Annotated in this window: 51 protein-coding genes and 1 riboswitch (2 of these 52 only partly in view); of the genes, 20 read left to right on the forward strand and 31 right to left on the reverse strand. The window is 56.4% G+C overall.

Going from position 1 to position 57,477, the window contains the following annotated elements:
- The 6 genes from porG to AC5FXY_RS07545 all read left to right on the forward strand — a co-directional run.
- Positions 1-513: the 3' portion of a type IX secretion system protein PorG gene (gene porG / locus AC5FXY_RS07520; protein WP_493556037.1), read on the forward strand. It extends 231 nt beyond the left edge of the window; the window shows 513 of its 744 coding nt (coding positions 232-744); the start codon falls outside the window, past its left edge; the stop codon is at positions 511-513.
- Between the two features lie 67 nt (positions 514-580).
- Positions 581-1,327, forward strand: coding sequence for an undecaprenyl pyrophosphate synthase (uppS, locus tag AC5FXY_RS07525; RefSeq protein WP_493556038.1), 747 nt, complete (start codon positions 581-583; stop codon positions 1,325-1,327).
- Between the two features lie 14 nt (positions 1,328-1,341).
- Positions 1,342-3,924 carry an outer membrane protein assembly factor BamA gene (gene bamA, locus AC5FXY_RS07530; protein ID WP_493556039.1) on the forward strand — a complete coding sequence of 861 codons (2,583 nt, stop codon included), beginning with the start codon at positions 1,342-1,344 and terminating at the stop codon, positions 3,922-3,924.
- 36 nt (positions 3,925-3,960) lie between these two features.
- Entirely contained in the window at positions 3,961-4,650 is a 690-nt protein-coding gene (locus AC5FXY_RS07535) for an OmpH/Skp family outer membrane protein (protein ID WP_493556040.1), read from the forward strand.
- Between the two features lie 36 nt (positions 4,651-4,686).
- Complete coding sequence (locus AC5FXY_RS07540) at positions 4,687-5,352, forward strand: OmpH/Skp family outer membrane protein (protein WP_493556041.1); 666 nt, start codon at positions 4,687-4,689, stop codon at positions 5,350-5,352.
- 84 nt (positions 5,353-5,436) lie between these two features.
- Positions 5,437-6,495 (forward strand): RluA family pseudouridine synthase, encoded by a 1,059-nt coding sequence (locus AC5FXY_RS07545; protein WP_493556042.1) that lies wholly within the window; start codon positions 5,437-5,439, stop codon positions 6,493-6,495.
- A 72-nt stretch (positions 6,496-6,567) separates the two neighbouring features.
- Here AC5FXY_RS07545 and AC5FXY_RS07550 read toward each other — a convergent pair whose 3' ends face one another.
- The 9 genes from AC5FXY_RS07550 to mazG form a co-directional block, all read right to left on the reverse strand.
- Positions 6,568-8,190 carry a tetratricopeptide repeat protein gene (locus AC5FXY_RS07550; RefSeq protein WP_493556043.1) on the reverse strand — a complete coding sequence of 541 codons (1,623 nt, stop codon included), beginning with the start codon at positions 8,188-8,190 and terminating at the stop codon, positions 6,568-6,570.
- 55 nt (positions 8,191-8,245) lie between these two features.
- A complete protein-coding gene (locus AC5FXY_RS07555) occupies positions 8,246-9,220 on the reverse strand; it encodes a PstS family phosphate ABC transporter substrate-binding protein (RefSeq protein WP_493556044.1) in 975 nt (324 codons plus the stop codon).
- On the reverse strand, positions 9,201-9,455 hold the full coding sequence (locus AC5FXY_RS07560) for a hypothetical protein (RefSeq protein WP_493556045.1): 255 nt from the start codon (positions 9,453-9,455) through the stop codon (positions 9,201-9,203). The genes AC5FXY_RS07555 and AC5FXY_RS07560 overlap by 20 nt, the downstream gene beginning before the upstream one ends.
- Positions 9,456-9,632: 177 nt before the next feature.
- Positions 9,633-10,451 carry an energy transducer TonB gene (locus AC5FXY_RS07565; protein ID WP_493556046.1) on the reverse strand — a complete coding sequence of 273 codons (819 nt, stop codon included), beginning with the start codon at positions 10,449-10,451 and terminating at the stop codon, positions 9,633-9,635.
- Between the two features lie 227 nt (positions 10,452-10,678).
- A complete protein-coding gene (locus AC5FXY_RS07570; protein ID WP_493556047.1) occupies positions 10,679-11,506 on the reverse strand; it encodes an energy transducer TonB in 828 nt (275 codons plus the stop codon).
- Positions 11,503-12,030, reverse strand: a complete 528-nt coding sequence (locus AC5FXY_RS07575; protein WP_493556048.1) for an ExbD/TolR family protein — start codon at positions 12,028-12,030, stop codon at positions 11,503-11,505. Before AC5FXY_RS07575 ends, AC5FXY_RS07570 begins: the two co-directional genes overlap by 4 nt.
- A gap of 4 nt (positions 12,031-12,034) precedes the next feature.
- Complete coding sequence (locus tag AC5FXY_RS07580; RefSeq protein ID WP_493556049.1) at positions 12,035-12,658, reverse strand: ExbD/TolR family protein; 624 nt, start codon at positions 12,656-12,658, stop codon at positions 12,035-12,037.
- 55 nt (positions 12,659-12,713) lie between these two features.
- Entirely contained in the window at positions 12,714-13,595 is an 882-nt protein-coding gene (locus tag AC5FXY_RS07585) for a MotA/TolQ/ExbB proton channel family protein (protein ID WP_493556050.1), read from the reverse strand.
- A 287-nt stretch (positions 13,596-13,882) separates the two neighbouring features.
- Positions 13,883-14,698: a nucleoside triphosphate pyrophosphohydrolase gene (mazG, locus tag AC5FXY_RS07590; RefSeq protein WP_493556051.1), complete on the reverse strand. Its 816-nt coding sequence runs from the start codon at positions 14,696-14,698 to the stop codon at positions 13,883-13,885.
- 106 nt (positions 14,699-14,804) lie between these two features.
- On the opposite strand from mazG, the gene glmM reads away from it, so the two are divergent.
- Together glmM and AC5FXY_RS07600 are read left to right on the forward strand one after the other, a co-directional pair.
- The gene (glmM, locus tag AC5FXY_RS07595) at positions 14,805-16,193 is read left to right on the forward strand and encodes a phosphoglucosamine mutase (protein ID WP_493556052.1); all 1,389 of its coding nucleotides are present in this window, start codon (positions 14,805-14,807) and stop codon (positions 16,191-16,193) included.
- A gap of 194 nt (positions 16,194-16,387) precedes the next feature.
- Complete coding sequence (locus AC5FXY_RS07600) at positions 16,388-17,533, forward strand: cysteine desulfurase family protein (RefSeq protein ID WP_493556053.1); 1,146 nt, start codon at positions 16,388-16,390, stop codon at positions 17,531-17,533.
- Between the two features lie 7 nt (positions 17,534-17,540).
- Here the strand turns inward: AC5FXY_RS07600 and AC5FXY_RS07605 are convergent, their stop codons facing one another.
- On the reverse strand, positions 17,541-18,728 hold the full coding sequence (locus AC5FXY_RS07605) for a hypothetical protein (RefSeq protein WP_493556054.1): 1,188 nt from the start codon (positions 18,726-18,728) through the stop codon (positions 17,541-17,543).
- Complete coding sequence (locus tag AC5FXY_RS07610; RefSeq protein WP_493556055.1) at positions 18,725-19,714, reverse strand: DUF2157 domain-containing protein; 990 nt, start codon at positions 19,712-19,714, stop codon at positions 18,725-18,727. The genes AC5FXY_RS07605 and AC5FXY_RS07610 overlap by 4 nt, the downstream gene beginning before the upstream one ends.
- Before the next feature lie 303 nt (positions 19,715-20,017).
- Here AC5FXY_RS07610 and AC5FXY_RS07615 point away from each other — a divergent pair, with 303 nt between their 5' ends.
- Together AC5FXY_RS07615 and AC5FXY_RS07620 are read left to right on the forward strand one after the other, a co-directional pair.
- Positions 20,018-20,695, forward strand: a complete 678-nt coding sequence (locus tag AC5FXY_RS07615; protein ID WP_493556056.1) for a hypothetical protein — start codon at positions 20,018-20,020, stop codon at positions 20,693-20,695.
- 27 nt (positions 20,696-20,722) lie between these two features.
- Entirely contained in the window at positions 20,723-21,256 is a 534-nt protein-coding gene (locus AC5FXY_RS07620) for a PRC-barrel domain-containing protein (protein WP_493556057.1), read from the forward strand.
- Positions 21,257-21,345: 89 nt separating this feature from the next.
- On the opposite strand, the gene AC5FXY_RS07625 is transcribed toward AC5FXY_RS07620, so the two are convergent.
- The 8 genes from AC5FXY_RS07625 to AC5FXY_RS07660 form a co-directional block, all read right to left on the reverse strand.
- Positions 21,346-22,878, reverse strand: coding sequence for a TSUP family transporter (locus AC5FXY_RS07625; RefSeq protein ID WP_493556058.1), 1,533 nt, complete (start codon positions 22,876-22,878; stop codon positions 21,346-21,348).
- Positions 22,879-22,884: 6 nt separating this feature from the next.
- Positions 22,885-24,588: an NADPH-dependent assimilatory sulfite reductase hemoprotein subunit gene (locus AC5FXY_RS07630; RefSeq protein ID WP_493556059.1), complete on the reverse strand. Its 1,704-nt coding sequence runs from the start codon at positions 24,586-24,588 to the stop codon at positions 22,885-22,887.
- Between the two features lie 27 nt (positions 24,589-24,615).
- On the reverse strand, positions 24,616-25,305 hold the full coding sequence (locus AC5FXY_RS07635; protein ID WP_493556060.1) for a DUF2490 domain-containing protein: 690 nt from the start codon (positions 25,303-25,305) through the stop codon (positions 24,616-24,618).
- A 3-nt stretch (positions 25,306-25,308) separates the two neighbouring features.
- Complete coding sequence (locus tag AC5FXY_RS07640; protein ID WP_493556061.1) at positions 25,309-27,123, reverse strand: assimilatory sulfite reductase (NADPH) flavoprotein subunit; 1,815 nt, start codon at positions 27,121-27,123, stop codon at positions 25,309-25,311.
- 50 nt (positions 27,124-27,173) lie between these two features.
- The gene (cobA, locus tag AC5FXY_RS07645; RefSeq protein WP_493556062.1) at positions 27,174-27,962 is read right to left on the reverse strand and encodes a uroporphyrinogen-III C-methyltransferase; all 789 of its coding nucleotides are present in this window, start codon (positions 27,960-27,962) and stop codon (positions 27,174-27,176) included.
- Positions 27,963-28,074: 112 nt separating this feature from the next.
- Positions 28,075-29,334, reverse strand: coding sequence for a sulfate adenylyltransferase subunit 1 (locus AC5FXY_RS07650; protein ID WP_493556063.1), 1,260 nt, complete (start codon positions 29,332-29,334; stop codon positions 28,075-28,077).
- Positions 29,335-29,462: 128 nt separating this feature from the next.
- Positions 29,463-30,377: a sulfate adenylyltransferase subunit CysD gene (gene cysD / locus AC5FXY_RS07655; protein ID WP_493556064.1), complete on the reverse strand. Its 915-nt coding sequence runs from the start codon at positions 30,375-30,377 to the stop codon at positions 29,463-29,465.
- An 85-nt stretch (positions 30,378-30,462) separates the two neighbouring features.
- Complete coding sequence (locus AC5FXY_RS07660; protein WP_493556065.1) at positions 30,463-31,206, reverse strand: phosphoadenylyl-sulfate reductase; 744 nt, start codon at positions 31,204-31,206, stop codon at positions 30,463-30,465.
- 317 nt (positions 31,207-31,523) lie between these two features.
- Positions 31,524-31,615: riboswitch (SAM riboswitch) on the reverse strand.
- A 343-nt stretch (positions 31,616-31,958) separates the two neighbouring features.
- Between AC5FXY_RS07660 and AC5FXY_RS07665 the strand changes: the two genes are divergently transcribed.
- Positions 31,959-32,681 (forward strand): hypothetical protein, encoded by a 723-nt coding sequence (locus AC5FXY_RS07665; protein ID WP_493556066.1) that lies wholly within the window; start codon positions 31,959-31,961, stop codon positions 32,679-32,681.
- An 86-nt stretch (positions 32,682-32,767) separates the two neighbouring features.
- On the opposite strand, the gene hemH is transcribed toward AC5FXY_RS07665, so the two are convergent.
- A complete protein-coding gene (gene hemH / locus AC5FXY_RS07670) occupies positions 32,768-33,814 on the reverse strand; it encodes a ferrochelatase (RefSeq protein WP_493556067.1) in 1,047 nt (348 codons plus the stop codon).
- A gap of 148 nt (positions 33,815-33,962) precedes the next feature.
- A complete protein-coding gene (locus AC5FXY_RS07675) occupies positions 33,963-34,682 on the reverse strand; it encodes an HAD family hydrolase (RefSeq protein WP_493556068.1) in 720 nt (239 codons plus the stop codon).
- A gap of 307 nt (positions 34,683-34,989) precedes the next feature.
- Between AC5FXY_RS07675 and era the strand changes: the two genes are divergently transcribed.
- The 3 genes from era to AC5FXY_RS07690 all read left to right on the forward strand — a co-directional run bounded on the left by era (position 34,990) and on the right by AC5FXY_RS07690 (position 37,725).
- Positions 34,990-35,889 carry a GTPase Era gene (gene era / locus AC5FXY_RS07680; RefSeq protein ID WP_493556069.1) on the forward strand — a complete coding sequence of 300 codons (900 nt, stop codon included), beginning with the start codon at positions 34,990-34,992 and terminating at the stop codon, positions 35,887-35,889.
- Between the two features lie 106 nt (positions 35,890-35,995).
- Entirely contained in the window at positions 35,996-37,318 is a 1,323-nt protein-coding gene (der, locus tag AC5FXY_RS07685; RefSeq protein WP_493556070.1) for a ribosome biogenesis GTPase Der, read from the forward strand.
- A gap of 161 nt (positions 37,319-37,479) precedes the next feature.
- Positions 37,480-37,725, forward strand: a complete 246-nt coding sequence (locus AC5FXY_RS07690) for a hypothetical protein (RefSeq protein ID WP_493556071.1) — start codon at positions 37,480-37,482, stop codon at positions 37,723-37,725.
- Positions 37,726-37,874: 149 nt separating this feature from the next.
- Here AC5FXY_RS07690 and AC5FXY_RS07695 read toward each other — a convergent pair whose 3' ends face one another.
- From AC5FXY_RS07695 to AC5FXY_RS07710, 4 genes are all read right to left on the reverse strand, one after another.
- Entirely contained in the window at positions 37,875-38,444 is a 570-nt protein-coding gene (locus AC5FXY_RS07695; RefSeq protein ID WP_493556072.1) for a hypothetical protein, read from the reverse strand.
- 384 nt (positions 38,445-38,828) lie between these two features.
- Complete coding sequence (murQ, locus tag AC5FXY_RS07700) at positions 38,829-39,635, reverse strand: N-acetylmuramic acid 6-phosphate etherase (RefSeq protein WP_493556073.1); 807 nt, start codon at positions 39,633-39,635, stop codon at positions 38,829-38,831.
- Positions 39,636-39,708: 73 nt separating this feature from the next.
- Positions 39,709-39,951 (reverse strand): cytochrome b5 domain-containing protein, encoded by a 243-nt coding sequence (locus tag AC5FXY_RS07705; RefSeq protein WP_493556107.1) that lies wholly within the window; start codon positions 39,949-39,951, stop codon positions 39,709-39,711.
- Positions 39,952-40,044: 93 nt separating this feature from the next.
- On the reverse strand, positions 40,045-41,187 hold the full coding sequence (locus tag AC5FXY_RS07710; protein ID WP_493556074.1) for a formimidoylglutamase: 1,143 nt from the start codon (positions 41,185-41,187) through the stop codon (positions 40,045-40,047).
- 155 nt (positions 41,188-41,342) lie between these two features.
- Here AC5FXY_RS07710 and AC5FXY_RS07715 point away from each other — a divergent pair, with 155 nt between their 5' ends.
- The 5 genes from AC5FXY_RS07715 (at position 41,343) to AC5FXY_RS07735 (ending at position 50,545) form a co-directional block, all read left to right on the forward strand.
- A complete protein-coding gene (locus AC5FXY_RS07715; protein WP_493556075.1) occupies positions 41,343-43,124 on the forward strand; it encodes an AMP-dependent synthetase/ligase in 1,782 nt (593 codons plus the stop codon).
- Between the two features lie 1,018 nt (positions 43,125-44,142).
- Entirely contained in the window at positions 44,143-44,619 is a 477-nt protein-coding gene (locus AC5FXY_RS07720; protein WP_493556076.1) for a MarR family winged helix-turn-helix transcriptional regulator, read from the forward strand.
- A gap of 62 nt (positions 44,620-44,681) precedes the next feature.
- Positions 44,682-47,090 carry a 3-hydroxyacyl-CoA dehydrogenase/enoyl-CoA hydratase family protein gene (locus tag AC5FXY_RS07725; RefSeq protein WP_493556077.1) on the forward strand — a complete coding sequence of 803 codons (2,409 nt, stop codon included), beginning with the start codon at positions 44,682-44,684 and terminating at the stop codon, positions 47,088-47,090.
- Positions 47,091-47,211: 121 nt separating this feature from the next.
- Positions 47,212-48,390 (forward strand): acetyl-CoA C-acyltransferase, encoded by a 1,179-nt coding sequence (locus AC5FXY_RS07730; protein ID WP_493556078.1) that lies wholly within the window; start codon positions 47,212-47,214, stop codon positions 48,388-48,390.
- A gap of 367 nt (positions 48,391-48,757) precedes the next feature.
- Positions 48,758-50,545, forward strand: a complete 1,788-nt coding sequence (locus tag AC5FXY_RS07735) for an acyl-CoA dehydrogenase FadE (protein WP_493556079.1) — start codon at positions 48,758-48,760, stop codon at positions 50,543-50,545.
- A gap of 132 nt (positions 50,546-50,677) precedes the next feature.
- On the opposite strand, the gene AC5FXY_RS07740 is transcribed toward AC5FXY_RS07735, so the two are convergent.
- Positions 50,678-51,001: a hypothetical protein gene (locus AC5FXY_RS07740; RefSeq protein ID WP_493556080.1), complete on the reverse strand. Its 324-nt coding sequence runs from the start codon at positions 50,999-51,001 to the stop codon at positions 50,678-50,680.
- Positions 51,002-52,399: a hypothetical protein gene (locus tag AC5FXY_RS07745; RefSeq protein WP_493556081.1), complete on the reverse strand. Its 1,398-nt coding sequence runs from the start codon at positions 52,397-52,399 to the stop codon at positions 51,002-51,004. It abuts the gene before it with no gap.
- 452 nt (positions 52,400-52,851) lie between these two features.
- On the opposite strand from AC5FXY_RS07745, the gene AC5FXY_RS07750 reads away from it, so the two are divergent.
- Positions 52,852-53,070, forward strand: coding sequence for a hypothetical protein (locus AC5FXY_RS07750; RefSeq protein ID WP_493556082.1), 219 nt, complete (start codon positions 52,852-52,854; stop codon positions 53,068-53,070).
- Positions 53,071-53,233: 163 nt separating this feature from the next.
- On the opposite strand, the gene recG is transcribed toward AC5FXY_RS07750, so the two are convergent.
- The 4 genes from recG to mutY form a co-directional block, all read right to left on the reverse strand.
- On the reverse strand, positions 53,234-55,330 hold the full coding sequence (gene recG, locus AC5FXY_RS07755) for an ATP-dependent DNA helicase RecG (protein WP_493556083.1): 2,097 nt from the start codon (positions 55,328-55,330) through the stop codon (positions 53,234-53,236).
- A gap of 93 nt (positions 55,331-55,423) precedes the next feature.
- Positions 55,424-56,005 (reverse strand): gliding motility lipoprotein GldD, encoded by a 582-nt coding sequence (gene gldD / locus AC5FXY_RS07760; protein ID WP_493556084.1) that lies wholly within the window; start codon positions 56,003-56,005, stop codon positions 55,424-55,426.
- Between the two features lie 144 nt (positions 56,006-56,149).
- Positions 56,150-56,584 (reverse strand): single-stranded DNA-binding protein, encoded by a 435-nt coding sequence (locus AC5FXY_RS07765; protein ID WP_493556085.1) that lies wholly within the window; start codon positions 56,582-56,584, stop codon positions 56,150-56,152.
- A gap of 90 nt (positions 56,585-56,674) precedes the next feature.
- Positions 56,675-57,477 carry the 3' portion of an A/G-specific adenine glycosylase gene (gene mutY / locus AC5FXY_RS07770; protein ID WP_493556086.1) on the reverse strand. Its footprint extends 241 nt past the window's final position, so the window shows 803 of its 1,044 coding nt (coding positions 242-1,044); the start codon falls outside the window, past its right edge; its stop codon occupies positions 56,675-56,677.

Consider the following 57,477-nt stretch of genomic DNA (forward strand, 5'->3'; position numbering starts at 1 on the left):
GCTACTTATGGTATGCTGCGCGCCAACGATGTCAACGTAACAGGCGAAGCAGGTAATACTCTCCCCCTAGCTGCGTATCGGCAAGCCAACATGAGAGGTTCGCTTTTGGATTTGGCCGGAACTGTCGAATACAACTTCTTCGACTTTCATAACCGCCGCGACAAAGTACGGTTTACTCCCTACGTTTTTGTAGGCTTGGCTGGCTTTGCTGGTTTCACCAAGACTTCGGGGCCATTAGCCGGCTTTGATCAATCTGAAACTGTTTTAGGTATTGCAGTGCCAGCAGGTGTTGGCTTGAAGTTGGCATTGTCTCGCCACTGGAATCTAGGATTGGAAACCGGAGCACGTAAGGCCTTCTCCGATATGCTGGACCACGTGAAGGACCAAAGTCCGGCCGTTGCCAATCGTTTTGATCAGGATTGGTATTATTATACTGGCATTAGCCTGTCTTATACTTTTTACAAAATCAGTTGCCCTGATTCCTATAAGGAAGACCCGAAGCTGTTGCGGTAACCCACTCAAATCCGGGCTTGTGCAACCATTTGCGTAACTTGCGGCCTCTTTTACGCAAACACTACGCATGACCACCCTTTCCGCTATTGACCCCACTCGCATTCCTGCTCACGTCGCCGTGATTATGGACGGCAATGGCCGTTGGGCAAAGAAACGGGGTGGCCTGCGCATCTTCGGGCACCAAAGCGCCATTACCGCTGTTCGCGACACCGTGGAGGCTGCTGCCGAGCTTGGGGTATCGTATCTCACGCTTTATGCTTTCTCCACCGAGAACTGGGGGCGGCCAGCGCATGAAGTAATGGCTCTGATGCAGCTATTGGTGCACACCATTCGGCAAGAGACTCCCACGTTGCTAAAAAACAGCATTCGTCTTCAGGCGATTGGCGACACTACGCAGCTACCCGACTCTTGTCAACGCGAGCTGGCTGAAGCCATGGAGCTTACCGCAGGTGGAAGCCGAACTACGCTCGTGCTGGCGCTGAGCTACAGTGGGCGGTGGGACCTTACGCAGGCCGCCCGCCGGATAGCAGCTGATGTAGCTAATGGGCGCATTGGAGCCGGCGAAGTAAACGAAGAGATGGTAGCTAGCTACCTATCTACTGCCGGCATGCCCGATCCGGAACTGCTGATTCGTACCAGCGGTGAGCAGCGCATCAGTAATTTTTTACTGTGGCAACTGGCTTACACCGAACTATACATAACTGAGCTGCTATGGCCGGACTTCCGGCGGGAGCATTTCTACGAAGCGGTCCTGGCATACCAACGCCGGGAACGCCGCTTTGGCAAAACCAGTGAGCAACTGACCGTTTCGTAAGTTTTCTTTCTTCGATGAGTTCTTTTATTCCTCAGCTACGCGGTCTGGTACTGGCGGGGCTGCTGCTAGGGTTGGCGACCGAACCGCTACAGGCGCAAACAGCGCCGGCAGGTGCTTCCGGTCAAGAGCCGCAACGCTACGAAATCGGCGGCATCAACATCAGCGGCACCCGTTACCTGGATGCTAACACGCTGGTAGGCCTAACCGGCCTAAAGGTGGGTGACCCAATCTCGTTGCCTGGCGAAGAGCTGGGCAGGGCCATTCGTAAGCTTTGGGACCAAGGCATTCTGGGCGATGTACAAGTAGTTGTCGACCGCATCGAAGGCAACCGCGTATTCCTGGATTTTCAGCTGAAGGAACGCCCGCGGTTGTCCAAAATATTCTTTACTGGTATCAGCAAAACCCAAGCCGACGAATTACGCAACAAGGTCAAAATTGTGCGTGGCAAGGTGGTGACTGATGCATTGTTGAGTAACACTCGTCAAGCTGTCCGCAAGTTTTATACGGACAAGGGCTTCATGAATGTTCGCGTTGGCATCACGCAGGAGCCCGATTCGTCGCTGCCGAATAGCGTGGAGCTGGTAATCGACGTCAAGAAAGGCGACAAAGTGCGCATATCGGAAATTAGCTTCATTGGTAATGAAGCTTTTTCCGATGGCAAGCTGAAGGGCAAGATGAAGAAGACCAAGGAGAAGAAAGCGTACAAGTTTCTTAACTCCGGTAAGTTTCAGAAAAGTGAATTTGAAGCCGATAAGCAAAAGCTTATCGACTTTTACAACGCCCAGGGGTACCGTGATGCCATCATCACTTCCGATTCGCTCGTAACGGTACGTAACCAGCGTAGTTACTTCTGGTTAGGTAAGGAAAACGGCAAGTTCGGCATACACAAAGCCACTGTACAGGAAGCCGATAAGTTGGTGTTGCATGTCAACTTGGAGGAAGGACCGAAGTACTACTTCCGCAACATCGTTTGGAGCGGTAACTACCTCTACGACGATAAGACGCTTTCCTCGGTGTTAGGCATTAAGGAAGGAGACACTTATAGCAAAGAGGCGTTGGATAAGCGCCTAAACTATAACCCCACTGGACAAGATGTGACATCGTTGTACATGAACGATGGTTACCTCTTCTTCTCGATTGACCCAGTGGAAACGCGTGTGGAAGGCGACTCCATTGATATCGAGATGCGGGTGTCGGAAGGCGTTCAGGCCCGCATCAAGGACATCAACATCGCCGGTAATACCAAGACATCGGACCACGTAGTGCGGCGCGAACTGCGGACGCTGCCGGGTGATAAGTTCAACCGGGAGCTGCTGATTCGCTCGCAACGCGAACTGTCGTCGCTGGGATATTTTGACCCGGAAAAGATCGGTATCAACCCGGTGCCGAATCCAGCTGATGGGACTGTGGATATCAACTACACCGTTTCAGAGAAGCCTTCCGACCAAATTACGCTTTCCGGCGGCTGGGGTGGCTTCGCTGGATTCATTGGTACGGTTGGCCTTGTGTTCAACAATTTCTCAATGCGCAAAGCAGGGGACCTACGCAACTGGCGCCCGGTGCCGGGTGGAGACGGCCAACGCTTGGCAGTGAACATTCAGGCCAACGGTCTGCAGTACCAGTCGTACTCACTTTCGTTCACCGAGCCATGGTTGGGTGGCCGCAAGCCCAACTCTTTATCGGTGACGGTTAATAAGAGTATTCAGCGCTTCGGCTCTGCGCTGAATATCACCGAGGGCAGCTTTATCAAGGTTAACAGCGCTTCGGTGGGCCTGGGTCGTCGTCTGCGCTGGCCTGATGACTACTTCACGTTGAGCAATAGCCTGTCATTCAGCCAGTACAAGCTGAAGGATTATCCGTTCTTCGAGGGCTTCAACTCCGGCAACGCTAACAACTTCACCTTCAATACTACGCTGGCGCGTAACAGTACCGACAATCCTACCTTCACCCGCCGGGGCTCGGCTTTGTCGTTGTCGTTGAACCTGACACCGCCTTACTCGCTGTTTCCTGGCTCGCACCCGAACGTGAATGAGTGGATCGAGTTCCACAAATGGATGTTTGATGCCTCGTGGTTTACACCGCTGGTCGGTAAGCTGGTGTTAAACACCCGCGCCCACTTTGGCTTCATTGGTCGCTACAATGACGAACGTAACTACGGTCCGTTTGAACGCTTTAAAATGGGTGGAGCCGGTCTGGGCTTCGGTGGTGCAGCTAACTTCCTTGTCGGTACTGAATTCATCGGCCTGCGTGGCTACGCCGACCCCAACGACCCCCAAGCCATTCCGACTGCTCGGCAGGGCCAAAGCGGCGGTATTGCCTACAATAAGTTCGTAACAGAAGTGCGCTTCCCGGTATCGCTGAACCCGGCGGCTACGGTCTTTGTACTAGGTTTTGCTGAGGCTGGTAATGCCTTCAACACCTACAATGAGTACAACCCTTATAAGCTGTACCGTTCAGCTGGCGTCGGGGCGCGCATATTCATGGCGGCCTTTGGTTTGCTGGGCTTTGACTACGGCTATGGCTTCGACCGCGTGCCTGGCGTTGTAAGCCAGGAAAAGGGACGCTTCCACTTTATCATCGGCCAGCAAATACGCTAAGGCACCAAACAGGCTGTAGCCAACGTTCTGTAGCATATGAAACGACTATTGTTTGCATTGCCGATGCTGTGGCTGGCGCTGATGCCTACCTTGGTACAGGCCCAGAAATTTGGCTACGTTGACTCGGAATTCGTGATGAGCCGAATGCCGGCCTATGCCCAGGCGCAGCAGGAGTTGAATACCATGTCGCAGAATTGGCAGAAAGAGGTGGAAGCACAGAAGAAAGACCTCGACCGTATGTACCGCACTTATCAAGCTGAAGAGGTGCTGCTGACGGAGCCGATGAAGAAAAAGCGGCAGGACGAGATTTTGAAGAAGGAACAAGACATCAAAACCTACCAGAACCGGATCTTCGGTTACGAAGGTCAGTTGTTCAGAAAGCGGCAGGAGCTCACCAAGCCCGTCCAGGATCAAGTATTTGAGGCCATCGAGAAAATGGCCAAAAAGAAACAGTTGGCCATTGTTTTTGACAAAGCCGGCGACTTGACCATGCTTTATACCAATCCCGCGCATGACTACACGGAATTTGTATTGGAAGAATTGGGTTTAGCTTCTGACGACCGTAACCAACCTGGCACGAAAGGTGTCGTGCGTACGGTACAAACGCCGCAAACCCCCGGAGGTGCCGCCGACGATGCTGTGTTTGAGGACCAGCGGCCTGCCTCCAAACCGGCACAACCAGCCCGAGGAAAGCAGCCGGCGCGCTCAGGTGCGCGGAATAACTAACTTTGTGAATCTAACCCTTCTGACTTTTTTCTCTCGATGACCCTGACCCGCAAGTTTCGCCTCGTGTTGGCCGCCGCAGCCTTAACGCTGGCTGCCGCTCCTGCTACCCTGGCACAGACTGCCCCGGCCACCGCGTCGGCTTCGCTCAAAATCGGCTACACCAACATTGACTATGTTATTAGCCAGATGCCGGAGAGCCGCCAGATTGAGTCGCAGCTGAAAGACTACAGCACGCAGCTCGAAAACCAGCTCAAAGCGAAGTATCAAGAGTATCAGACCAAGGCAGAGGCTTACCAGAAAGGTGCTCCTACCATGTCGGATCCGGTGCGCGCTGATAAAGAGAAGGAGCTTCAGAACCTCCAGCAATCCATCCAGGAGTTTCAGCGTAACGCCGAAAGCTCCGTACAGCAGAAGCAACAGGCGTTGCTGAAGCCGGTATACGACAAGCTGCAGAAGACCATTGATGTGGTAGCTGAGAAGAACGGCTACACCTACGTGTTCAACTCCGACGCTGGCTTCGGTACTACCCCAATCCTGCTGCACGGGCCGAAAGATGGTGACATCTCGGACATCGTACTGAAAGAAATGGGTGTAACCCCTGGCCAGAACAACCAGCCTGCTGCTGCTAAGCCTGCTACCTCCACGCCGGCTGCTCAGCCTGCTAGCCAGGCCAACAGCAAAACCAAGGTTAAGAAGAAGTAATTCTTCTACTGAACTTCCCGAAAGCCGGGGCCTTCCATTAGGCCCCGGCTTTCCTGTTTGTATCCCAAGGGCCCCTCCGACGCCATGCACGAGCTAGACCCCGACCTGCTGCCCGACGACCCCAGCCTTAGCGCTGAAGAAGACGAACTATACGAGCATCACCGCATTCAAGCCGATGGCCGTCAGGAGCCAATGCGCCTCGATAAATTTTTGCTAAACCGCTTGCCCAACGTCTCTCGCACGAAGGTGCAGGCAGGCATTGAGGCAGAGGCGGTGCAAGTGAATGGCAAAGCGGCCAAGTCGAGCTATAAAGTGAAGCCCGGCGATGTGGTAACGGTAATACTACCGGAGCCGCCACGCGAAGACAAAGTGGTGCCGGAGCAAATGGACCTGGACATCCGCTACGAGGATGATCAGTTGCTGATCGTCAACAAGCCTGCTGGTATGGTCGTGCATCCGGCCTACGGCAATTGGAACGGTACTCTGGTCAATGGCTTGGCTTGGCACTTGCACAACTTGCCTACCGGTCGCAACGGGGATGTGCGCCCCGGTCTTATACACCGCATCGATAAGGATACTTCGGGGCTTCTGGTCATCGGCAAGACAGAGTGGGCCATGACTCACCTGTCCAATCAGTTCTTTTATCACACCATCGAAAGAACTTACCTGGCATTGGTGTGGGGCGTTCCGAAGGAACCTGCGGGTACTGTGCGCGGCAACATTGGTCGGCACCCCAAGGACCGGAAGCTGATGACAGTATTTCCCGAAGGCAGCGAGCATGGCAAGCATGCCGTAACGCATTATAAGGTGCTGCAGAGCTTTGGGTTCGTTAGCTTACTGCAGTGCAACCTTGAAACCGGGCGGACGCACCAGATTCGGGCGCATATGAAGCACATCGGTCACCCGCTCTTCGCCGATGCAGCCTACGGTGGCGACCGTATCATGTATGGGCAACGAACAGGAAGTTACAAGGCTTTCGTAGAAAACACCTTCGAGGTGCTGTCGAGGCAAGCCTTGCACGCCAAATCCTTAGGCTTTGTACACCCAACGACAGGAGACAACATTCAGTTTGAAGTAGAAATGCCCGCAGATTTTGCTGGCGCGTTGGAACGCTGGCAGCACTACGCCGAAATCGGACATTAATCCATTCATTGATAAAAGCAAAAAAGCCCGCTACGAAGACGCAGCGGGCTTTTGCATAGACAGTCAGCCTCCTTACTTCTTGCGAACTGGAGCCTTGGCAGGCGCTTTTGCCGAAGATTTCTTGGTGATGTCATTGATAGCAGCCTTAGCTTGCTCATCGCCGGGGTTCAGAGCCTGGGCTTGCTGCCAGTAGGGGAGGGATGCCTGCTTATCACCTTTCTGGTAATAGTAGTAGCCCAGGTACCGGTAGGCCTCAGACAAGCCTTCGCGGTTTTTCTCCGGATCGGCTTTGGCAAGCTCGATGTACTGCTCGTAGTGCGGTTTGGCCAATCCTTGCTTGGTGTCGGGGTCTAAGTTCGCATTGAACTGACCGCGCAGCAAGTGACCAGGAGCATAAGTTGGACGAGCCGTTACCACAATATTCAGCAGGCTGTCGGCTTGCGTGTACTGCTTGTTGAGGCTGTAGATGTTGGCCAAGCGCACCTGATCCGTCAGTTGGGCACCGCCGTTCGCCATCTTGGCCCGGTAAACGCCAATAGCTTTCGGGTAATCCTTCTTCAGCAGGTAAGCGGCAGCAAGGTCGTTCTGCAGTTCGTTGGCTTTTTTAGGATCAGCCTTAATGGCGCGCTCAATGATGGCAATACCCTCATCGGAACGGCCAGCTTTGGTTAGCATTTTGCCCTGGTACACGTAGTCTTCGGTGATGACCTTATCCGCCGGAGCCATCTTCATGTACTTATCCATGGCTGCTACCGCCTGCTCATTCTGACCGGTTTCAAACAGGGTGTAAGCCTGCAGACGGTTCATCGTGAGGTTGCTAGGGTCCTTAGCCAGAACTTCCTGAATTTGCGTTAGCGCTTCAGGATACTTCTTGTTGAGGTACAAGAAGGCCGCATAAGTCGCTTGGGTATTTGGCGACTTCTCCGACATGTCCGTGTACTTCTTCATCGTCTGCGAAGCCTGATCGTACTGACCACCGTAGTAGTACATTTCGGCCATGTCGCGGTAGACCGGCGCAAAGTTCGGGTCTAGGCTTATTACCTTCTGGAAGTTGGCCAAAGCCTCATTACCGTTGCGCGAACGAACGTTGAGCTGACCCTTTTTGAAGTATGCAGGCAGGTAGTTCGGGTCGGCTGCGATGGCACGGTCGTAAGCATTCATCGCGTCACCGCCACCGGTTTCCCGCTTTTGGTGAATATCACCCAGCGTCACCAGCATCGCCGGTTCATCCTTCTTGTTGACCTTAATGGCTTGATTGATGTACTCAATGCCCTTCTGGTCGTCTTTGACGGACGATTCAGCGTAAGCCTGCCCAATTGCAGCAAGCACCTGTGCGTTCTTGCCTTTGGTTGATTTTACGGCATTGTCGAACTGAATTTCAGCTTCGGCGCGCTTGCCTTGAGCCAAAAACGCCCGACCAGCTGCTACCGCAGCCATCGGCGATTTGGGCTCCTTAGAGGCCAAGTTGAAATAGTAAGCTGCAGAGTCGGCGCGTTCTTGCATTTCATACAAACGACCGAGTTGGAAGGCAGCATCAAAGCTGGTTTGGCTCAGCGGCAACAGTGTGCGTTTGGCCTCACTGTAACGCTCGAGTTCAATAGCCTTTTGAGCAGTTTGCACATTTTGGGCAAAAGCCGCCGAACCGGCAAGCGAGAAAGCAGCGAAAAACGTGAGCTTCCAGGGCTTAATGTTCATGAGGTAAGGGTGAGTGAAGGAATGAGAGACAATATCAGCAACCTGCGGCGCAATCCTATTCGCGGTTCGCTTGAATGAGGCGCACCTGGCCGGTGGCAGGCATTAAACCTGATTTCAAGAAAATCAGTTGCCCTTTGTTGCCAGCTATGAAAGATGCAAACCCAGTGCCAAGTCCAACCCGGGCTTCGCGACTGATGATGTACAACTTACGGCGCAATGGATATTCCCCGGTTGCGAGGTAAGCCTGGTAGGGCTTCACGTAATCGGTGGGGCGAGCTGGCGAGGCTACCTTTCCGATGGCGGCAACTTTTACCCGGTGCAGAAAATTCTGCACCTGAGCATCGTCTTGGTCGCTGATCCAGTTAACACCGATTACGCCTATTGCGTTCGGATGAGTTGCTACGTAATCGATGAGCTTAGGGTTGGATTCGCTGGCAAAGATCTGCTTTGCTAGTGCCGTACCGCGGGTAACGGAGTCTTGCACATAACGGGCAGTGCTCGAACGGTTCTGGTCAAACACTACGCTGATGTCGCCCAGTTTGCTTGCCTTGCCGCTGACTTGGGTCCACTTGGTTTTCTGCCCCGTGAATATGTCACGCAGTTGGGCCATCGACAATAGCGAATCTGGATTGGAAGGATGGACGATAATGGCCACGCCATCCGTCGCAATGTGAGTTACCCGTGGTACGATTTTCAGGCGTTCAAATTCGGCCCGTTCGTCAGCAGTCAATTCCCGCGATACGACCGCAGCTCGAACCTTGTCGTCCATCAAATCGCGCATCACTTCCTGCTCAGGCTTATAATCAGCCTGTACCCGAGCGTACTCGTAAAGCTTTTGAAAGGTATCGACGTGCGACTTCAGAATAGGTTCAAACGTGTTGTCGATGCTGACACGGATGCTGCCCGAAGTGGACGTTTCTTCTATGTCGGTAGTGCCATCGGGGTTGGTACGGTTGCAGCCGGTGAGCAGCAGGGCGCTCAAGGCCAATACCGCGCCCGTGACGCGCCAGTTATCGTTGAACAGAGTCATGACGTTTGCGGAAATGCTGTCGGAAGGTGCGAACAAATCTAATGAGTCCGTAAATGATGAACATGGCGCCTACCACACGGCGGGCGGTCATCGACAGCTTGAACATGCCGGCAGGCGCCGCCATCATAAACGAACCAAGTCCTACATACACCGTTGCCATCACCAGCATGAAGTAGCGCATTACCTGCTGCCCTTGGCGCTGGTTGATGCGTTCGTCGGCATTGGTTTGAAGCATAGCAGATGAAAGTTCGGGAAAGACTTTTGTCTTCTTAACGTGTAAATGTAGAAGGTTTGTTCTCTGAAATCAGATATAGTGATGTAAGTGGGCTGCCGTAAGAAACCACCAGCCGATCCATAATCTGTTTGGATCGGCTGGTGGTAAATGCCTTATGTGGCGGCTAAGAATAAGCTTTTAATGGGCAAGCTTAAAAGTTATGGGCAGGGTGTACCGTACCGCCACTGCTTGGCCATTTTGTCGTCCCGGTTGCCAAGGGGGCATATTCTTAATTACCCGGGTAGCTTCCTCATCGGTTCCGTAGCCTAGGCCTTTGATTACCATCACATCGACAATGGAGCCAGCCGCATCCACTGTGAAAGCGACAAATACCTTGCCTTCCACTTGTTCACGAATGGCCTGAGCTGGATAACGCAAGTTCTTCTGCAGGTACTTGTTCAAAGCAGCGGCCCCGCCTTCAAACTCGGGCATAAATTCCACGTGAACGAAAGGGGCATTACTAGCTGCAGGCGCTGTTGCAGCCTGTCCATTGCCAACCTCGCCCGTAGTAGGAGCTACGGTTTCTGGGCCAGCCTCGCCCGGACGGTCATAAGAGCCAATTTCTACTTCCGCTGGAATATCGTCGAGTGATATAGGCGGGGTTGTGACAAGGTTATCCGCTTTGACTTTTGTGGGCAATGCTACCATGCGCCTTGGCTTGGCGGCTGCTTGAGGCATTGGGGCTACTGGCTCAACTGGCTTGGTGGTGGGCAGTACAGGGACGTCTGTTAGCACAATAACACTCGACTTAGGTGGCGTGACTACCACCGCTGGCTTAAGCTTTTGCGCAATCATTGGCGCGATGACCAATAGCAGGAATAAGGATACTGCAATGGCTAATGCTCGGCGTAGATGCTGCGGGTAGGAGCGGCGAAGTTGAAAAGCACCATAAGCTTTGTTGCGGCCCTCAAACACAATGTCGTCTAAGGAAGGTGGGGTGAGATGGAGCGGGGTCATGGCGGGTGTATGGTTAAGGTGAACGAATAGCAACCTAACTCTGGTCCGACCTCCTTTTTCGCCTCTCTCACCTTTGAGCCTGACCTTCAACCTCAAAACGCCTGCGCTTAACTCGGTGGTATGTACATATGCAGAAAAAGTTATACAACCCTCCAAAACACAAACCCCCGAACCAAGGTCAACTTGATTCGGGGGGAGTGATTTTCTACCGTTAGACGGTCAGTAGCTTACCGGATAGTAAAGGTTACCGGTACCGTGTACGATACGCTAACTGCGCGGCCGTTCTGCTTACCAGGTGACCAAGCCGGCATGGCTTTGATCACGCGAACTGCTTCTTCGTCGCAACCGGCACCAATGCCTTTGGTCACTTTGACCTCGGTGATTTGACCAGATGGGCCTACCACGAAGTTTACGAATACTTTGCCTTCAACTTGGTTGCGCAGTGCGAGCGGTGGGTACTTGATGTTCTTACCTAGGTATTGCATCAGGCCTTCCATGCCGCCCGGAGGCTGGGGCATCTGTTCTACGTAGGTGTAGACTTTTGCCTCTACTACTTCCTCTACCACCTTGTTGTCGCCGTCGCCCAAGCCGCTTAGGTCAAGGACGTTGTCGGTGTTACCCTTTACGGTAACCGTCGATACCACTTTGTCCTCCAGTTCTTCCTGGTTGGGAATCTCCTGTACTTTCTTCACCTCTTCGTCGCGCTTTACGACAGGCGGGGTGAACTTTACAGTCGACAACTTGGGGGGAGGGGGTGGCGGAGCCGTGGGGGGAGGAGGAGGGGGCGGAGGTGCCTGCTGCTCCAAGGGCGGAGCTTCAAGGACAATCTCCGTTTCCTTTTTGGGCTTCTCTACTACTTCTTCCTTCGGGGTCAGTATCCGAGCAATAAGCGGCGCGCATACAAACAACACGAAGAAAAGAGCAGCTACGAGGAAAGCGCGGGTTACGTGCTTGTCGTACAGCTTGCGCAGTACATAAGCGCCGTAGGCCTTATTGCGACCTTCGAAGATGATATCCTCGAAGGAGGCCCGGGCCAGTTGGCTGTTGTCCATCATAGGCCAGAAGATTTAATTAGGTCTTCGTCGTCTTTCGTGATGTCAACCAGCGCGTATTTCTTCTGCGTGGTAATGTTCATCTCGTCGAGGATGTCGACCATGTTCTTGTAGTTCGAGTTGTCAGCAGGCTTGATGAGTACCGTAGTATTCGGTACCCGTTGCCGCCGCTCCAGAAGAGCCTGACGGATGCCATTGCTCGAGAAATCGGTCAGCTTCAACTCAGGCTTGCTGGTAGCGTCTACCAAGCCTTCATAGTAGTAAACCTTGTCTTTCTCGCTCAGCAGTACCGTAAAGGCTTCCGATGCTTTAAGCGCCAGCGGTTCCGGGTCATTCGGCTCGGGCGGCACAGGCATCGTAATCTGCATCACGTTAGGCTTTGCAAAAGTCGTCGTGAGCATGAAGAACGTCAGCAGCAGGAAGGCCAAGTCCACCATCGGGGTCATGTCGATTTTGGTCGACATTTTCTTGGCCCGCTTCTTCCCGCCTTTTCCGCCGGAGTCGCCTTGTTGTTGTATTTCTGCCATGGTGCTATTTGCTAGCCATCGGCTGCATTTCCAGGTCGGTGATTAGATAGAAACGGTTCAATTTCTTTTCCTGCAGCGACTCAATGACGTCCTTCACCGTCGGTACATCCGCCTGACCGTCGCCCTTAATGGCGATGTAAGGGGCTTGTTGGAACTGAGCTACGCTTACCGAGCGAGCAGCCATTACCCATTCAATCATTTGATTGTTGAGTGAGTCATACGGAATACCCGGCTGCTTGTAAGCTTTACGGTCTTCCGCGCTCAGGCTGAGGTAAGCAGGCAGTTGCTGTACAGGTACACCAAAATCGGGCAGGGCCGCGAAGCGTTGCTTCTGAGCTGGCGTAAAGCTTAAGCCATACTTGCCAGCAATCTGATCCAGCGCCTTGATTTTGATGGGTTGACCCGACATTGAAAAGAACACGCGCTTATCCTTATCGATGGTAAGCTGAATAACGTTCTTTTCGGGCAACTGCTTTTCCGAAGTGGACGAAGGGGTGTCTACTACCACCGCAACGTCTTCCGACGGCGTGGCGGTAAGCATGAAGAAAGTCACCAGCAAGAAGGCCAAGTCCACCATCGGGGTCATGTCCAGCGACGGCGACGTTCTGTGGGGTTTTACTTTAGGCATTTCTAGCTAGGTTGAAGGGTTCAGAATCCGTAACGTACAACGGGGCGTATTTAGTTTACGCAGCGCCGTGTACGCGCTCTTCACCGTGCTGAGCGGCAAAGGTCTGGATGATGCTGAAGCCAGCTTCGTCGATGCTGTAGGTCAACTCGTCAATCTTGCTCGTGAAGAAGTTGTAAGCAATAATGGCGATGGCCGAGGTCAAGATACCCAGAGCCGTGTTGATCAGAGCTTCCGAAATACCGTTGGCCAGACCTACTGCGTCCGGAGCACCGGCGTTTGCCAGAGCGGCGAAGGCGTTGATCATACCGAATACAGTACCGAGCAGACCTACCAGCGTAGCTACCGAAGCAAGAGTCGAGATGATAACCAAGTTCTTCTCGAGCATAGGCAGCTCCAGCGCGGTGGTTTCTTCGATTTCCTTCTGGATAGCAAGGATCTTCTGGTCTTTTTCCATGCCACGCTCACGCGACATTTCCTGGTACTTCAGGAGGCCCGACTTCACTACGTTAGCTACCGAGCCCTTCTGCTGGTCGCAAACGGCAATTGCACCGGTGATGTCGTTGACGTTCAGCTTCTGACGGATCGAGCGCACGAAGCCTTCGATGCCTTTAGTGCCTTTGGCCTTGCTGATAGTCAGGAAACGTTCGATCGAGAAGGTAATCACGATGAGCAACTGAGCCATCAGGATCGGTACGATAAAACCGCCCTTGTACACGATGCCGAGGTAATTGCCGGGCAGCGGGTGGTTGGCTGGATTGCCGCCTTGGAAGTTGCCAGGATTTCCTAGAACGAACTTATAGATTGCAATAGCCACTGCCAGTGCCAGCGGAATTACGATAGCAGCGAATACAGAGCCGCCCTTCGCTTCGCCCTTCGGCGCAGGTGCAGCGGGACGAGCCGGAGCCGCAGGCTTGTTCATGGCATTCTTTTGTTCCATTGTTCCGGAGAATTAGGGAAAGTGGGTTGGTGAAAAAGGTTGAACTGTGGGTTGGAAAGTAGTAAACTACTGAAAGACCTAAGACAGCGGAGCCCCGCTCACCCGCACGATTTGCTTCGGAAAAGAGAAGCGAAACTCGTGGGTCTGCTCGTGTGCGGGGCCTTCGTTAGTAGTAGGTCTATCCTTGGCAAACCTAAACAAAAGGCTTTGCGTCGCCAAATTAAAAATGCGTCTAAAGCGTTTAAACCGGTACTTGACCCGAAAAAAGGCTATTTTAAGGGGTCTGATTAAGTTCCATCGGAAGGTGGCTTCTTGGCTTCTTCCCAATAACGGTCCATCTCAGCTAAAGTAAGATTCGATAGCTGCTGACCGGACTGTGCAACGGCCGTTTCGAGGTACTGAAACCGCCGAATAAACTTGCGGTTGGTTTGCTCTAATGCTTCTTCTGGATTGATACCCGCAAATCGGGCGAAGTTGACGAGGGAGAACAGCAGGTCTCCAAATTCAGCCGTGGCTCTTTGCTGATCCTGAACGTCGCCATTTTGAAACTCTTCACCGAACTCCTGCAACTCTTCCTGCACTTTGTCCCACACCTGCTCTTTGTGTTCCCAATCGAAGCCAGCGCCACGTGCTTTTTCCTGGATGCGCATGGACTTTACCAACGCTGGTAGCGACATAGGTACGCCTCCAAGAACAGAATCGTTCCCCTTCTCCTTGAGTTTCAGTAGCTCCCAGTTTCGTTTGACGTCTTCCTCGCTGCTTACGGTGACTTCGCCATAAATGTGCGGATGCCGATGAATAAGCTTCTCGCACTGAGCGTTTAAAACATCGGCAATATCGAAATGACCGGTTTCGCTGGCAATCTTGGCATAGAAAACCAGGTGCAACATCACATCCCCCAACTCTTTCTTTAAGTCTGGCAGGTCATTGCGCAGAATAGCGTCGCCGAGCTCGTAGGTTTCCTCAATGGTGAGGTGTCTTAAGCTCTGCAACGTCTGTTTTCGGTCCCACGGGCATTCAGCACGGAGACGGTCCAGAACATCCAATAATCGATTGAAAGCAGCCAGCTGCTCGGGGCGGCGAGCGAGGGTATTGTACTCCATGGTTGCCAAATATACGGCGCAGGCAAAGAACCGGATGAAGCCTAAGGCAGTATAGGCAGGTCAGTAGGTATTCGCTACTTTTGCCCGCTGAAAAATTCAAATACTGGTGGCACTAATCAAATCCATTTCGGGCATTCGGGGTACCATTGGCGGCGCGGCGGGACAGGCTCTCACCCCCATCGATGTGGTAAAATTCACTGCCGCTTTCGGCACGTGGGTAGTTAGCCAAACACAGATTCGCACCATCGTGGTGGGGCGCGATGCCCGCTTGTCGGGCGACATGGTCAACAAGTTGGTAATCGGTACCTTGCAGGGGCTGGGCATCGACGTCGTAGACCTGGGGCTGAGCACCACGCCTACCGTGGAAATGGAAGTGCCGGCCCGTAAGGCGGGCGGTGGCATTATCCTGACGGCCTCGCACAATCCTAAGCAGTGGAACGCGCTGAAGCTGCTTAATCACAAAGGCGAATTTATTTCCGACGCCGACGGGCAACTGGTGTTGCAATTGGCCGAACAGGAAGCATTTGACTTTGCGCCCGTAACAAACCTCGGTCAGGTAACTACCGACAATGAGGCCCTGCAGAAGCACATTGAGGCAATTTTAGCTTTACCATTGGTGGATGCGGAGGCGATTAAGGCCAAAAACTTCCGCGTAGCAGTGGACGCCGTGAATTCGTCGGGCGGTTTTGCCGTGCCGATGTTGCTCGAGGCGCTGGGCGTATCGAAAATTGAGAAGCTGTATTGTGAGCCCACCGGTGATTTTGCGCACAATCCCGAACCACTGCCCGAGAACCTGCGCGACATTGCGAAGGTGCTTGAAAAAGGCTCGTTTGACCTTGGTATTGTGGTAGATCCGGACGTGGACCGGCTGGCGCTTATCAACGAGGACGGCACCATGTTTGGCGAGGAATACACGCTGGTAGCTGTGGCCGATTACGTGCTGCAACAACAGGGCGGCGGCAACACCGTGAGCAACCTGAGCAGCACCCGGGCCCTGCGCGATGTGACGGAAAAGCACGGCGGCTCTTACGCTGCTGCTGCCGTGGGGGAGGTGAACGTGGTGACGATGATGAAGCAAACCAACGCCGTAATTGGCGGTGAAGGTAATGGCGGCATCATCTACCCGGAGTTGCACTACGGCCGCGACGCCTTGGTAGGCATTGCACTGTTTTTGACGCATTTGGCCAAATCAGGCAAGACGATGACGCGCTTGCGGGCTTCGTATCCGAACTACTTTATTTCAAAGAACAAGATCGAGCTGACACCGGAAATCAACACGGACCACGTGTTGGAGCAGATGGAAAAGCGCTACGCCAAGCAGCCGGTGAATACCATCGACGGCGTAAAGATTGAGTTTGACAAGGAGTGGGTACACCTGCGCAAGTCGAACACCGAGCCGATTATTCGCATCTATGCGGAGTCGGATTCCAATGCTACGGCCGATCATTTGGCTAACAAGATCATTGCCGACATCAAGGAAATCATCAACCACTAAGCAGTGGTCGAAAATTGGTTTTGCAAGTGGTGCCACAGCTTCAGAGTTGTGGCACCACTTGTTTTAGGCCAGTATTGAAGCGGCACTTTGCTCTTCCGTAAATAGTTGAGTGCAACGGTAACCGGGCCAAAGCAGCTCGGGTATAGGCAATCTGTTATTTTTGCATTCCACCCCCAATGCGTTAGCTCCGCCCTATGACTTCGGTTTACTTCGACAACGCTGCTACCACGCCCCTCGACCCGGAAGTGCTGGATGCTATGCTGCCTTTCTTCCAGGAGCACTTTGGCAACCCTAGCTCCATCCACGGCCACGGGCGTAAGGTGCGTGCGGCCATTGAGAATGCCCGTAAAACCATTGCGCATCTGCTCAATGCTGCGCCAGCCGAAATCAGCTTTACCTCAGGCGGGACGGAAGCCGATAACTGTGCCGCGTTTGGGTCGATCCGTACCTTCGGGCTAAAGCATGCCATTACCTCGAAGCTGGAGCATCACGCGGTGCTGCACACGTTGCAGGCCTTGGAAAAAAGCGGCGAAATTGAGTTGAGCTACGTGAGCTTTGATGAGCGCGGGCAACTGGATTTAGCGCATTTGGAAGAGTTGCTGGGTTCGCACACCCGCTCATTTGTGTCGTTGATGCACGGCAATAATGAAATCGGCAATCTGAACGACATTAAGGCCATTGGGGAACTATGTCGGCAGCACGGTGCCATCTTCCACACCGATACGGTGCAGACGATGGGCCATTACCGCCACAATGTGCGCGACTTGGGCTGCCACTTTCTGGTGGGTTCAGCGCACAAGTTTCACGGCCCGAAGGGCGCGGGTTTCCTGTTCACCAATTCTGAAGTGCAGGTTCAACCGCTCATTCACGGTGGCTCGCAGGAGCGCAACCAGCGTGCCGGCACTGAAAATGTGTACGGCGTGGTGGGTCTGGCCAAAGCACTTGAAATTGCTTACCGCGACATGGCCGAGCACCAGCGCCACATCCAAGGCCTGAAGGACCGTTTTGTGGAGCGGTTGCGGGCTGAAATCGATGATGTACAATTCAATGGGCTTTCGGCCGAGGCTGATCAGAGCTTGTACACGGTTCTGAGCGTGAGCTTGCCGCCGTCGGACTTGAACGAAATGCTACTGTTTAACTTAGACATCAACCACGTGTCGGCTTCGGGTGGTTCGGCTTGTACCAGCGGCTCCAACATCGGCTCGCACGTGCTGACGGCTTTGGGCTGCGACCCGGCCCGTGGTGCAGTGCGCTTTTCCATGAGCAAGTACAACACCGCCGACGAAGTGGACTATGCCGTGGCCCAGCTGGCCAAGATGTACCGCAAAGTGCCGGCCTAAACCGTCGTTAATAAGACCCGGTGGCACCGCCGCCGCCCGACTGCCCGCCCCCGAACGAAAAGCCCTCGGCTACCGGTTCGGGGGCGGGTGCCGTTTCAGCCACTACCAACGATTCCAGGTTGAAGTGCGGCGCCTGCTCGTCGTCACGGGCGGAGGTGAGGCCGCGACGCGTAATGCGCAAGTAGCGCGTGGCCCACACACTGAGGAGAATGAGCATAATGCCTGCCAGCGTGGCGGCTGTTTCAGCGGGCAACACGCTGCGGTAGTGGCGCAGGGTGTACAGCGAAAACACGGTGATGCCTAAGCCGACGAGCAGCCAAACGCGGTCGTGGCGACGCAGGCCTACTGCTATGTAAACTAATGGGATGCCGGCTGTGAGTCCGTAGAAAAGCGGGGCGAGCGGAATCTGGGCTGAAATGGATTGGTCGTTGAGCAGGGCGTTGCCTTCGCGCACCACCAAGTAATTGACCGCCAAGTAGCCGACGAGCAGTGTCAGGGCACGCACGGCGGTAAGGCAACGGAAATAGTAGTGCTGACTGGGCCGACGAGCCAGCTTATCGACCACGAAATGAACCCCGGCCGAAGTCAGTAGCAAGGCGAAGGGCAGAAGCAGCCGGCCCAGTGGGAAACTCAGGAGTTCATTGCCGACAATAAGCAACAGCGTGATAAAGGCCGCGGCGGCCACAAGGCGGTCGGCGTAGCGCAAGGTGGCTCCCACGAGCAATAGCAGGGTAGGACCCAGTAGTAGCAGCACCGATGCGCTGCCCGGCGCGAATGTGTTGCCGCCCAGACGCCAGTGCGCTCCTTCCACGATGCAGTAGCCCCATAGCACGACGATGCCGATGAGCACCAGATAGAGCAGGGCATTGTCGGGGCCGGCGTGGTAAAGCTGCTTTTCGCGGATAAACATTTCCAGTGCTACGGCTCCTAACGAGGTACTTAGCAGTAACGTAGCTACAAAATGACCGTCGGTAGTAAGTGCTAGGAAGCCAACTCCGGCCAAAGCGCCGATGATGGTGAAGACGAACAGCACCGCACGCACGAAGATATTGGGGCGGTAGAAGGGTAGCGGGTATTGCTCCTCTATGGTACGATGTTGTTCCGCCGTGAGTAAACCGTGGCGGTGCCAGCGGTCAGCAGCGCGGCGCATGGCCTCATGCCGGGCCCATGCTGGGTTGTAGGCTTGCCAGTTCATGCGCCGCGAATCAGCTTTTTCAAGTTTATAAAGAACAGCACGATGCCGACCGTGGAAAGGATGAAGTACAGCATAGCCAGCAGAAAGACTCCTTCGGAAGCCGAGAAGCTAACGGCACTGAACACCAGGTAAGTCACGGCGATGTAGCCGTACAGTGCCCCCATCAGTAAAAAAAGGTAGGAGTGCGTGTGCCGAGCGTACCAGATCAGCCCTGCGCTGACCACGATAATCAGCACCGCCGCCAAGCTAGGTGGCAGCACTTGCCGCGAGTAGGCTTCGAACATGGTGGCTGTGGCGGCAATTAGCAGCAGGTTGCTGCCGAGCGAGAGGTAAGTAAAGGCGAAGTGCGCTTTGCGCCGCAGGTATTCCGACAAAAAGCCCGCTGTCATGAGCGTCAGACCAAAGAACAAAGCAGCTTCGGTTAGGCGGGCAGCAAAAAAGTCATTGAGTGAGTAGGCCGACAGCGGCGCCACCGCCACCCCAACCCAAGAAGCCAGCGCCGTAATGGCCATTGCCAATACTCCGCGGTGGTCGAAGCGGTACGCCAGGACCAAGAAGACAGCAGCAGGCAGCAGAGTGGCTAGCCCGTAGCGCGAGCCGAATATCTGGTACTGCACCTGCAGGTACGTTTCCAAGGCCAGAAACAGCAGGCAGCCGAACAGCAGGGCGTAATCAGGCAAGAAACCGTTGCGTGGCGCTTCGGCCCAGGTGAAGGGCTGTTGACGGCGGAAGGCGTAAGCAAATGCCAGAAGCATGGCCGCCGCAATGGCCGTAACGATAACGCCGTGGCCAATTTGGTCGATGTGCTGGTAGAGTAGCACACCCACGCCACCGGTGAGCAAAACAATGCCGAGGTACAACAGCGTACGTAGCTCATAGTAAAGCGAGAACGGTCGCGCGTGTTCGTCTTCGCGAATGGCAGACGCCTGCTCAACTGGCAGCAGGCCTCGGGTCTGAAGTTCCTGCAGGAAAGAATCGGTATGCATGGCAATGGAAGCAGTGGCTAAGTAAACATAGGTGGTTTTGCATGCTTTCAGTTGGAGTGCATGTTCCGTTAGCGTAGTTCGGCCGCTCACTGCCCTGCAACCCTAACTAGATGCTATTAGGGTCATAGCGCAACACAGCTGCAGCCTCATTACTCTCCTTGACTATATCCCCCCGCCGGTGTTGCCGTAAGGATAAATGGGGCCTGACAAACGGCCCGCACGGCGGTTGGGCCAGTATAGCAAAGCACCTATTTTCGCTGTGGCGCGTATGGCTACGCCGAAGCCTTTTCCCTATCCACATCCATGGCCGAAATCAACATCCAACGCAAAAAGAAGACGGTAAGCCCGTGGCTGCTGATCTTGCTGGTGCTCGTGCTGCTCGGGCTAGGCATCTGGTACTTGGTCAGCCGCGACCCAGGCCGGCCAGACCTTGGTCCGCCCACGGCACCTGCCCCGGTCAGCACCGTGACGCCCGGAGCACCCACCAGCCCGACTGCCAACCAGAATCCGAACGCAACCTCCACCGGCGACCCGTCCATTGGGGCGCTGGCTACCGACAGTGACGAAACGGAGGTGACCGAGGCCGCCGATTTCTACGCCTTCGTGGCCGATGACCCAGCCAGCACCGCCTATGCCCAACGCGGGCTGACCATGCTCAGCACCGTGCTCGTAGATATGGCTGACCGCCCCGACCTGCGAGACGCGGCTGTGTCGGAAAAGCGCAACGATCTGACCAGCGCCACCAGCCGCGTAGCCGATGGCGGCTCGCTGCGGCCAGGCTTTGTAGCGGTGGCCGAGCTGATGCAGGAAATGCAGCGTCGCGGCTACCCTACCATCGAGCGGGAAACGCGTTCCTTGGTAGAACGCGCCGGGCAGCTGAGCGGCCGCACCGCCACGTCCGCGGAGCAACAGGCTACCCAGCAATTTTTCCAGCAAGCCGCTAACGTGCTGCGCGTGCTCGAAAAGCCCGTTAACTCTTAATCTGACTTCCTTCTTCTTTCTCTGCTGATGGAAACCTCACCCATCCCAAGCGCCGAGGGTATGCACTTGGTGCGTCTGCGCGACTTACAAGATTTTGAAGTAGCCGATAACAGCCTCGACGTGCGCGGCTGGTCAGTACGTGGCTCCGACGGCAAGAAGTTCGGCGACGTGTACGAGCTGATTGTGGAACCCTCTGCCATGAAGGTGCGCTACCTCGATATCGAGCTGGACGCTTCGCTCAAAGTGGACAAGTATGCCCGCCACATCCTGCTGCCCATCGGCGCTGCCGCGCTCGACGACGACGGCAACAACGTATTCGTGCCGGGCCTGACAAGTGAATCGGTGCTGAACTACCCGCCTTACATGCAAATCAGCATCAGCCGCGACTATGAAGAAGCCATGCTACGGGCGCTTAGTTTGCCCGTGCCTTCTCCCGAGGCTACCACGCCGTTCTATGACCAACCCAGTTACAGCGAGGACTACTTTTACAACCGTCGCCGCCCCGCAGAGCTTTCGAGCAGCTTTCGTCGGCGCGACGACAACCAAGCCCCACTGAGCTAACGTCAGAAATGCCCGGCATGCAAAAGCCGCCTGAGTAATCATTCAGGCGGCTTTTGCATGCCGGGCAACGGATTGTTACCAGCCGCGAATCAGAAGAACACCTTCCGCAGAGCCCACAGGCTCCAAAGGATTACCATGGTGCCCACGCCCAGGAACATAAAGCGCGTAGAGATTCGCCCGGCTAGGCGGGCCGCAAACGGTGCGGCTGCTACACCGCCCACAATCAAGCCCAGCACCACTTGCCAGTGCGAAATACCGATGGTGGCGAAAAAGGTGACAGCGCTGGCGAAGGTTACGAAGAACTCCGTTACGCTTACCGAGCCAATCACGTACTGCGGCGTGCGGCCTTGTGAAATAAGAGTACTGGTGACCAGCGGCCCCCAGCCGCCGCCGCCAAACGAATCGAGGAAGCCACCCGCACCAGCCAGCCAACCGACGTACTTCACCTTGCGCTTGCGGCCATCGGGCTTCCGGAAGGCGCGGCCGATGATGCGCAGCCCGAGCAGCAGCAAGTAAGAGGCCAGCACCGGCTTCACCCAGGCTGCGTATTCCTCGCCGAAGTACGAGAGCAACCACGCACCACTAACGGCTCCCAGTATTCCCGGAATCAGCAGGGCTTTAAACAGGCGTCGGTTCACGTTGCCGAAGCGGTAGTGATGGTAACCCGAAGCACCGCTGGCAAACATTTCGGCGGTGTGGATGCTCGCACTGACCGCTGCCGGGTTCATGCCCATCGACATCAGGCTGATAGCCGTGACCACGCCGTAGCCCATGCCCAGCAAACCATCCACGAGCTGGGCTGCGAAGCCCACGGCTACAAACAAATAGAACGTCTGGGCATTGCTGATGACGCTCCATACCTGCGGCCAAGTATAGTACAAGGACAGGATGTTCACCGTCAGCAGCAGGCCAAATGCTACCAGCGACGCCGTGGCTAGGTAGCGCCACCGCCGAGCCGCCGGCGTTTCGTAAGCTGGGCCGCCGGCTAGCTCGGCCGTTACCGCGTTCAGCGACTCCACTTTGCGGGCGAAGTCGCCTTCCAAGCGGCTGCGGATAATGCTCATGCGCTGTAGCACGTCATTTAGCTCATCCGGGAGTACGTCGCTTAGTACCTCCCGCAGGCGCTTCGCCACCGTTGGCGACTTGCCGTTGGTGCTTATGGCAATTTTTAGGTCGCCTTTCTGCACGATGGAGCCCAGGTAAAAGTCGCATTCGTCGGGCGTGTCGGCTACGTTGGCGAGCAGGCCGTGGCCGGTGGCTTCCTGCTTGATGCGGCTGTTCAGGTTCCGGTCGTTGGTGGCGATGAGCACTAAATCGTGGCCTAGCAGGTCAGTAAGTTGGTAGACGCGCTCGTGCAGCTGCACGCCGGAGTGTTGGGCCGCCAGCGTGCGAATTTCGGGCAGGATGGCTTCGGCAACCACCGTAACGGCTGCGGCCGGGCTGTTGCGCAGCAGCGCCGTGAGCTTCTCCAAGCCCACGGCGCCGCCGCCCACCAGGAGCACCCGCAGGTGCTCCAGCTTTAGAAATATTGGAAACAGCGCATTGCCCTGCGTAGCCGCACTGGCTGTAGGCGGACTGGAATCAGATAGGTAAAAAGAGGCAGGAATAGCGGTTGAGTTCATATGAGCTCAGCGGTGGAAGTTTTGGCCGTGGGTAGTGGCGGCTACGTAACCCTGGCGGATAACGAAGTCGCCGAAGCGTTCGAAGGGAAGGCGGTGCCGGGCGTAGGCTTCGAGCAGGGGCGTAAGCTCCCGCACGATGCCTTCTTCGTCCAACATCTCTTTGTAAAGCTTGTTCAGCCGCTCGCCCGTGTGGCTGGCGCCCAAATAAAGGTTGTAGCGCCCGACGGCTTTGCCCACCAGCCCAATTTCGCCCAGGTAGGGGCGGGCGCAGCCGTTGGGGCAGCCGGTCATGCGAATCAGGATGCCCTCGTTGGCCAAACCATTGGCTTGGATAACAGCATCCACGCGGTCAAGTAGTTGGGGAAGATAACGTTCAGCTTCGGCAAATGCTAGTGAGCAGGTATTGAGGGCCACGCAGGCCAGTGCGCCGAGGCGCAACGCGGTGCGCTGCTCGGTTTGAGCCAGTACACCGTACTGCACCAGCGTAGCTGCCACCAGCGGCCGGTGCTCCGGGGCAATGTTGGCAATAACCACATTTTGATTGCCGGTCAGGCGAAACTCGCCGCTGTGGAAGCTAGCTATGTCGCGCAAGGCCGTTTTGAGCTGCACGGCTTCCGTGTCTTTCACCCGCCCGCCTTCCACAAACAAGGTCAGGTGATGCTTGCCATCGGCGCCCGTGGCCCAGCCAAAGGCGTCGCTCGACGTGTCGAAGCGGTAGGGGCGGGCGTCCGTCAGGGCGTAGCCCAGCCGCTGGTGCAGCTCCTGGCGGAAAGCCTCCAGTCCTACGCGGTCGATGGTATACTTCAGGCGCGAGAACTTGCGGTTCTGGCGGTTGCCCCAGTCACGCTGAATGGTCACAATTTGCTCGCACACGTCCACTACTTTCTCAGTGGGCACGAAGCCGAGCAGATCGGCGAGGCGCGGATAGGTTTCGGGCATGCCAAAGGTCATGCCCATGCCACCGCCGGCGGCCACGTTGAAGCCTACCAACTCGCCGTGTTCTTCGATGCCGATAAGGCCGATGTCATTGGCAAAGATGTCGGTGTCGTTGTAGGGCGGCAGGGCGAGGGCAATCTTGAACTTGCGCGGCAGATAGGTTTTACCGTAGATGGGTTCAGCGTCTTCGGCCGGCTCGGTGGTGAGATGCTGCTCGCCGTTCAGCCATAGCTCCCAGTAGGCTGTGGTGCGGGGCGTGAGGTGGGCGCTAATCTGTCGACTCACCTCGTACACCTGCGCGTGCAGCTTGGATTCCGACGGGTTGACGCCGCACATTACGTTGCGGTTCACGTCGCCGCAGCCCGCAATGCTATCCATCAGCACCGCGTTGAAGCCCTGGATGGTGGCTTGCAGGTTGCGCTTCAGCACGCCGTGCAGCTGAAAGGCCTGGCGCGTGGTTAGCTTCAGGGTACCGTTGGCGTAAGTGTCGGCCAGCTTATCCAAGCGCAGCCACTGCTCGGGTGTGGCCACGCCGCCGGGCACGCGCACCCGAATCATAAAGGAGTAGAGCGGCTCCAGCTTCTGGCGCTTTCGCTCGCTGTCCAGGTCGCGGTCAGTTTGCTGGTACGAGCCGTGAAACTTGATTAAGTGGGTGTCATCGGGGAAGAGCGCGCCCGTGATGGGGTTCAGTACGCTCGCGCGCAGGGTGCCGCGCAGGTAGTTGCTACCGGCTTTGACGTGTTCGACTTCGGAAAGGTGGGCAGCGTCGGCCATGGGTAAGCGGAGGGTTAGCGGGTGAAATCAGTTGGTGTCCGTGAGGTCCCAATCCTTGAATAAGGTCAGGCGCACCACGTCACGGTCGAAGTATTCGGGGCGGCCCAGGCGGCGCTGCCAGATCTTGAGGTAGCCCAGCTCGGCACTGTAGCCGGCCCCGACGTGATACTCGACGCCGACGTAAAGGCGGTTTTGGTCAAAGCTGTCGGCGTGGAGCAGCAGCTCATCGGAAGCGCGAACCCGCCAGCGGGGCGTAAGCTGACCGTCGAGCTGCAAACGGCCGCGGTAGCGCCAGCGGAATACATGGCCATCGGTCAGGTGGTTATCAGTCACTTGGCGCAGCCAGCGCTGCTCCACCCGAACGCGCGGCTGCAGACGCAAGCGCGAGCCGAGGAGCTGCGCGTAAGTAGCTTCTGTAAAAAGCCGCCATTCGGGTACCGTAAGGCTGCCCTGAGGCTGGCGCGAATGGCTGAGGCCCAAGGCTCCGTCAAGGCGAGAATACAGCCGGTAGTGCAAGTGCTGGTGCGTGATGAACTGCCACTGCTTGTCGGGCCGAACGAAACGGCGTTCGTCCAGTTCGCCGTGCCAGCTCCAGCGCGGACTCAGCTTGATGCGGCCATACGCACGTAGCCAGTAGCCTTGCTGGTGGCTTACCTGCGCATGCACTTGCAAGTAGCTCGTGAGCAGAACCGAGCCGAGCAACAGGTATGGCCGCATAGCTTAGTACACGTCTTCGAGGTAGCGGCGCTGCTTGCGCAGGCTACGCACGTAGGCCTCAGCCTCTTCCAGCGTAGCGCCAGCTTCCAGCTGCACCACGCTCACGAGGGCTTTGTGTACGGTAGCAGCGAGGCGCTGCTTGTCGCCGCACACGTAGAAGTGGGCGCCGTTTTCGAGCCAGTCGTATACCTCTCGTGAGTATTCCAGGAGTCGGTTGTGCACGTAGATTTTTTCGGTTTGGTCGCGGGAGAAGGCGACGTTGAGCTTGGATAGGGTACCGCGCTTGAGGTGCTGCTGCCACTCCGTCTGGTACAGGAAATCAGTGGTGAAATGCGGGTTGCCGAACACTAGCCAGTTGCGGCCCGCAGCGCCTGCTTCGGCGCGCTCTTCCACAAATCCGCGGAACGGCGCCACGCCCGTGCCGGCACCTACCATGATGATATCGGTGCTGGAGTTCTGGGGCAGCTTGAAGTATTCGTTGCGCTCCACGAACACGCGCACGTCGTCGCCTGTTTGCACGCGGTCGGCCAGGTAGCACGAACACGTGCCTTGCTTTTGTCGCCCGTGGGCCTGGTAGCGCACCGCCCCCACGGTAAGGTGAACCTCGTTGGGGTGGGCCAGCAGGCTGCTGGCAATGGAATAAGCGCGGGCCGGCAGCGGCCGCAGTGTATCCACCAGTTGCTGAGCGCTGAGCTCAGCGGGGTAGTCCACCAGCAGGTCGGCGGCGTCGCGGCCGTAGAGGTAGGTTTGGAGTTGTGCGGTAGCGCCGGCCAGCTCTTGCAGGGCCGGCTGCGGCTGGTGCTGAGCGTAACGCTGCAGCACGTCGCGGGAGAGGGTGGAGAGTTCCAGTCGTTCGGTGAGGGCCGTGACCAGGGTCAACGTTTCGCCCTTCAGCTGTACCGGCGCATCGGCTTCCAATTGGGTAGCGCGCAGTACTTCGTCCACCAGAGCCGCGGAGTTGGTCGGAATGACCGACAACGCATCACCGGGCTCGTACCTCAGGCCCGAATCCGCCAACGACAGCTCCAGGTGGTAAGTCTCCTTGGCAGAGCCGCGACCGTTCAGCTGAATCTTTTCCAGCACCGAAGCCGTGAGCGGGTTCTGGCGCGTGTACTCTACTTCAATCGAAATGGCGGCCGGTTCGCTTTTAACACTGACTGATGCCGAAGCAGCGGTTCCGCCTATGGCCTGTAGCACGCGCTCAATCCATTGCTGGGCATCGGCCTGATAGTCCACGTCGCAGTCTACGCGCTCGGCCAGCCGTTGCGCACCTTGCTGATTCAGCCGCTCGTCGAATTCCTTGCCGGTCTGGCAAAACTGCAGGTAGCTCCGGTCGCCGAGGGCCAGCACGGCGTAGCGCAGGTCGGGCAGCTTGGGTGCCCGGGCGCTTCCCAGAAACTGGTGCAGTTCCTCGGCGGCTACCGGCGGCTCGCCTTCGCCTTGCGTGCTTACCACTACCAGCAGCGCCTGCTCCTTAGTCAGCTCCCGGCCCTGGTAATCGTTCATGTCGCGGGCTGTGGCCTGCAGGCCGCGCTGCTTGGCTGCTTCCACCGCTTGCAGAGCTACCTTCTTGCTGTTGCCCGTTTGGGACCCGTAGAGCACCGTGATGCGTGGCGCTGTGATGGCAGCCGGAGCCGCGGAAGTAACAGCGGTTGCTGCAGAAGAAGCCGCGCTGCCACCATTGGCCGCGGTGTAGCGGCCGTAGAAGTAGCCGCTCAGCCACAGCAGCTGCTGCTCGGTAAAGTCACCCGACAGCTGCCGGAGCGTAGTATCGTCGAAGCCGATCGGCAAACGCTGGTCAGTGGTTGGCGTTGACATGGCTTGTTAGGTTGATGCGGTGGTAAGTAGATGTGGAGTCAGCAGCGCAGTTAAGCCACCGCCGCGTAAAGCGGTGCCAGCTCCGGCACCAAGTCAGCAGCCTGCGGAGCTGCCGCCAGGTTCACCACGTCGCCGATGACGATGATGGCCGGCGCTGTAATGCCGGCTGCCGCTACGCGGGCCGGCAATTCGCTCACGGTGGTTTGAATCATGCGGGCCGTGGGCAGCGTGCCGTCCTGAATGACCGCCGCTGGCCGCTGTGCCCCGCCAAAGCGACCAAACACGTCCGCAATGGCCTGCGCTTGACCCAGCCCCATCAAGATGACGGCCGTGGTGCGCGGCGCCTGTGCCGCCTGGTAGATTTCCTCCGATAGCTCGCCCGAGGCCGTGGTGGCCGTAATCACCCGAAACGATTCGCTTAGCCCGCGGTGCGTCACCGGAATGCCCATGCTGCCAGCCACCGCTACCGCGCTGCTGATGCCGGGGACGTAATCGGTTTTCAAACCGTGACGCTGGGCAAACAACATCTCCTCCCGGCCGCGCCCAAACACAAATGGGTCGCCGCCCTTCAACCGCACCACGTGGCCGTGCACCCGGGCGTAAAGCACAATGAGGTCGTTGATTTCCTGCTGCAGGTAGGCGCGTACGCCCTTTCGCTTGCCCACATACACTTTCTTGGCGCCGGGCCGGGCGTGGGCCAGCAGGTCGGCGTTGCTGAGGGCGTCGTACAGAACGACGTCGGCCTCAGCTAGCACCCGGGCACCCTTGAGGGTTATCAGCTCCGGGTCACCGGGGCCGGCGCCTACTACGGTGAGGCGGGGAGTTATAAAAGCGGGCATGGCGAGAGAATGATTTCTGCCGTCCTGCTGAGCTTGTCGAAGCATTTCTACCGAGAGTAATCTATTTACTAAGGCGGTAGAGATGCTTCGACAAGCTCAGCAGGACGTGCTGTTAGGCGTAAGCGGGTTCGGTGGCTTCGATCAGGCCCGCGGCCAGCGTGGCGCCGGTTTGTTCGTCAAGCAGGATAAAGGCGCCGGTGGTGCGGTTTTGCCGGTAGGTATCGGCAGCCAGCGGGGTAGCTGTTTTCAGCCGCACCCGCACGATATCGTTGAGCCGGGCTTCGTCGGTTTCCTGCTGCGTGAAGGTCTGAATGTCTGTTTTGCCGACGATGGCTTGAACCACGGCTTTGGTTTTGGCGGCGTGGTGTTGCACCAGCAGCTTGCGGCCGGGGCGCAGGGGTTGCTCCGCCATCCAGCACAGCGTCGCCTCCAACTCGCGGGTAGGCTCCGGAGCCTGGTCCACGGGCACGATGGTGTCGCCGCGGCTGATGTCCACGTCGTCGGCAAGGCGTAGCACTACGGCTTGCGGGGCCACGGCTATTTCCACCTCCTGCTGATCTACCTCGATGGCTTCGAGCGTGGTTTCGATGCCGACAGACAGCACGCGCACCCGGTCGCCGCGGCGGTACACGCCGCTCTGGACACGGCCTGCGTAGCCCCGGTAATCGGGTAGCTCCGCGCTTTGCGGCCTAATAACGTACTGCACCTGGAAGCGCGCCGGCTCATGCGTAGCCTCGGCAGTTACTGCTATTGTTTCCAGGTGCTCCAACAGGTTCGGCCCCTGGTACCAAGGCAGATTGCTCGACGCCCGCACCACGTTGTCGCCGAGCAGGGCGCTGATCGGAATGCTCGTCACCTGCCGGATGCCGAGCTGATGGGCCAGGGCCGCGTAATCAGCCACGATGTCGCGGAACACCGCCTCGGAATAGCCCACGAGGTCAATCTTGTTCACGGCCAGCACGAAGTGCCGAATGCCCAGCAACGACGACACGATGGTGTGCCGGCGCGTCTGCTCCACGATGCCCTGCCGGGCGTCGACGAGTACAATGGCCAGATCAGCATTGGAAGCGCCCGTCACCATGTTGCGGGTATACTGCACGTGGCCGGGCGTATCGGTGATGATAAACTTGCGGCGTGGCGTGGTGAAGTACTTGTGCGCCACATCGATTGTAATGCCCTGTTCGCGCTCGGCCCGCAGGCCGTCGGTGAGCAGTGCGAGGTCTACGGTGCCGGCGGCCGAAGTGCGGTTCTGCTCTTCCAGCGCCGCCAGCACGTCAAGGGATACGGCGGCGCTGTCGTAAAGCAGCCGCCCGATGAGCGTGCTCTTGCCGTCGTCGACGCTGCCGCAGGTGATGAATCGGAGAAGGTCCACTTTGAGAATGTGATTGATGTGGAAAATGTGCTGATGTGGTTGAATGTGCTGATGTGCCAATGCTGTTCCGACGAGCTTTTTAGCACATCAGCACGTTTTCCACATTAGCGAAGCGCAGCACATTAAAATCAGAAGTAGCCGTTGCGCTTGCGGTCCTCCATGCCGGTTTCGGAAATCCGGTCGTCGAGGCGGGTAGCACCCCGTTCACTTACTTTGGCTTGCAGAATGTCTTCAATGATGGCTTCCAGCGTGACTGCGTCACTTTCCACGGCGGCGGTGCACGTGGCGTCGCCCACGGTGCGAAAGCGCACCTGACGGGTAGTCAGCTCATCGGAAGCGTCGAGCGAGAGATGGTCGGTTACGGCCAGGAGTTGGCCGCTGGGCAGCACCACGCAGCGGCGCTCGTGGGCGAAGTAGATGCTGGGCAGCGGAATGTCCTCGCGTTGGATGTAATTCCACACGTCCAGCTCGGTCCAGTTGGAGATGGGGAATACGCGCACGTTCTCGCCCGGCTGAATCTGGCCGTTGTAGATGTCCCAGAGTTCCGGCCGCTGGCGGCGCGGGTCCCACTGCCCAAATTCGTCCCGCACCGAGAAAATGCGCTCCTTGGCGCGGGCCTTCTCCTCGTCGCGGCGCGCCCCACCGATGCAGGCATCAAAGCCAAATTCTTCGATGGTGTCCAGCAAGGTGTAAGTCTGTAGGGCATTGCGGCTCGGGAACTTGCCGCCCGGCTCGCGCAAGCCGCGCTGCTGAATGGTGTCTTGCACGTGGCGCACAATCAGCTGCTCGCCTAGCTCGGCGGCCAGCGCATCGCGGAAGGCCAGCACTTCCGGGAAGTTGTGTCCCGTGTCGATGTGCACCAGCGGAAACGGAAACCTGCCGGGGCGGAAGGCCTTTTGGGCGAGGCGCACCAGCGCAATGGAATCTTTACCGCCCGAAAACAGCAGCGCGGGGCGCTGAAACTGTCCGGCCACTTCGCGCAGAATGTGGATGGCTTCGGCTTCGAGCCGGTCGAGGTAGTCGAGTCTAGTGAGCGTTGGCATAAGGCAAGGAGGTGCCTGTTCGGCTGTACAGCCGAATTTTTGGAAGGGTAGGAAGAGCGGGAAATGCGGTAAGGGCGGGGCAGAGTTAAGCGGTAGCCGGAGTTTCGGCCGCTGCGCTGGTGGCATGCAGGCCGCACTCCTTGGCCGACTGGTCTTCCCACCACCAGCGGCCAGCCCGGAAGTCCTCACCGAGCTTCACAGCCCGTGTGCACGGCGCGCAGCCGATGCTCACGAAGCCTTGCAGGTGCAGGGGATTGTGCGGAATGCCGTACTCCCGAATGAACGCCCACGTCTGTTCCCAGGTCCAGTCGAGCAGTGGGTTTACCTTCAGCAGCTGGTAGGTGGCATCGTAGTCGGCCACCTGCATGCCGGTGCGGTTTGCTGATTGCTCGGCCCGGATGCCGGTTACCCAAGCCGCTTTGCCAGTCAGGGCGCGGCTCAACGGTTCCACTTTGCGTACCTGGCAGCAAGCTTTACGGGCATCCACGCTTTCGTAGAAGCCGTTGGGGCCTTGGCGCTCTACCAGCGCCGCCACCTGCTCGTGGTCGGGGTAATAGGCCCTTATGGTCTGGCCATATTTGAGCACAGTTTTGCTCCAGGTGGCGTATGTTTCCTGAAAATTCCGGCCAGTATCGAGCGTAAATACTTCGATCGGTAAATCATGCGAAAATATCAGGTGCGTAATTGCCTGATCTTCCAATCCAAAAGAAGTGGAAAAAGCAGCTTTACCCGGAAATTCAAAAGCAATTAGGCGCAAAATATCCAGTGCGTCAGCTCCAATTAATTGCTGACGAATATGCGCCACCTGTGCATCGATTGTCGTCGACATGCGCAGAAGAGCTATGACTGTTTTGCCGCAGCGAAACAAGCCAAGTAAGACAAGAAGAAAGGGCTGCTGGAAGGACAGGAAGCGAGCAAAGCTCAAGCAGCCAAACCGAACGAACCTAGGCTATACACCAGATAGCAGGCGCCTAAGGGCCGGGTTCCAGCAAACGGGAAGCAGAGGTGTGAATGCCTCAACAACACGCGCTGCGCATCGGCATACAACAGCAAAACAGCATGTTGAGGCCGAACAACTCCGGCTGCGAGGCAGCAGAGCCAAAAGAGGTAGCGCGGGGGGTGAGGTCGAAGTTCACGACGTCGTTGTTTTTATATGGTCAGGAATTGGCACCGTTCGGGACTTTCCCGTGGTTGCCGGCGCTTCGTAGAGCCTGTCTCTCCACGCCTCTGTATAAAAACAATCCTGGGTAGAATTGATGAAGCAAAGGTAGTCACACAAATTTTAGAATTGCAAATTCTTTTTGCGACTTACCTGCGTCGAAGCCAATACGCATGCCCTAGTCGTAGGGTTGGCCTATGGTGATAATATATGCTGACTTAATAAAAGGATGGTATTTACCCGCTCTCGAAGCTAATTAATAAACGAATTCGAAATCTATTCCCCTGCAATAATGCGCTAGCCAATAAATCCGATGTAGTGCCGACAGTTGCGAACTGCTACCTACGGTGTCCCGCTAATTCGCTGAGTACATTGTCGGCTCCTTATGCAACCTTATTAGGCCACTTTCAACTCGCATGATTATGCGCTTCTTCATAAGCATTGCCGTCATCATAGCGGTACCCTCACTCAGCGGGCTGAGTGGCTGTGCGCCGGCACTGATGCCCCAGTCGGCCAATCTGCCTGTATTGGTGGAAAAGGGTAACGTGGAAGCGCGTGCCAGCCTTGGATTCAATGGCCTGGAAGCGCAAGCTGCCTGGGCCATCACCAACCACGTGGCCCTGACGGGAGCTGGCATGGTATGGGGTGGGGGCAATGGCAACCGGTTTGGCGGTGGCGAAGTAGGCATGGGGTACTACCTCTGGCCAAGCGAGCAGATCATGCTGGCAGCCTACGCTGGGGCAGGTTATGGTGGTGGTCAGGCTTTGCGCAACAGTTTCGAAGGCAGCTCTACCGTCGATATCAACAGCCGCTACCGTACGGCGTACGTGCAGCCTACCTTGATCTGGAGCCCTACGGAACGGTGGCAGATGGGATTAGCGCTGCGCGTATACGGTGTGGAGTATCTGGAACTGATCAGGGCCAGCACTAACCCTCGCAGCAGTCCAATATCCGTAGTGCAAGACGCCTCGGGGCTGCGGCAAATCCATTATCAGCCCATACTGACCACCAACCGCTTCCTCTCGCGTCGGCTGATGCTAAGCAGCCGCTTGGGCTTGCAGTTTGTTTCGCGTACCCGCACAACGCTTGATCCTTGGCCCTTGGTGGCTAACATCGGCCTGACGGCCCGCCTGGGCAAGCTGTAGAACGGTTAAAACACAAGCCGCCGGACCCGGCCCCGAAACAGTGTTCATAGGCTTGGTCCGGCGGCTTTCGGTTATAAAAGCGGCGTCTAGTTGCGGTGAATCATATCCACTACCGCATCTACCCACAGCGGATGCGTGTTGCAGCTGGGCACCAGCTGCCAATGGCCGCCGCCGGCCTCCTCAAACATCTCCTTAAACTCTTCGCCCACCTCGATGGTGGTTTCCAGGCAGTCGGCTACGAAGGCAGGGCTGAAAGCCAGCACATTCTTGATGCCTTTGGCCGGAAATTCCTTTAATACTTCATCGGTGTAGGGCTGCAACCACGGGTCGCGCAGGCGGCTCTGGAGGCGGCTCTGGAACGTAACGGTGTATTGCTCCGATGTGAGGCCCATGGCCTCGGCCAGCAGGCGCGACGTGGCGTAGCACTGGGCACGGTAGCAGTAACGGTTGTTCTTGTTGTAGCTGGCGCAGCAGGTGCTTAGCTTGCAGTAGCCCTTGTGGCTGCCCTTCAGCACGTGGCGTTCCGGAATGCCGTGGTAGCTGAATACCACGTGGTCGTAGTCGTGCTTGGCCATTTCTTCCTTGCCTAAAGTGGCGAAGGTGTTGATGAAGCCGGGGTCATCGGCGAAGCTGCTGATGAAGCTGATGCTGGGCACCACCCACCATTTGCCCACGATTTCCATCACCTTCTCCTGCACCGAGCCCGTGGAGGCCGCTGCGTACTGCGGAAACAGCGGCAGCACAATGATGCGCTCCACGGCCGCGTCGCGCAGCTCGGCCAAAGCCGATTCGATGCTGGGGTTCTGGTAGCGCATGCCGAAAGCCACCAAGTAGTCCTTGCCCAGCTTTTCCTGCACCAGTTGCTTCAGATCGAGGCCGTGGAAAAGCAGCGGAGAGCCGCGCTCCGTCCAGAGCTGCTGATATACTTTCGCCGACTTGGGGGCCCGCAGGGGCACCACCAAGCCCTGAAACAACGGGTAGCGCACCGCAGCAGGCATGTCAATCACGCGGCCGTCGGTCAGAAACTCGTTGAGGTAGCGGCGAACGTCGGGCGTTTTGGGCGAGTCGGGCGTGCCGAGATTCACCAACAAAACACCGATGCGGCCGCGGGTCGAAGCAGAGGAAGAAGGCATAAGCGAAGGAAAGCGCGCACCACCAAACGGTTTGCAATTAGGTGCGTCCGAATGCCATACAAAGGTACGGCCTCCAAAGTTTGCGCCCGGGGCATAGGAGCCGGCTGTTTGGCTGATTTCTGTCAGATTTTGTCGCAGGCCCGGTACTTCACGATGGCGCGCCGCCAGCTATTATCCGCAGCACGTCGGCCAGCGGCTCGAAGCTATTGATTTCGGTTACGGTTTTGTCCGGGCGGGTTGCCCCGAAGCGGTTGAGCCAGATGGGCCGAATGCCCGCGCCTTGCGCGCCCACTACGTCGGCCACCCAGTTGTCGCCGATGAGCACCGCTTCGGCGGGCTGCGCCGACAGCCGCTGCAGGGCTACGTGGAAAATGAGCGGGTCGGGCTTTGTCACGCCTATCTCTTCCGAGGTTATGAGCGCATCCACCAAGTGCGTCATGCCCAGAAAATGCAGCTTGTCCTCCTGCTCCGCCGTGCGGTTGTTCGTCACAATGCCGATGCGGTAATTGACTTTTAGTGCCTCCAGCAAAGCCAAAGCGCCTACTACTGGCTGGCGCAGGCGGTGGTAATGCTCGTAGTGAAAGCTTGCGAACTGCTCCACCTCGGCATCGGAAGCAAAAGCCCGGTAGGGCGCTAGCAGCCGCTGAAAGCGCAGGCGCCGGGCCTCCAGGTACGTGTAGCGGCCTGCCAGCACCTGCGGGTGCATCTCTTCCAGCAACTCGCTATAGCGCCGATACAGCTCCTCCATACCTATCGATGGCGCAAACGCAAACCGCGCCGTGCTGGCCTGCAACGCTGCCCGTGCCGTGCCCGCGTGGTCAAACAGCGTATCGTCCAGATCAAACAGGACCGTGGTAATCCGCATCATGCTGCAAAAGTAGCCTGTGAACTAGCGTCGTAGCTGCTTGTGGAGCACCTCCAGCACCTCAGGCCGAGCATTTCCAACCTAAAGCAAGGGCCGGGGCGTCTCGCGTACTGACGTCCGAGCCATTTTACTTGGGCTCTGCATTAAAAGCGTTGGCTTGGGTAAAGCTCTTCGCAAGCTCGCTTCCGCTTGACTTAGCATTCAAGCATCATCCATATGCCCTTACGCACCGTAAGCCGCTATTATTCAGCTATTGTAGCCCAGCCGCTCATAAAGCCGTACCTTTGTGCCCCTTAACCGATTACCTACCGTGACACCTGAACCCAACCCGCACCGCGCCGGCTTCGTGAGCATTATCGGCAAGCCCAACGTGGGCAAGTCGACCCTGATGAACGTGCTGGTAGGCGAGCGGCTCAGCATCATCACCAGCAAAGCCCAGACCACGCGTCACCGCATCCTGGGCATTCTGAACGGCCCTGATTTTCAGCTCGTCTACTCCGATACGCCTGGCATCATCCAGCCGAAGTACGAGCTGCAATCGGCCATGATGTCCTTCGTGTATTCCTCTCTGGAAGATGCCGACGTCATCCTGTTCGTCACCGACATCTACGAGAAGCACGACGAAGAGCCCGTGGTGGAGCGCCTGCGCCGTTCCGAAGTACCGGTGCTGCTACTCATCAACAAGATCGACCAAGCCACGCAGGAAGAGGTAGAGGCTAAGATGGCCTATTGGCAGGAGCAAATGCCCAACGCCGCTGAAATCATTCCGATATCGGCGCTGAACGCTTTTAACACCGAGCGTGTCTTCTCCCAGATCCTCGACCGCCTGCCTTTCCATGAACCCTTCTATCCCAAAGACGAACTGACCGACAAGCCGGAGCGCTTTTTCGCCTCGGAGATGATTCGGGAGAAGATCTTCAAGCTCTACAAGAAAGAAGTGCCTTACAGCACGGAGGTGATGATCGAAGAGTTCAAGGAAGACGATACCATCATTCGCGTCCGTGGCATCATCTTCACCGAGCGCGCTTCCCAGAAAGGCATCATCATCGGCCAGGGCGGCGCGGCTTTGAAGAAGGTGGGTACCTGGGCCCGCGAGGAAATGGAGAAGTTTTTCCAGAAAAAGGTGTTTCTGGAGCTCCACGTCAAAGTCAACGAAAACTGGCGCACCGACCCGAAAATGCTTAACCGCTTCGGGTACAAGCCGGATTAGCGTAACGCTGGCCGAAGTCAACGCTACAAGTTCTTCCGACCTCATATCAACTTAACTACCCCGGGCACTGTCGGACATGGTCGGACCGACGGCTGGGGTCAGCACAATGAATAATACCATTGCAATTGTGGGCCGCCCCAACGTGGGCAAATCCACCCTGTTCAACCGCTTGGTCGGCGAACGGAAGGCCATCATGGACAACCAGTCCGGCGTAACGCGCGACCGGCACTACGGCTACGGCGAATGGGTCGGCAAGTACTTCACCGTTATCGACACGGGCGGCTACGTCGTGGGCTCCGATGACGTATTCGAGGAGGGTATCCGCAAGCAGGTGAAGCTCGCCATCGACGAAGCCGATGTGGTTTTGTTCATGGTCGATGTCGACGCCGGCGTGCATCCGCTCGACGAAGAGTTTGCCAACGTTCTGCGCCGCTACGAGGGCAAAAAGCCCATCTACCTCGTTGCCAACAAGGCCGACACGACGCAGCGCTTCCAGGCTGCCGGTGAGTTTTACTCGCTGGGCATCGGTACCGGCGACATTTACCCCATCAGCTCGCAGTCGGGCTCCGGTACCGGCGAATTGCTGGACGCCGTTATCAGCCACTTCGAGGAAGAAGGCGTGGAGAACCCCGATGAGGGCATTCCGCGCATCTCCGTGATGGGTCGCCCGAACGTGGGTAAGTCATCGTTTGTGAACGTGCTGCTGGGCGAGGAGCGTAGCATCGTGACTGACATTGCCGGCACCACCCGTGACGCCATCCACACGCGGTACAACGCTTTCGGCAACGAGTTTATCCTGATCGACACGGCCGGTCTGCGCCGCAAGGCCAAGGTAGACGAGGATATCGAGTTCTACTCCAACCTTCGCTCGCTGCGGGCTTTGGAAGAGTCGGATGTCGTCATCGTAATGCTGGACGCCACTCGTGGCATTGAAGCCCAGGACGTGAACATCATCGGCTTGGCCGACCGCAACCGCAAGGGTATCGTCATCTTGGTAAACAAGTGGGACCTGATCGAAAACAAGGAAACGAATACCGCTAAGGAGTTCGAAGATCAGATTTACGAGCGGATCAAGCCTATCAGCTACCCGCCCATCGTCTTTACTTCGGCCCTCACCAAGCAGCGCGTGCACAAGGCCATCGAGACAGTGATGGAAGTGTATGGCAACAAGCGGAAGAAGATTTCGACTTCGGAGCTGAACGAGGTCATGCTCAAGGAAATCGAGAAATACCCGCCGCCCTCCACCAAGGGTAAAATGGTGCGCATTAAGTACGTGACGCAACTGCCTACGCACAACCCGGTGTTTGCCTTCTTCTGCAACCTGCCGCAGTACGTGAAAGAATCGTACACGCGCTACCTCGAAAACCGCTTACGCGAGCATTTCGACTTTACGGGAGTACCAATTGGTATCGTGTATCGAAAAAAGTAATCTGCGTTTGCAGTGTCGGGCGGGCCTTGAGAAAGGCCCGCCCGCTTTTTTTTATCCCAGCGGGTTACCTCGGCTATAACCTGGTATAAACCTCCAGATTTCGCTGCCTAACGTCGGTGAACTTGCTTTCGAATACACATTTTCCTCCACACCCACTTACCATGAAAAAGGTTCTGTTCCTCGCCCTGGCTGCTGCTTCGTTCTCGTTCGCTTCTTGCGAAAACAAAACTGAGCAAGCTAGCGAGCAAGCTGCTGAGAACATCGAAAACGCTGGCGAAGCCCAAGCTGATGCTATGGAGCAATCGGCTGACTCGGTACGCGACGCTGCCGGTGCTCAGGCTGACGCTGTAGAAGAGGCTCCTGCTGCTGGCACGACCGCTCCTGCCGCTGGTTCGACCACGCACTAATTCCGAGCGTCGTTTAGGACGCTTGCTAATACAAAGAGCGCCTCGGCAACGAGGCGCTCTTTTTGTTTTGGTTGATTGGATAGTCGCTGGCTCCAACCGTGATGCCAAGGAGAAAAATTGCTTCGGATTTACTTCCCAGTTCAACTTTACTAGAGACCCAATCGGCGCTGCAACAACCCATCCACCACGCTCATTAGCTTCTTTGGTGGGTACGTGCGCCACGGCAGGTCATCTAGTTGCCCACCGAAGTTGATGTAGGAATCGATGTTGTACTGGCGCATTTCGCGGGCTACATGTTCCTGAAAGCCGACGGCGGCAATCCATCCATCCTCCACGTCTTCAAACCACTCCTCGTAGTACGAGTCGTCGGAGCCGTGGAAGTTGAATACGTTCTCGCCGATCAGGATAAACTTACGAATGCCCTCGTGTACCATCGGGTCCACGATGCCCCGCTTGAGTTGCATTACGTCGTTTTCAATGGCGTCGTTCCACTCTCCGATGAACTCGATAATGCCGACCTGTTGCTCATAATCGACAAAAAGAATCTTGAGGAAGAGCGTGTCGGACTCGATGCCGTCCCACTGCGGATGGATGTAATAACCGTAGATGGTATTGACGTAGTTGTCGAGGTTGTTTTCTGCTCCGTAGAGCGGGGAGCGGGGGTCTTCAGCGGCCTGGTACTGCTCCAGCCAGGCGTAGTGGGGTTCGATGGTATGCATGGCTGGCCAGCGGGAAGGGCAGTCTAAGAAGTGGGCGAAGGCAGTACGAAGGCTCCGTGCTGCCCTTCCCCTAACGCCAAAGGTCGCCGCTCTGTTCGCTGCAGTACCTAATTCAGTGCCTCAGGCTACTGATGTTGCCCTAAACAGCAAGCCCGGAGCAATAACCAGTCTAATTACTAAATCTTGCCCGAGCTTGTCACGACTTAACGCAACGCATTTGGTGGCTGCTGACCACGGGCTACGTAATACATGCGGCAGGAGGTAACCGCCAGCTAGCCTACTGCTCATAACTAGTTGTATGGTAAAGACCAGGCAGCCCTAAATGCAGTACATCACTGCGATTTAGGGCTACCTGGGCACTCGGCATCATAGCTGTTTAGAGGTTTAGTGCCCGTGGTGAGCAGCCAGCGCTGCCCGCACTGAGCCGTGCAATTGCAGCAGCTCTGCGGCATGGCTTTGATCAATGCCCAGCTCGTCCATGAGCATCCGCTCGCCGCGGTCTACCAGCTTGGCGTTGGAGAGCTGCATATCCACCATCTTGTTGCCTTTTACGTGGCCTAGGCGGATCATTGTGGCCGTGGTGAGCATATTCAGTACGAGCTTCTGGGCGGTGCCCGCCTTCATGCGCGTGCTGCCCGTCACAAACTCGGGGCCGGTAACTACCTCCACCGGGTACTCAGCTGCTTCGGCCACGGCCGAACCGGCGTTGCACACGATGCAGCCGGTCGATAGCCCCTGCTGACGGGCCTGCTGCAGGCCACCGATGACGTAAGGAGTACGGCCCGAAGCCGCAATCCCGACCACGATGTCCAGCTCATTGATGTTATAAGCCTTTAGGTCGCGCCAGGCTTGTTCGGCATCGTCCTCAGCGTTTTCCACGGCCTTACGGATAGCGGTGTCGCCGCCAGCAATTAAGCCTACTACCAAGCCCTGCGGCACCCCAAATGTGGGCGGGCACTCCGAAGCATCCAGGATGCCCAGCCGGCCACTTGTTCCGGCCCCGATGTAGAATAGCCGGCCACCATTTTGCAGGCATTTTACCGTGGCCTCTACCAGCGCCTCTATCTGCGGCAGCGCTTTTTGCACCGCCAGTGGCACCGTTTGGTCCAGCTGATTGATGCTGTCTAGCAGCTCGGCGGTCGATAGGGTTTCGAGATGGTCAAAGAGCGAGGTGCTTTCGGTAGTACTCATAGGGTGGGAAGGGGAGAGGTAAGAGGGAGCTGACGATAAGTACTATAAAGACGAAATAACGGGCGGCCGCTCGTCATTTGCCATTGGCTTTGAGCCGCCCGACGACATAAAACTTATCGAGCACATTTACGGTGTGAGGGGCATCCGCGTCTAGTTCCTTGGTGAGGTCCTGGCCGGCCCAGTGCTCGTAGTGGTGCCCCCGGCTCCAGAGGCGCGAGCGGGTCACGTCGTAAATCAGGCCTTGGTAAGCAAACCAGATTTCGTCGCGGTCCTGCCCGTTGCGCAGTGCCAGCTGGTGTAGCGAGTACTCGGGCAGCTCGCTGATAGCCTGGTTATTGATGGCAGTTGGAATATGCGGGGGCGGGGTGTCGGCAGTAGACATCAAGCAAACAATCAATCAGCACCCAAACTACCCCAGCAACGCCTGCGTCAGAATCCACCGGTTCGGCAGGTCGCCTTGGGCGGCACGCAAGTAGTCCTGGTAGCTGCACGGCACAATGCGGCGCACGGCGCTGTCAGCCAAACTTTCGACTTCCATCCACCACTTTTCGGTGCGCTTGGCTTTGTAAAACACCAGCTTGGCGGGGTTGCCGGGCAAGCCAACGGCGTAGCGAATAAAGCGCCGGCTTTGAAAATCTGTTTCGTAGCGGCGGTGGTAGTAGCCTTCCACGAAGTACCACAGCATGGTAGCCACGGTGGAAGCGCCTAGGCCCAGTAAATCGTGGTCGGGGCGGTAGCCATAAAGGCCAATGCTGGTGAGCTGGTCGTTGTGGCCGGCGTACCAACACAGTTGGGCAGCCTCTTCAGCTGTGAGTCCGAAGGGACTAGCAGGTAAGTAACCCGGAAACTCCGGCCAGCGCAGGCTGGTCAGGTCGAAGCTGACAAAGTCGGCTTGGCGAATCAGCGGCTCGGCCTGGCGCACATCGGCGCGGATTTCACCTAAGCGCAGTGTCTCGAAGTGCAGCTTTTCCAGCGCGGCCAGCACGCTTGTGGGCACCAGATACTGCTGATGACCCAGTTGCCCGAAGTTGAACAGGAAGTTCGGTTCGTGCATCAGAATGCGGCGCAGGTGGCTTTCCTCGGCAGGCACGCCGGCGTCCTCGGCCATGTCTACGCGGGCATCGATGCAGGTGAGGCTCACGGCGCGGTCCAGTGTTTCGTAGGCCAGAAACTGGCCGTAGTCGAGGTCGTGGGAGCCACCCAGCAGGATGGGCACCGTGTTGTGCTCCAGCAGCGCCGCCACGATTTCGCGCAGACGCAGGTAGGTATCTTCCAGCGTGAGGCCGTTGCGCAGGTTGCCAAGGTCCACCAAGCGGCAAGGGCCGGTGCCGCGCTGCAAGTGGTAAAAACGTTGGCGCACGGCATCGGGCGAGCAGCTGGCAGGCTGCCCGGCGGCGCTGCCGCGCCATTCATTTAAGCCGATCAGGGCTAGGTCAGCAGAGCGCCAATCGGGGAAAGAATCCACGAATCGGGCCGCATGCGCACCTAGCGTGGTACTGCCCCAAGCAGTAGCATCGTCGGCGAGCGGGTCAAAAAACAGGGCCAGGTTCATAGCGAAAAGGCAGCCGCGCCAGCGCGCACAAGGCCGCTGGTGTCAAAGCTACTGAAAAACCCTGCCCAACGCATGGCAAATCCCGGCCCAGAATAGGGATTAATCGGAAAAATCCATTTATTTCAGGAGCTTTTCCCTCCCGACCTTCACTTACTATGGACGTTCGCCGCACCTTTGACATTCTGCCCTACCAGCGCGACAAGTTTGCGCAAACTGATTGCTTGGCCTCCAAGATCGACGGTAAGTGGCAGCCTGTAAGCACTCAACAGCTCTACGACAAGGCTCAGCAAGTGAGCTTGGGCCTGCGTAAGCTCGGCATCGGCCGTGATGATAAAGTTGCCATTATCTCCATGAACCGTCCCGAGTGGCTCATGACGGATTTCGGCATTTCGCAGCTGGGCGCCGTCACGGTGCCCATGTACCCCACCATCACGGTGGAAGATTATGCCTACATTTTTGCTGATGCCGATGTAAAGGCCGTGCTGGTGTCAGATCAGGACCTTTATAATAAAGTGAAGCAAGCTACGGCGGGCCTGAATATCACCGCGGACTGCATCTTTACCTACGAAAAAGTGCCCGGCGCCCGGCACTTCGATGAGCTGCTGGCCATGGGTCAAGGCGGCGATACCGCCGAGCTAGAGCGCATGAAGGCCGCCGTGCAGCCGGAGGATTTGCTCACGCTGATTTACACCTCGGGGACTACCGGCAAGCCGAAAGGGGTGATGCTCACCCACGACAATATCCTCAGCAACTGTCGTAACTCCCAGCCCTTCGTGCCGGTGACCAAGGACGACAAAGCGCTGAGCTTCCTGCCGCTCTGCCACATCTTCGAGCGGATGGTAACTTACCTCTACATGATCAATGGCGTGAGTATCTATTACGCCGAGAGCATGGAGCTGATTGCCGACAACCTACGCGAAGTGAAGCCCAACATCTTCACCACTGTGCCGCGCCTGCTGGAGAAAGTGTACGACAAGATTGTAGCCAAGGGGCATGACCTGACAGGCGTAAAGAAAAACCTATTCTTCTGGGCCTTGAACCTAGGTCTGGAGTTCGACACGCAGCAAAACAAAGGCTTCTTCTACAACTCCCAGCTGAACCTAGCCCGCAAGCTGATCTTTTCCAAGTGGCAGGAGGCGCTGGGCGGCAACATCCGCGTTATCGTATCGGGTGGCGGAGCCCTGCAACCGCGCTTGGCCCGTGTGTTTTGGGCCGCCGGCATTCGCGTGATGGAAGGCTACGGCCTCACCGAAACGTCGCCCGTTATTGCTGTAGGGGGCTTTGAGCCTGAAAACAACCTGATTGGCACGGTAGGCCCAATCATCGACCGCACCGAAGTGAAAATTGCGCCGGACGGGGAGATATTGACGAAGTCAGCGTCGGTGATGAAGGGGTATTACAACCGCCCGGATCTGACGGCGGAGGTGATTGACGCGGAGGGCTGGTTTCACACGGGCGACATCGGCGAGTTCGTGAACGGGCGCTTCCTCAAAATCACGGACCGCAAAAAGGAGATGTTCAAGACCTCCGGCGGCAAGTACGTCGCCCCGCAGGTCATCGAAAACAAGCTCAAGGAATCCCCCCTCATCGAGCAGGCCATGGTCGTCGGCGACGGGCAAAAGTTTCCGGCCGTGCTGCTAGTGCCCAACTTTGATGAGCTGAAAGGCTGGTGCAAGCGCAACAATGTGCCCTGCGAAGGCTCCAACAATGAGCTCATTCGCAACAAGCAAGTTTGCGACATGTACCACGAACTCGTGGCCAAATACAACCAAGGCTTTGCGCAGTGGGAACAGGTGAAAAAAGAAGTGCTCTTGCCCGCGCTGTGGACCGTAGAAAGCGGCGAGCTAACGCCCACCATGAAGGTGAAGCGTAAGATCATCAGCAACAATTACAAGGACATTATCGACAGCCTGTACCAGGTAGAAGCAGTTCGGTAAGCTGCGCCTTTCAACAAAGAAAGCGGAGGCATTAGCTACCCGCTTTCTTTGTTGAAAGACCTATCAAAACTAAGGTTGATTCTGTTTATTGGGTTAAATGATTACTCTTAAAAGCCTTTACATGAAAGCCTTATGCGGAGTACCGGTGTTTGCGGGAGTAGTCCTATTATTATTAGGTAATTGTGGGCGCAGTAAACCAGGAGAGGAACCCACACCCGTTGTTCCTGCTACGGCTGGAGACTTGGTTGGAACGGTTGCTTTCTATGAGGAAGACGGCAGCTTAGGCGCCAGACAAGGAATTACGGCTACGCTAGAAGGACCCGACCGTACTAGAACGTCTACGTCCAATGCCGCTGGTCGGTACGAGTTCATTAACCTCCCATCTGGTACTTACAATCTTACGCTGGGATATCCCAACGTAACTACTATTAGTTCCTTTAGACGTTTCAACATAGTCCATGCCGGTAATGGTCAATCCACGGTGCTAGGACCTGATTCAATCGTACATATTGCGAGAGCAATAGTGTATAATCTAACGCTAGGTGCTCCTAACAACTCTGGTGTTCCGTTTACGCTTACAATTGGGAGTAGTAGTCCGGTAAGTACCGTGTTAAACTTCTACCGAATAGCTTTTTTGGCAAGCACCTCCCCTGGAGTAACTCCTGACAATAGCACCTTGGTCTACTCCGTCACGCGGAATCAGCCTGGCCAACTTTCTGATGTGCTGCCTAAGTCGGCGCTCAATAATGCTGGATTTGCTTCTGGGCAGCGCATCTATTTGGTAGCGTACGGGCTTTCAGCTGTCAATCCCTTCTATATAATTCCTGGGACGGGACGCAGGGTATACGGTGGCTTCGGAAGGATTCCCTCTGCGGAGCTAGCGACCATTGTTCCTTGATTTCAATAGGCACCTGAGAAAAGCTTGGTTACCGAAGAAGTCACGGGCCAACTTTTTTCTTGGTAAACTAGTATGCAAGCATAACAAATTTGTGTACGTTTACCGGACATCGTTTTGTAGATGAAACCCGAGGAAACCGTCGACTATAACATCAAGGTAGCGTGGCACGCCATATCGCGCATGTACAATGTGCAGGCGGCGAAGCACGACATTACCACCAGCATTGGCTTCGTGCTTCTGAACATCGATCAGGAAAACGGTACGCCGGCCACCAAGATTGCGCCGCTGCTGGGTCTGGAAACCCGCTCCCTTACGCGCATTCTGCGGTCAATGGAGGAGAAGGGGTTGATTTACAAGCAAGCCGACCAACTCGATAAGCGCTCCGTGCGCATCTTCTTGACCGAAGAAGGGCTTCGCAAAAAAGAAGTGTCGCGCCAAACAGTGCGGCAGTTCAACCTTAAAATTCGGGAGAAAGTACCGGCCGATCAGCTCGAAGTATTCTTCCGCGTGGTAAGCCAGATTACGGGCGCCATCGAGGGCAAAAGCATTTTTGAAGGCTTCAAGGTAAAGCCGCTCAAAACTGATAAGAAAGTATAACGCGGCGCTAGCAAAGCGGTCCGTGCTCTAACCATTCACTCATTCACGCATTCCCTGAAAGAATGAATCGTACCATCAAGAAAGTAGCTGTACTGGGCTCCGGTGTGATGGGCTCGCGCATTGCGGCTCACTTTGCCAACATCGGCGTGCAAGTACTGCTGCTGGACATCGCCCCAAAGGAGCTCACGCCCGACGAGGAGAAGAAAGGCCTGAAGCTCGACAGCCCGGCCGTGCGTAACCGCATTGTGAACAGCTCGCTGGAAGCAGCCATCAAGGCCAACCCGTCGCCGCTTTACCGCAAAGCCGACGCAAGCCGCATCAAAACCGGCAACTTCGACGACAACCTCAAGGAAATTGCTACCTGCGACTGGACCATTGAGGTAGTAGTAGAGCGGCTTGACATCAAGAAGAGCCTGTTTGAGCGCGTGGAGCAGTACCGCAAGCCCGGCACGCTCATCACCTCGAATACCTCTGGCATTCCGATTCACATGATGACGGAGGGCCGCTCAGAGGATTTCAAGAAGCACTTCTGCGGTACGCACTTCTTCAACCCGCCGCGCTACCTAAAGCTACTGGAAATCATTCCAACACCGGATACGGACCAGGCGGTGGTGGATTTTCTGATGCACTACGGCGACCTGTACCTGGGCAAAACCACCGTGCTGGCCAAAGACACGCCGGCATTCATTGCCAACCGTGTGGGCGTATTTGCCATTATGGACGTGCTGCAGGTAATGCAGCAGCTAGGCCTGACGGTGGAAGAAGTGGACAAGCTCACGGGCCCGGTTATCGGCCACGCTAAGTCGGCCACCTTCCGCACCTCCGATGTGGTGGGCCTGGATACGCTCATGAACGTAGCCAATGGCCTGGCGCAAAACCTGCCCAACGACGAAGCCAAAGACGCGTTCCAGCTGCCGGACTTTCTCCGGAAAATGGGCGAGAATAAGTGGCTCGGCGACAAAACCGGTCAGGGCTTCTATAAAAAGGTAAAAGGCGAAGGCGGCAAATCTGAAATTCAAGCCCTCGATCTGAATACGCTGGAGTACAAGCCCAGCGCCAAGGTGAAGTTTGCCACGCTGGAGACGACGAAGGCCATCGACAAGCTGGCCGACCGTTTCAAGGTGCTGGCCGCTGGTAAAGACAAAGCCGGCGAGTTCTACCGGCAGATGTTTGCCGGGTTGTTCGCCTACGTGTCGAACCGCATTCCGGAAATTACCGACGCGCTTTATAAAATCGACGACGCGCTGCGTGCCGGCTTTGGCTGGGAAATGGGCCCGTTTGAAACCTGGGACGCGCTGGGCGTGCAAGCCGGAGTGGACCTGATACGCGCCAACGGCAAGCAGCTCGCTCCGTGGGTAGAAGAGATGCTAGCCGCCGGCAATACTACCTTCTATAAGGTGAGCGAGCAGGGTGTGAAGCAGTATTACGATGCCGACTCGAAAGGCTACAAGGCTATTCCGGGCGTCGAGAACTTCATCATCCTCGACAACCTGCGCGCCAGCGGCAAAGTGTTGTGGAAAAACTCCAGTGCGTCCATCATCGACCTTGGCGACGGTATCCTGAATGTGGAGTTCCACTCCAAGATGAACACCCTCGGCACGGACGTAATCCAAGGCCTGATGAAGGGCGTGGACATGGCCGAGCAGGGCTACCGCGGCCTCGTAGTAGGCAACGACGCGCCCAACTTCTCGGCCGGTGCCAATCTGGGCCTCGTGTACATGTTCGCCCTGGAGCAGGACTACGACGAGATTAACATGATGATTGCCCAGTTCCAGCAGGCCATGATGCGGATGCGCTACAGCAGCATTCCGGTAGTGGGTGTGCCGCACGGCCTCACGCTGGGCGGTGGCTGCGAGCTGAACCTGCACTGCGACAAGGTGGTGGCGGCGGCCGAAACCTACATGGGCTTGGTGGAATTTGGTGTAGGCCTGATTCCGGGCGGCGGCGGTACCAAGGAAATGGTGCTTCGTACGGCCGCCAAGTACGAAGAAGGTGAGCCGGAACTGAACCTGCTGCGCAACACGTTCATGACCATTGCCACGGCTAAGGTGTCCACGTCAGCCCACGAAGCCTTTGACCTGGGCTTTATGCGCCGCGGCGACCAAGTGGTGGTCAACAGCAACCGCGCCATCATGACGGCCAAACAAGAGGCGATTGATCTGGCCGAAGCGGGCTACACCATGCCCACGCAGAAGACCAACATCAAGGTGCACGGCAAAAACGCGCTGGGTATGTTCCTGACCGGCGTGTACGCCATGCGGGAAGGTGGCTACATCACGGCCCACGACCAGAAGATTGCCGAGAAGCTGGCCTATGTAATGTGCGGTGGCGACTTGAGCGCCCACACCGAAGTCAGCGAGCAGTACCTGCTGGATCTGGAGCGCGAAGTCTTCCTGAGCCTCACCGGCGAACGTAAGACCTTGGAGCGTATTCAGAGTATTCTGACTACCGGTAAGCCGCTGCGCAACTAACCACTTGTCGTGTTGAGCAAAGGGGACATCTGGATTCAAAACGTTGTTCTGCTAACTGAATCTGATTTCTCGCTTCGGCTCGAAATGGCATTCGATTCAACTCCCTAAGAAGAAACTCCTCATGGAAGCATATATCGTAGCTGGTTACCGCACGGCCGTGGGCAAGGCGCCCCGCGGTGGTTTCCGCTTCACCCGTCCCGATGACTTGGCTGCGTCGGTGATTAAGCATCTCATGGCCTCGGTACCCGAGCTGGACCCCGCCCGCATCGACGACGTGCTGGTGGGCAACGCGGTACCCGAAGCCGAACAAGGCCTGCAGATGGGCCGCTTGATTTCGCTGCTGGCGCTGCCCATCAACGTGCCCGGCCTCATCGTAAACCGTTATTGCGGCTCCGGCGTGGAAACCATTGCCATGGCCGTAGGCAAGATCAAGGCTGGCATGGCCGACTGCATCATTGCGGGTGGTACCGAAAGCATGAGCCTTGTGCCTACCGTGGGCTGGAAGACCGTGCCTAATTACAACCTTGCCCAAAAGCACCCCGATTACTACCTCGGCATGGGCCTCACGGCCGAAGCCGTAGCGCAGGATTACAAAATCTCGCGGCAGGATCAGGACGAGTTCAGCTACAACTCGCACCAAAAAGCCATCCGGGCTATCCAGGAAGGCCGTTTCAAAAGCCAGATCGTGCCGATAACGGTGGAGGAAACCTACCTCGATCAGGCCACCGGCAAAAAGAAGACGCGCTCCTATGTAGTGGATACAGATGAAGGCCCCCGTGCTGACACCTCGGTGGAAGCATTGAGCAAGCTGCGTCCGGTATTCTCTGCCACTGGTTCCGTAACGGCCGGCAACTCTTCTCAAACCTCCGACGGTGCAGCTTTCGTCATTGTGATGTCGGAGCGCTTGGTGAAGGAGTTGAACATTGAGCCGGTAGCGCGCATGGTTAATTACGCCGCCGAAGGCGTAGATCCGCGCATCATGGGCATGGGTCCGATTAAGGCGGTGCCAAAAGCGCTGAAGCAAGCTGGTATGAAGCTCGATGACCTCGACCTCATCGAACTGAACGAGGCCTTCGCTTCGCAATCCATTGCGGTGGTGCGCGAGCTAGGCATTGACCCGGAGAAGCTTAATGTGAATGGCGGAGCTATTGCTCTGGGGCATCCGCTGGGCTGCTCAGGTGCTAAGCTCAGCATCCAGCTATTCGACGAGTTACGCCGCACTGGTAAGAAGTACGGCATGGTCACGGCCTGTGTAGGCGGTGGCCAAGGCGTAGCCGGTATCTACGAACTGCTGAAGTAGCTGCAGTAAAGCCCTAGACCGTCATGTCGAGTGCAGCCTAGACATCTCGCTAGGTACTAATCTTCTCGTTACACGATGAAATTAGTATTCAGCGCCAGCACGCGAGATGTCTCGGTGAACTCGACATGACGACCTAAATAAGTCCGCTGCAAAAACCTACTGACTTTCAGAACTGAAGCACATATATTGGCGTTCTGATATAGATAACCAACAGAAACCCCGCTCTTTCGGGGTTTCTTTTTCAGGAAATAGTCGGCACGCCTAACATTTTTTACTACCTTTCGGTACAACAGTCAGGCGGCCCTTGCTGGCCCTAAATAGTCGGCAAGCCTAACAGTTTCGACATCTCAACAATCCCACCACGGCCATGGAAGTAACCAACAAGCTTGTAAAAGGCGGCGAGTTCATCATCAAACCAACCGACGCCCAGGATGTATTTACGCCCGCCGATTTTTCGGAGGAGCAAAACATGATGCACCAGACTGCTCTGGACTTCGTGGAGAAAGAAGTGCACCCCCTGCTGGAGCGCCTCGACAACCACGAGGAGGGCCTGATGCGCGGCCTAATGGAAAAGGCCGGCGAGCTGGGCCTGTTCGGCGTGAGCATTCCGGAGCAGTACGGCGGGCTTGACATGGACTTCCCCACCTCGCTTCGCGTGACTGAGGGAGTTGGTGGTGGTCATTCGTTTCCGGTAGCCTTTGCGGCCCACACCGGCATTGCTATGCTGCCCATTCTGTACTTCGGCAATGAGGAACAGAAAGCTAAATACCTGCCCGGCCTCACCAATGGTGAGCTGATGGGCGCTTACTGCCTGACCGAGCCTGGCTCCGGTTCCGACGCCCTCGGCGCCAAGACCAAGGCCGTGCTGACCGAAGATGGCCAGCACTACGTGCTCAATGGTCAGAAAATGTGGATTACCAACGGCGGTTTCGCCGATGTGTTCGTGGTGTTTGCCAAGATTGACGGCGAGCAATTCACGGGCTTCATCGTGGAAAAAGATACGCCCGGCCTGAGCCTTGGCAACGAGGAGCACAAGATGGGCATCAAGGGTTCTTCAACTCGCCAGGTGTTCCTGTCCGACTGCAAAGTGCCGAAGGAAAACATCCTAGGCGAAATCGGCAAAGGCCACCTCATTGCCTTCAATATCCTGAACATCGGCCGTATCAAGCTAGCTGCGGCTTGCTTGGGCGCGGCTAAAATGGCCGCTTCGCTGAGCGTGAAGTACTCCAACGAGCGGGTACAGTTTAAGCTGCCCATTTCGAAATTCGGTGCCATCAAGTACAAGCTGGCCGAGCAGGCCGTGCGTATTTACGCCGTGGAATCGGCCATCTACCGCGCCGGCATGGACATCTTCCGCATGGAGCAGGAACTGCTGAGCAAGGGTATGAGCCACAGCGAAGCCCTGCTGGGTGCCGCCCGTGAATTTGCGGTGGAGTGCGCCATTCTGAAGGTAGAAGGCTCGGAGGTGCTCGATTACGTGGTGGATGAAGGCGTGCAGGTGTATGGTGGCTACGGCTTCTCGGCCGATTACCCCATGGACCGTGCGTACCGCGACTCGCGCATCAACCGCATCTTCGAGGGCACAAATGAAATCAACCGCATGCTGGCCGTCGACATGATCCTGAAGAAGGGTCTGAAAGGCGAGTTGGACCTGATGGGTCCGGCCCAAGCCGTGCAGCAGGAGCTGATGGCTATTCCGGACTTCGGCGGCGACGATGACAACAGCCTGTTTGCGGCTGAGCTGCGCACCATTGCCAAGCTCAAGAAGGCCATCCTGATGGTAGCCGGCACGGCCGTCCAGAAGTACATGAACTCGCTCGCCAAGGAGCAGGAAGTGCTGATGAACATCGCCGACATGGCCATCAAGGTGTACACCGCCGAAAGCACCATTCTGCGCGTGCAGAAGGAAGCCGGCGTGAAAGGCGAAGAAGCCCTAAGCACTCAGATCGACATTGCCCGCGTGTACCTCAACGACACGGTGGATATGGTAAACAAGTTCGGGAAAGAAGCTATTGCTTCCATGACCGAAGGCGACGAGCAGCGTCTGCTGGCCCTGGGCCTGAAGCGCTTCACCAAAGCCGACCTCTTCAATGCCAAAGACGCCCGTCGCCGCATCGCCGACGTGCTGATTCAGGCCAACGAATACGCGTACTAAGTACGTGCACCGCGTAACCGGCCGCGGGGAAACGGCCGGTTATATTTCCCGATGGGGGAAAACCGAAAAACCGCCGCTCCATTTAGGGGCGGCGGTTTTTTCGTGGGGCGACTGCAGTGGTGAAGCCGCTGCCTAATCAGCAATGGCTAGCAAACCGGAGCCGGCCGAGGATGCGTTGAGCAGCAGCGTCAGCAAGCGCTGCTCGGCTGTATCAACGGCGTCGGTCGCAGTGGGCTTTAGCTGCGGAAAGCGGTGCAACAGGAGCTGCAGCTTCATGTTCACGATTCCGCTGCTCCAGCGAAAGTCTTGGTCAAAGTCCAAGCGGCTTTCAATAATGCGCTGCTGCTGGAGCTGTTCAAAGTCTTCTGCCGACAACTCCCCGGCTTTGGCCAATTCAGGCAGCCGGACCGGGCTGGGCTTTGGGGCGGAGTCGGATAGTAGGTAAAAGCTCAGCATCTACTTCAGCACAAGCTTGTTTAGCTGCAGAGCCGCCGATTTCTTGTTCGGACGCGTCACCACTATCATGGTCTTATCGTCGAGCCAGGTGGTGAAGTCTTTCACGTAAGCTATCTGCTGGTCGTTGGCTACGTTCAGGCCCAGAGCCTTAGGTGCTGAAACTACGCCAGTCAGGCCAGTGAGCCGGCGTCCGAAAAGGTCAGTTTTGTTTTGGAGCTTCTCCAGTGTCACCACCTGCACCTCGTTGCCCAAGGCAGCTGCCCGGTAGCCGATGCCGGTGAAGCCTTCGGCAATGGGGGCTTGCTGATTTTTGGCAATAATGCTGTGCCAGGTGGGCGACTGAAATTCGTTGTAGCCGAATACGTGCAGCTCGCGCGCCCGTACTGGCGCCTCAGGTCCTTCCTCGGCCTTTTTCTCGGCTATCACCACCACGTTCTGGTCCTCGGTGCGCAGTACATCCGAGATGTACACGTCGTCGAGACGCTTGGCCGAGCCGCCAGTGGCTTTGTTGACCTCGGCCAAGTATTCGGGCGTAAACTTGAACTCCGGCGCAAACTTCATGTCCTTATTGGCGAAGTCGAACTTGACCAGCTTCAGGCTGTGGTAGTCACCGGAGTTGAAGTCGGCGCAAATGGTGGCTGCGTACAGCGTCTGGCCATCGAGCAGGCGCCACTGCGTGTCGCGTACAGTTACCTTCTTACCGCCAAACGTTCCGCCCACTGGCACCGACATCACCTTGACGTCGGGCTCGGCATCGGCGTAGCGGCGCACAGTTAGCTTCTGGTTGTTGTCACCGATAAGGGCTACGTACTGCGTGCCGTCGTTGGCAATGTGTACGGTAGGGGAGAAAAACGCCGTAAGCTCGCGGAAGTCGTAGGTGCGGTCCTTCACCTTGGCTATCTGCCGATCATAGTGCACGGCGTTCAGCGCTTTGATCTGTTCGTCGCGCGTCACGTAGCGAAAGGCTACCAGCTGTGTGCCATCGGGTGAGATGCTGATGCCTGGGCGCCGCTCCCGCGGTCCACCTTCGGCTACTTTCTTAGCAGGCAGCTTCTGGCCCGATTTCAAATCGATGGGCTGAATCAGCAGGTGCTGACCGGCTTCGTCTTTGTGGTGCATCACCACCAGCGCCTGCTGATCATTGCGCGCAAAAGCTTCCAGGCTCTCGCCAGCACCTACCGGTAAGGCCGTCGTCCACAGCTTTTTCAGCTCGGCATCATAGCGCTCCACGGCGTATTCTGTGGCTGAGCGGTGGCTCAGGATGATAAAGTCTTTGCTACCGGGCACGGGTAAGGTTTTCACGTGCACCCGCTGGTTGTAAGGGTCCTCAGGGTGTTCCGGCACGTAAGCAAACGGTACCGAGCGTACCCGTTGTGCCGCTACCGGGGTGCTATACATAGCAAGCCCTAGAGCCAAAACGGTGATGGGTAGTTGAAGAAAAGAAATTACCACAGTATCAGCTTATTAGCGGCTTGCGCCGCGAAAATTCAAAAAAAGTTCCCTGCCAAAGGTATCATTCTAAGGCCCAGGAGCGTAAACGTCCCGCTGCTGCCGAGCAGCCGCAAATTGTTCATTCTTTCTTAACCTCCGTTCTGTCACCTACTTGACACGCACCCGTTTACTTTGCTGAAGTAACTGGTGTTTTGCTTCATTTCAACTCCTCGCTTTGAAGTCTTGGATGTAAGCAATATTTTTGTGCACAGATTTAGTTTGCCTTAGCTGCGCCATGCTGATTTCTGTGCCTGAAGCTTACGCCACTAAGCTCTACAGCACGCCGGACCAGACGGGTTTGGCCGAAATCATGGCCCGATGTGAATCGGTAACCATTTCCTCCACCGAATAGATTACTCATGAAATCCTTAATACAATTTGCTTTACTGCTTACCCTGATCATCTTGGGCAAACTCGTCAAGCAACAATCTACTTCTTCCATTGCTTCGGTGCAGACGATTCGTCCGCAAGTAGATTCTTTGCAAGCCTTTTTTGCCCGCCAAGTAGTATACTCTTCTCCGGCTGGCCAACGGGCCGCTTCCGAAGAGACAGACCGAACGGTACTGTCGCTTAATTAGCCACCGGCAAACGGCTTCAAGGCCGTTTTTTTGTGCCCATTCGGTAAGCTAAACCAGTTTCTTTACTATCCCGATTCACTCAAGGCTTGAGTGGCAAAAAGCCATTAAGCAGCCTTTCGAACAACTAAACTGCTTGCTATAAAGTCCCAGCTACTCACTTGGTTTAGCTAATGCGGCTCCAATTCACGGCCGTAGCCGGCAGCGACTCGATGTGCCGACGGATGTTCTCATTATCCGGCTTGGCTAGATTCGGGTCATCGTTCAGCAATTCCTGAGCAGCCGCTCTTGACTCCGTCAGGATGCGGCTGTCTTTTGATAAGTCCGCAATCAGCAAATCCAATACCCCGCTCTGTTGCGTGCCCATCAGGTCGCCGGGGCCTCGCAGCTTCAGGTCGATATCGGCTATTTCGAAGCCATTGTTGGTGCGTACCATTGTCTCGAGGCGGGTACGCGTGTCTTTGCTCAGCTTGTAGCCCGACATCAGGATGCAGTAGCTCTGATCGGCCCCGCGGCCTACGCGGCCGCGCAACTGGTGCAGCTGCGACAGCCCAAAACGCTCTGCCGATTCAATTACCATGACCGAGGCATTGGGCACGTTCACTCCCACTTCGATTACAGTAGTAGCCACCATGATCTGTGTCTGACGCTGTACGAAGCGCTGCATTTCAGCGTCTTTCTCTGCCGCCGACATCCGCCCATGCACGATGCTCACCTGGCATTCGGTAAAGTATCGTGTTACGCTTTCGAAGCCATCCATCAGGTCCTTGTAGTCGGCCATGGCTTCACTTTCCTCGATGAGCGGATACACTACGTAACACTGCCGACCCTTCCGAATTTCCTGCCGCATAAACTCGAACACCTTTAGGCGATTCGAGTCAAAGCGGTGTACGGTGACGATGGGCTTGCGGCCTGCTGGCAGCTCGTCGATGACGGATACGTCCAGGTCGCCGTAGAGCGTCATGGCCAGAGTACGCGGAATGGGCGTAGCCGTCATCACCAGCACATGCGGAATCACGTGCGGATTTTTCTGCCATAGCTTGGAACGTTGCGCTACGCCAAAGCGATGCTGCTCGTCCATGACGGTCAGGCCAAGGTTGCGGAACTGCACTACGTCCTCCAGCAGGGCGTGGGTGCCCACCAGCATGTGCATTTCGCCCGAGCGCAGCTGCTCGTGCAGCACGCGGCGCTCGGCGGTGCGAGTGCTACCCGTCAGTTTCCCGATTTTGATGCCGAGCATATCGGCGAACTTCTTCAAGCCCTCGTAGTGCTGGTCGGCCAGAATCTCAGTGGGAGCCATCAGGCAGGATTGCGCGCCGTTGTCGGCCGCGATGAGCATGCTGATGAAGGCCACAATGGTCTTGCCCGAGCCCACGTCGCCCTGTAGCAGGCGGTTCATCTGCTTGCCGGCGGTAAAGTCCTTATAGATGTCGTGGATGACGCGCTTCTGCGCCATCGTCAGGTCGAAGGGCAGCACATTCTTGTAGAAGTGCGTGAGCGTGGGCACCTTGTCGAAGATCTGCCCGGCCAGCTCGATTTTGCGCTGCGTTTTCTGACGCAGCAGCTTGAGCTGCACGTAAAAGAGCTCTTCGAACTTTAACCGGAAGCGCGCCGCCTGCAGCAGGTCGTTGCTTTGCGGAAAATGAATCTGCTGCATGGCCTCGGCCTTAGGCATCAGCCCATAGCGCTGTACCAGCTCCGGCGACAAAGTTTCGTGAAAGTGCGGCGCCGCCAGCTTCAGCACCTGCGCCATTAACTTGGCTATGCCTTTGCTGTCGAGGTTGAAAGAGCGCAGCTTGTCCGTGCTGGAGTATACCGGCTGCAGGAATGACACACCCGGCTTTTGTTCCGATACTTCTTCCAGCTCCGGATGCGCCATCTGAGGCTTACCGTTGAATAGGGTAGGCTTGCCAAAGATGATGTACTCTTGGTGGTTCTTAAGCCACTTCTCAAACCACTTAACCCCTTTGAACCACACCAGCTCCAACTGCCCGCTCTCGTCCTGCGCGTGGGCTACGAGGCGCTGTTTGCGGCCTTCGCCCAGCAACTCTTTGGTGCGCACAGTTGCCTTAACCTGCACCATCGAGAGGTCGTCGTGCAGATCCACCACGTTGTAAAACTGGGTGCGGTCGAGGTAGCGGAAAGGATAAAACTGCACCAGTTCCCCGTAAGTGAACAGGTTCAGCTCCTTAGCCAGCACATCGGCTCGCCGCGTGTCCATGCCGCGGAGCAGCGCAATCTTGGTGTTGAAGAAATTACTCAAGGTTGAACTGTAAAATGGTTAAGTTGCTGAATTGTTGAGAGTTCGTATCAGAACAATCAGCCATTTAACACTTTAGCCATTTGACCATTTAGCCTATTGATAGCGGAGCGTGTTGACGAGGTGCACAATATCTTGCTTCACGTAGTCAATTACCGGTGCCAACGAGTCGTTGGCCACGGCCGTGCGGAAATACAGCGCCCCGCGGAAAAAGTGCTTCGTGGAGTCGGTGGTGTAGAACTGAAATTGGCTTGGTACCTCGCCACTTAGTTCAAAGACTGTCACCAGCCGCCCATCCGGCGTCTTCAGCGTATTTTCTTCAATAGCCGACGCCTTGATCTGGTGCTTGCCCGTGAGCTTGCGGGCATCTTCCAGCATCTTGTTGAAAAGCTTGGGGTTGCCCTTGATATCGGTGTACGTAATCTGCACGTTGGCCCGCAACGTGGGATAGTTTACGTTGATCCAGTGCGGCTGCGCCAAGTACGAAGAGTCGCGCAGAATGCGGGCGTGCTTCGAGTATTCAAATCGGTACGGACGGCCCGGCGCCAATTGCTGGTACGCGTGCGGCGGCAAATCGATGCGGTTGTAGCCTTTGGGTTTGGGCGTGTAATCCGGCGTAGAGGTGCAGCTCGAAAGCAGCAAACCGAAAGTCAACAACGCGCAGCAGTAGCGAAGCACAGGCAGGCAGGAAAAGGGTGATGAATCAAAATTACGCGAAGTGGCGCGAACCGCAGAAATTCGTGGTTGAGCAAATGATACCACAAGCAAAAGCCGCCCTAGTCAGCACGTGACCAAGGCGGCTTATGCCACTCAACAGCGAGTTTAAAAGGGCAGTTCGTTCATTTCTGGCTCTTGGCGGAAAGTCTTTTGCTCGGGTGCGGTAGCTCCGGCACCCTGAGGCGCACCTTGCTGCTCTTGCTGGCCCCGACCGCTGCCGAGCATCGTGATTTCATCCGCCACGATTTCGGTGACGTACCGCGTCTGCTGGTCTTTATCTTGGTATTGACGCGTGCGAATCTTGCCTTCCACATAGAGGGATTGGCCTTTCTTCACATACTTCTCTACCATCTCAGCCAAGCCACGCCACGCCACGATGTTGTGCCATTCGGTGCGCTCCACGCGGTTGCCTTGTTTGTCTTTGTAGAACTCATTGGTGGCTAGGCGAAACTGAGCCACAGTGCTGCCGCTTTCAAGGTGACGCACTTCCGGGTCGTTGCCCAAATTTCCGATGAGGATGACTTTGTTTACGCTCGACATAATCTGTGTCTCGGTTAAATGTAGTTGTTGAACTAGGTTTATTGTCTTACAATATCTAAAATAATAAGCATGATACCAAATATTTTAGCATTAAAGTATTCCTTTCTGAGTCAGATAATTTGTGATAATAACAGGCTTAGGCAACTCATCCATTTGTGCTGCTTTATAAGCTTGCAACCCATTCTGCTGTGCACTGCTATCGGTTAGCGGTGCCTCAAGCCATAGCTCATGAAACTGAGCTTCTACTTTCTGATGGCTAAGCGCATGCCGCAAAGCCGAGGCTGGCTCGCTTACACGATCAGTCGCTACCGTGGCTCCTAGCTGCTCTACCTCGCGTAGCAAGGCCTGCGCTGGCAGGGTTGCTTCCGGTGTTTCCAGGAGGTGAAAGTCATACAGGCTGTGCCAGATATCCTTCTCCGTGCGCTTACGCAAGTACACTAGCTCGCCGTGGCGGAGCACGAAGTAGTGGAAGTAGCGTGTGCGAGCCGCTTTGGCCTTTGATTTCACGGGAAGCTGCTGCACCATGCCATGCTGGAAGGCAAAGCAATGTTCACGCACCGGGCAAAACAGGCAGTCCGGATTGACTGGGGTGCACTGGATGGCCCCAAACTCCATAATAGACTGGTTGTAGTCGCCTGGCTCTTCTGCCGATATCAACTGATCAGCTAGCTGCTGAAACTCCTTTCGGGCTGAGGGCTGAGCAATATCAGTGGTGATGCCGAATACGCGGGACAGTACCCGGTACACGTTGCCATCTAACACGGCTACCCGCTCACCGAAGGCAAATGAGGCAATAGCCGCTGCCGTATAGGGCCCAATGCCGCGTAGTTTGACCAGTTCGGCGTAACGCGCCGGAAATTTTCCATCGTGCTCGTCCACTATTTGCTGCGCAG

The sequence above is a fragment of the Hymenobacter sp. FMD4 genome (assembly GCF_058932745.1).

Excerpts from the sequence above, each read along its gene's own strand:
- uppS (WP_493556038.1), top strand. The coding sequence starts at position 581 with ATGACCACCCTTTCCGCTATTGACCCCACTCGCATTCCTGCTCACGTC.
- bamA (WP_493556039.1), top strand. The coding sequence starts at position 1,342 with ATGAGTTCTTTTATTCCTCAGCTACGCGGTCTGGTACTGGCGGGGCTG.
- AC5FXY_RS07535 (WP_493556040.1), top strand. The coding sequence starts at position 3,961 with ATGAAACGACTATTGTTTGCATTGCCGATGCTGTGGCTGGCGCTGATG.
- AC5FXY_RS07540 (WP_493556041.1), top strand. The coding sequence starts at position 4,687 with ATGACCCTGACCCGCAAGTTTCGCCTCGTGTTGGCCGCCGCAGCCTTA.
- AC5FXY_RS07545 (WP_493556042.1), top strand. The coding sequence starts at position 5,437 with ATGCACGAGCTAGACCCCGACCTGCTGCCCGACGACCCCAGCCTTAGC.
- AC5FXY_RS07550 (WP_493556043.1), bottom strand. The coding sequence starts at position 8,190 with ATGAACATTAAGCCCTGGAAGCTCACGTTTTTCGCTGCTTTCTCGCTT.
- AC5FXY_RS07555 (WP_493556044.1), bottom strand. The coding sequence starts at position 9,220 with ATGACTCTGTTCAACGATAACTGGCGCGTCACGGGCGCGGTATTGGCC.
- AC5FXY_RS07560 (WP_493556045.1), bottom strand. The coding sequence starts at position 9,455 with ATGCTTCAAACCAATGCCGACGAACGCATCAACCAGCGCCAAGGGCAG.
- AC5FXY_RS07565 (WP_493556046.1), bottom strand. The coding sequence starts at position 10,451 with ATGACCCCGCTCCATCTCACCCCACCTTCCTTAGACGACATTGTGTTT.
- AC5FXY_RS07570 (WP_493556047.1), bottom strand. The coding sequence starts at position 11,506 with ATGATGGACAACAGCCAACTGGCCCGGGCCTCCTTCGAGGATATCATC.
- AC5FXY_RS07575 (WP_493556048.1), bottom strand. The coding sequence starts at position 12,030 with ATGGCAGAAATACAACAACAAGGCGACTCCGGCGGAAAAGGCGGGAAG.
- AC5FXY_RS07580 (WP_493556049.1), bottom strand. The coding sequence starts at position 12,658 with ATGCCTAAAGTAAAACCCCACAGAACGTCGCCGTCGCTGGACATGACC.
- AC5FXY_RS07585 (WP_493556050.1), bottom strand. The coding sequence starts at position 13,595 with ATGGAACAAAAGAATGCCATGAACAAGCCTGCGGCTCCGGCTCGTCCC.
- mazG (WP_493556051.1), bottom strand. The coding sequence starts at position 14,698 with ATGGAGTACAATACCCTCGCTCGCCGCCCCGAGCAGCTGGCTGCTTTC.
- AC5FXY_RS07600 (WP_493556053.1), top strand. The coding sequence starts at position 16,388 with ATGACTTCGGTTTACTTCGACAACGCTGCTACCACGCCCCTCGACCCG.
- AC5FXY_RS07605 (WP_493556054.1), bottom strand. The coding sequence starts at position 18,728 with ATGAACTGGCAAGCCTACAACCCAGCATGGGCCCGGCATGAGGCCATG.
- AC5FXY_RS07610 (WP_493556055.1), bottom strand. The coding sequence starts at position 19,714 with ATGCATACCGATTCTTTCCTGCAGGAACTTCAGACCCGAGGCCTGCTG.
- AC5FXY_RS07615 (WP_493556056.1), top strand. The coding sequence starts at position 20,018 with ATGGCCGAAATCAACATCCAACGCAAAAAGAAGACGGTAAGCCCGTGG.
- AC5FXY_RS07620 (WP_493556057.1), top strand. The coding sequence starts at position 20,723 with ATGGAAACCTCACCCATCCCAAGCGCCGAGGGTATGCACTTGGTGCGT.
- AC5FXY_RS07625 (WP_493556058.1), bottom strand. The coding sequence starts at position 22,878 with ATGAACTCAACCGCTATTCCTGCCTCTTTTTACCTATCTGATTCCAGT.
- AC5FXY_RS07630 (WP_493556059.1), bottom strand. The coding sequence starts at position 24,588 with ATGGCCGACGCTGCCCACCTTTCCGAAGTCGAACACGTCAAAGCCGGT.
- AC5FXY_RS07635 (WP_493556060.1), bottom strand. The coding sequence starts at position 25,305 with ATGCGGCCATACCTGTTGCTCGGCTCGGTTCTGCTCACGAGCTACTTG.
- AC5FXY_RS07640 (WP_493556061.1), bottom strand. The coding sequence starts at position 27,123 with ATGTCAACGCCAACCACTGACCAGCGTTTGCCGATCGGCTTCGACGAT.
- cobA (WP_493556062.1), bottom strand. The coding sequence starts at position 27,962 with ATGCCCGCTTTTATAACTCCCCGCCTCACCGTAGTAGGCGCCGGCCCC.
- cysD (WP_493556064.1), bottom strand. The coding sequence starts at position 30,377 with ATGCCAACGCTCACTAGACTCGACTACCTCGACCGGCTCGAAGCCGAA.
- AC5FXY_RS07660 (WP_493556065.1), bottom strand. The coding sequence starts at position 31,206 with ATGTCGACGACAATCGATGCACAGGTGGCGCATATTCGTCAGCAATTA.
- AC5FXY_RS07665 (WP_493556066.1), top strand. The coding sequence starts at position 31,959 with ATGCGCTTCTTCATAAGCATTGCCGTCATCATAGCGGTACCCTCACTC.
- hemH (WP_493556067.1), bottom strand. The coding sequence starts at position 33,814 with ATGCCTTCTTCCTCTGCTTCGACCCGCGGCCGCATCGGTGTTTTGTTG.
- AC5FXY_RS07675 (WP_493556068.1), bottom strand. The coding sequence starts at position 34,682 with ATGATGCGGATTACCACGGTCCTGTTTGATCTGGACGATACGCTGTTT.
- der (WP_493556070.1), top strand. The coding sequence starts at position 35,996 with ATGAATAATACCATTGCAATTGTGGGCCGCCCCAACGTGGGCAAATCC.
- AC5FXY_RS07690 (WP_493556071.1), top strand. The coding sequence starts at position 37,480 with ATGAAAAAGGTTCTGTTCCTCGCCCTGGCTGCTGCTTCGTTCTCGTTC.
- AC5FXY_RS07695 (WP_493556072.1), bottom strand. The coding sequence starts at position 38,444 with ATGCATACCATCGAACCCCACTACGCCTGGCTGGAGCAGTACCAGGCC.
- murQ (WP_493556073.1), bottom strand. The coding sequence starts at position 39,635 with ATGAGTACTACCGAAAGCACCTCGCTCTTTGACCATCTCGAAACCCTA.
- AC5FXY_RS07710 (WP_493556074.1), bottom strand. The coding sequence starts at position 41,187 with ATGAACCTGGCCCTGTTTTTTGACCCGCTCGCCGACGATGCTACTGCT.
- AC5FXY_RS07715 (WP_493556075.1), top strand. The coding sequence starts at position 41,343 with ATGGACGTTCGCCGCACCTTTGACATTCTGCCCTACCAGCGCGACAAG.
- AC5FXY_RS07720 (WP_493556076.1), top strand. The coding sequence starts at position 44,143 with ATGAAACCCGAGGAAACCGTCGACTATAACATCAAGGTAGCGTGGCAC.
- AC5FXY_RS07725 (WP_493556077.1), top strand. The coding sequence starts at position 44,682 with ATGAATCGTACCATCAAGAAAGTAGCTGTACTGGGCTCCGGTGTGATG.
- AC5FXY_RS07730 (WP_493556078.1), top strand. The coding sequence starts at position 47,212 with ATGGAAGCATATATCGTAGCTGGTTACCGCACGGCCGTGGGCAAGGCG.
- AC5FXY_RS07735 (WP_493556079.1), top strand. The coding sequence starts at position 48,758 with ATGGAAGTAACCAACAAGCTTGTAAAAGGCGGCGAGTTCATCATCAAA.
- AC5FXY_RS07740 (WP_493556080.1), bottom strand. The coding sequence starts at position 51,001 with ATGCTGAGCTTTTACCTACTATCCGACTCCGCCCCAAAGCCCAGCCCG.
- AC5FXY_RS07745 (WP_493556081.1), bottom strand. The coding sequence starts at position 52,399 with ATGTATAGCACCCCGGTAGCGGCACAACGGGTACGCTCGGTACCGTTT.
- AC5FXY_RS07750 (WP_493556082.1), top strand. The coding sequence starts at position 52,852 with ATGAAATCCTTAATACAATTTGCTTTACTGCTTACCCTGATCATCTTG.
- AC5FXY_RS07765 (WP_493556085.1), bottom strand. The coding sequence starts at position 56,584 with ATGTCGAGCGTAAACAAAGTCATCCTCATCGGAAATTTGGGCAACGAC.